The sequence below is a fragment of the Pseudomonas saliphila genome, assembly GCF_008638345.1.
Classification (GTDB): domain Bacteria; phylum Pseudomonadota; class Gammaproteobacteria; order Pseudomonadales; family Pseudomonadaceae; genus Halopseudomonas; species Halopseudomonas saliphila.
In genome coordinates this window covers 1-57,671 of the sequence record NZ_VTVA01000014.1, presented here as the reverse complement: position 1 = coordinate 57,671, position 57,671 = coordinate 1, and the positions used below count along the sequence as shown (strand labels likewise).

Sequence of the window (57,671 nt, the reverse complement as noted above, 5' to 3'; positions counted from 1 at the left end):
TTGAATTTCGATGAATCTGCTTTGATTTCTAGCACTAACTCTTCCTGCGCATCGCGGGGAGGGACAATAATCACCAAATTCGCAATTATCTCGGAGTTTAGCCCTGACAGGATCGCCCCTCGCTTCACAAGGTTCAGCTGAGTAGAGATATAGTCTGACTCATGCAGAAGAAGTTCGAGATAGTCCGGATCCATCGTTTGATCCTGAACTCTGACGCGGATTGTGTCCGAATCAATAATTCCCGCTTGTGGTAGCAGCGAAACCCTTCGACAGTTGCCTAAGCTTCCTTTCCTCGTCAGGACGATATCCCCAACTTCAAGATGGTAATTTGAGAGCGAGATATACCGATGCTCTGGAATCCACCTATTTCCAGAAGAGAAATCACCTGAAATAGTGTTTTCCTGGCCGTAAACCTTGTACCCCGTATCAGAATCATCAAGTTCAACCAACATTCCGCCAAACGGCCCCATCTGGATACCTCCTGCATCCAATACAAGCTGTTTGAGTCGCTTGACTGCCCAATGCACCGGCACCTCACCCACCCACTCCATCCCTGAGTCTTTCATCGGTACGGTCGGGTCGAGGCCTTTGGTGACGACGTGGGAGATTATGGCCTGGCGCTTTTCCTTGAGCAGTTCGATCAGGCGCTGCTGCTCTGCGATCAGCGCGTCGATGCGGGCGGTTTCGTGGTTGAGAAAAGTAACAATCATTCTCTGTTCATCAATGCCTGGCATGGGGACGGTAGTGTCTGCAAGATATTCTTGCTCGATACTTTCGACCGTAGCACCTTGCTTTAACCAAACATGCAGAAGCTGTTTGTTAAACCCTTGAACCCAGCGCAGAAAGAAACTGTAAAGTGCCAGCTTAGGATTGAACCTCAGTGCTTTCATGTCTTGATTCAATGCTACTTCGATATTGTTCACTGCGACAGGAATCGTGTGTTTTAAGATGCCAGACCGCACAACAATAAGGATTCCGCCAGATGGTACGAGAGAGGTGGTGCTGTTTTGCAAACCCTCTGCAGTGATATTTTCTTCGGCGCCGACGATTACTTCGACCTTCATGTCTTTTGGGGATACCCATGGAATATCGCCGTTCCAATAGGCCAGGCTTTCTCTGCTTGGTGTGCCGCCTCCCGAAAATCGAGCGATATATTTAAGCTTATGCAACGACCAATGCTCCGGCACTGCTCCCAACCACTCCACCCTCGAATCCTTATACGCCGGGTACGGCTTGAACCCGCTCATTGCTCATCTCCCCCTGCAGTATTCAACGCATAAAATTCATGCAATTTGGCCTGCAGCAGTGCCTTGTCTGGCAGCTGGGTCTGGTATTCGGCAATCAATGCGGGTGACAGGCTGCGGTTGAGGGCGTACTCGACCACTTCATCGTCCTTGCTGGCGCAGAGCAGCACGCCGATGGCGGGGTTTTCGTGGGGTTTACGGCTATCGCGATCCAACGCTTCCAGGTAGAAGTCGAGCTTGCCCAGATATTCCGGCTCGAAGCGGCCGACCTTGAGCTCGATGGCCACCAGACAATTGAGGCCGCGGTGGAAGAACAGCAGGTCCAAGGCAAAATCGCGCCCGCCCACTTGCAGCGGATATTCAGAGCCAACAAAACAAAAATCGCGGCCCAGCTCGATCAGGAAATCCCTGAGGCGTGTCAGCAGGCCCAGGTGGAGATCGGCCTCGGCATGGCTGTCCGGCAGGTGAAGAAATTCCACCATATAGGCGTCGCGGAATACCTCCAGCGCGGCAGGGTGAGTTTGTCTCAGCGCTGCTGAGACTTTGGTCGGCCGGGTAACGCTGCGTTCGAACAGAGCGGCCTTGAACTGGCGTTCCAGCTCGCGGCTTGACCACTTTTCCTGAATTGCCATGCGCAGATAGAACTCGCGCTCTTCCGGGCGTTTGCTCTGACTGAGAATGGCTAGATTGTGGGTCCAGGGTAATTGTGTCAGCAGTGCTGACACTTTCTCTTCACTTCGATAGGTTTCGTAAAACTGGCGCATGCGGAACAGATTACGTCGGGTAAAGCCTTTCAACCCTGGCTGGGTGCGGGCCAGGTACCCCGCCAGTTCGCTGACCACTGCATCACCCCATTCAGCCTGTTCCAGTTTGCGGCTGATATAGGCACCGACCTGCCAATAAAGCTCGATCAGCTGTGTATTTACTGCCTGCACAGCACACTGACGGGCACCCTGGATCAGAGCCAATACCTCCCCGAATTGCTCCTCGGTCGACTTGCCTGTTGGGGTTGGCGCGCTCATGCCGACAACCCCTCGATCATCTGCTTGATGCGGTCGGTGCAGGCTTTCAGGTCGCGGTCAATTTCGTCCAGCGGGCGCGGTGGCTTGAAGACATAGAAGTGCCGGTTGAAGGGAATCTCGAAGCCGACAATGCCGACCTCACCATCCTGTGCATCGGTCTTGCTCTCGTCGATCCAGGCATCCGGGACGTGGGGTTTTACTTCACGCTCGAAGTAGTCATATATCGATTCGCCCAGCGGCACGTTCTCATTGTCGCGCAGGCCGGTGTCGGCCTCGGGCTTGCCCTTGGCCATGCAGATGTCGGCCTCGGGATCGCGCTCACTCAAGGCATTGAGCAGCGCCTTGAGCTCGGCTGCGGAGGAGAATACGTCGTGATTGTTCAGGGTCTTCTTCAGAAGCTTGCTGAACTGCTCCCGGTTGCGGTGCAGTACGCTGGCATCCATGGCCTGTAAGGCGCCGACCAGACGTTCCTGGGCGGCGGGTTCGAGCTTCTGAATGGGCTTTTCCTGCAGTACCTTTTCGATGCGCTCGGCACTGGTCTGGAAGTTCAGGCGCAACGGGCGCTCGACGGTGATACGGCGGTAGCCGAAGGTGTCGATGGGGAAGATCTTGCTCTGCGGCGTTTGCTCGAAGCGGCCATATAGGCGCACCAGCTCGTCGATCTGCTCTTCCGTGATGTACTGGCGCTTGCTGCCAAGGGATTTGCGCATCTTGGCAGAATGTTGGCTGCCGTCGATCAACTGCACCTTGCCCTTGCGCGCGTCGACCTTGTGGTTGGAAAGAATCCACACATAGGTGGCGATGCCGGTGTTGTAGAACATGTCCGTCGGCAGGGCGATGATGGCTTCAACCAGATCATTCTGCAGCAGGTAGCGACGAATCTCCGACTCGCCAGATCCGGCACCGCCAGTGAACAGCGGCGATCCGTTGAGAATGATGCCAATGCGTGAGCCTCCGTCGCGTGGCTCGCGCATCTTGCTAACCAGGTGCAGCAGAAACAGCAGCGAGCCATCGGACACTCTCGGCAGGCCCGGGCCGAAGCGGCCGTTAAAGCCTTTCTGGCTGTATTCGTCGGTGATCTGCTTCTGCACCTTCTTCCACTCGACGCCAAAGGGCGGATTGCTGAGCATGAAGTCGAAGTGGTTTTCCCGGCCAGTCAGTTGATCATCCGACAGGGTGTTGCCGAGCTTGATGTTGCCGACCGTCTGGCCCTTGATCAGCATGTCTGCCTTGCAGATGGCGTAGGACTCGGGGTTCAGCTCCTGGCCGAAGACCGAGACCGTTACCTTGTCGCTGATGGACTGAATGTATTCGTCGCCCTCGGACAGGAAACCGCCCGTGCCAGCAGTCGGGTCATAGATGGTCAAGATGCTGTTGGGTTTGAGCTTGTCGTCCTGCCCGGTAATCACCAGCGAGGTGGTGAGGTGGACGATGTCGCGGGGGGTGAAGTGTTCTCCGGCGGTTTCATTCGAGCTTTCGGCGAACTTGCGGATCAGTTCTTCGAAGATGATCCCCATGCCGAAGTTGCTGATGCGCGAAGGGCTCAGATCAGTGGCCGCAAAGCGCTGCACGACCTGATACAGCAGGTCAGCCGAAGCCAGCTGCTGAACGTAGTCCTCAAAGTGAAAGTGCTCGAAGATTTCCCGCGCATCCTTGCTGAAAGATTGCACATAGCTCATCAGGTCATCGGCCGTCTGAGTGTCAGACAGGGTGCCAAGGGACAGGGGAGAGGCATTGAAGAACTGCAACCCACCGGCGGCGCGCAGCAGCATCTGTTCGCGCACCAGATCAGGGCGCCCAACCTGAGCCTTGGCTTCCGCCAGAACTGCTTGTTTGGTTGGCTCCAATACACATTCCATGCGCCGCAACAGGGTAAAGGGCAGGATGATTCTGCCGTACTGTGACTGCTTGAAGTCGCCCCGCAGCAGGTCCGCAACGGACCAGAGGAAGGCGGCGGTTTGCGAATGATTTTCCGTATTCAAGCGACTGCTCCTGATGTTTGCAGCAAAAGCCAGAGTCTACCCCAGCTTGCGAAGAGGGTCAGTCCGATCTGGGTGTTAACTGGGTTTATCGGGTGGTCTAACGAACGCTGAGTTAAGACATTCCGCTGCGTCAGACCTAAGTTGCGGTAATCTTCTCGTTACTCAAGGACTGACGTACGCCGTTCGGTTCGGGCAATTCGGCACGGCGGTACCTAGGTCGGAACAAAAGATCATCTATTTGGAGGCGACCATTCGACTGGTCAGCCGGGGGCTGTTCCTGCTGCTTCTGATGTGGCGTTGCGATAACGTTCATGCCCCCCAGATTGAGGCCTGGTCGGGCGCGCTGAGGAATCAGGTCGCGTTGGGTCCTGGCCAGATGAGTGCGGTTTTAGCGTGCTCGCTATTCTCCGAGGTATCGAAGCATCATGAAAATTATCATCGCCCCTGATTCATTCAAGGACAGCCTGAGCGCGCCCGACGTCGCCAAAGCTATTGAGCTAGGTTTTAGAGACGTTTTCCCTGATGCAGAGTTAATCAAATGCCCGATGGCTGACGGCGGTGAAGGGACTATCGAGGCCATTCTGTCTGCCGTGTCCGGGGAGCTGCGTACTGCGCAGGTAACCGGCCCGCTGGGCGGCAAGGTCGAGGCCCGCTGGGCCTGGTTGCCGGCGTCCCGTACGGCCGTCATTGAAATGGCCGAGGCGAGTGGGCTGCAGCTGGTACCTGTCGATCTGCGCGATGCGCGCATCAGCACGTCGAGAGGTACAGGTGAGCTGATCCTCGCGGCGCTGGATGCCGGTGCGCGCTCAATCATGCTGGCTGTGGGCGGCAGTGCGACCAACGATGCGGGCGCTGGCATGCTGGAAGCGCTCGGCGTGCGGTTTCTTGACTCGCAGCAGCGCCCGTTGCCGCCCGGGGGGCTTGCGTTAGCGGCGCTGGCATCGATCAATCTCGATGGCATGGACCCGCGTTTAAGTACAGTGCATTTCGAGCTGGCGGCTGATGTCGACAACCCTTTATGTGGCCCCCACGGCGCATCCTTTACCTTTGGCCGGCAGAAGGGCGCCACGGCGCAGCAGACGGTAGCGCTGGACGAGGCGTTAAGTCGGTTTGCCGATTGTTGCAACGCAACGCTTGGTGAATGTCATCGTGGCCTGGCAGGCAGTGGCGCTGCCGGCGGCCTCGGATTCGCGGCTCGCGCATTCCTGCATGCCACATTTCGTCCCGGGGTCGAGATGGTGGCAGAAGTAACCCAGTTAGCGTCCCATATGAAAAGTGCGGATCTGGTGATCACAGGGGAGGGCCGTTTCGACGCGCAAACCCTGCGAGGCAAGACGCCACTTGGCGTAGCGCGCTTGGCCCGTCAGGCAAATGTGCCGGTGATAGTGCTGGCCGGAACACTAGGAAACGACTATGCGGAGCTGTACGCACAGGGTATTGATGCGGCCTTTGCGATCACGCCAGGCCCCATGACGCTGGCGGAGGCGTGCAGTCAGGCGCCGGAGTTGTTGCGCGAGCGGGCGCGGGATGTGGCGCGGCTGTTGAGGCTGGCCGGCCGGCTCAAGGCGGAGTAGGGCGTCCTCAACGCTGAGCACCTGATGCTTGCGACGCTCAGTTAAATATCAGTTCTCTCGCTATCCGGCAAACCTTAGACTCTTTGCAGGTTTTACGAGGTTCCCAGAGGGCGATATGGCAGGAAAAACAGTTAACAGCGCTATTGCGTTGTTGGTCATCGGCAATGCCCTGGCACTGATCTCCGATGTGTTCATCAAGTTTCTCGAGGCGGGCGCACCCGTATTTCAATATGCGTTCTTGCGCTGCGTGATTACGCTATTGGTGCTGTTGCCATTCTGGCGCCACATCGATACCAGCAAAGCGTTTGAAGGAGCGCGGCTGCATTTCATCCGAGCGCATGTGCACCTGGTCGGTATCATTTGCATGGTGTATGCGCTCATCGCTTTGCCACTGGCTACTGCTAATGCGGTGTTTTATGTCGCGCCGATCCTGGTGATGGTTTTGTCGGTGCTCTTCTTTGGCGAGCGTTTGACCAAGCTCAGCCTTGCTGCCGTTATCTTTGGGTTCGCCGGCATCCTGGTGATATTGCGCCCTGTCGACTTCAGTTGGGCGGCATTAGGCGCTCTGGGATCGGCTGCTGCGCTGGCGATTAACGCAGTGCTGGTTCGCAAGTTGCCCCGCGAGCAGTCCACGGCGCACAAGCTCTTTCTCAACTACTTGATGATCATTCCGCTATGCCTGGCCCTGGCGCTGTGGGAAGGCGCTGCATGGAGCAATGCGGTATTCGTCAGCGCGGTGGGATCTTCAATATTCATCCTTGCCTATAACGTGTGCGTCCTGATGGCTTACAAACATGTGGATGCCAATCAGGTCACCAGCGCGGAGTACACCGGGCTGATCTGGGCGGTGATCATTGGCTGGGTATTCTTCGCTGAAGTACCAGATATGTGGTTCCTGGCCGGCAGCGCGATGATCGTGGTGCCGCTTTTGATGATCGGTTTGCAACAGCGGCGTATTCATCTTCGCGCTACCAATCACGAGCTGGCTGATACGCGCTATCACGCAGGGTCTGCCGAAGGGGGAGCGAGCGAAAGGTGTAACTCGAGCGATCGTGTGTGAAGTGATGCGCGTCCGCACATCCCGGTCCCACTGGCCGAGGCGTGCATTCAGGCGCCACAGCTATTGCCAAGCAGAAACGACGAGCTCCGCGCACAGATGATTTCCGAACTGCGTGCGCTGTCCGTCAGCAAAGCACTGCGCGAACGGGGCACTGTAGTGCTGGGGCATACCGGATATGGGCATTACATGCCTGTCGGCTCAACGGGCGGGGCAACCGGAGCGCAGCGCAATGGGCGGGTCGAGGTATGGGTTCGGCGGTGAGCGGGATGAATGCTTGGAGACGTACGCGAGCGTTGCGGTATGCCTCTCTTTGCTCGAAGATTGATGGCAATTCGGCACGCTAGTGCATAGGCCGATTTCTATCTGGAGCACTACATCGCAATGAGAAATGGAACCAGCCTGTTGGCTCGATGTAATAGGAAGCACTGGGTCTGGCCTGCGATGTTCAGTGTTGTGGCGTTCGCCGCGAACTCGATTTTTTGCCGATTGGCGCTGATGAACGGGGACGTTGACCCCGGTACCTTTACGACTATCCGACTGGTCAGCGGGGGACTGTTCCTGCTGCTGTTGATCAAGCTGCGCAGGCCTGCGCGACCGCTCGGGGGGAGCTGGAAAGGCGGCATATCGCTGTTCGTATACGCCTACCTGTTTTCCATTGCCTACATTCAGCTGGGAGCAGGTGTCGGCGCGCTGATTCTGTTCGGGTCTGTGCAGATCGCGATGTTTGCATTTGCCTGGGTACAGGGTGAGCGCTTTCAGGCCCAGGTGCTGCTGGGCATGCTGATGGCTTTCGCCGGCCTGGTCGCTTTATTGCTGCCCGGTGCGCAAGCCCCGCCATTGGTCAGTGCCCTGGTGATGATTGTTTCTGGCGTCGCGTGGGGTGCCTACTCACTGATTGGCAGAGGTTCTGTCAATCCGCTGGCAGATACCGCCGGTAATTTCATCCGCAGCTGGCCGCTGGTACTTTTCATGGGCCTGATTCTAAGTGTCGTTGGGCAGCTATATACTAGCTTGGAGGGTTCGTTATACGCCCTGGGGTCGGGCGTGCTGGCCTCGGGCGCAGGCTATGCCGTCTGGTATGGCGTAGTGAAGCAGATCAGCGCTCAGCAGGCGGCAACGCTCCAGCTCAGCGTGCCCATTCTTGCCGCGCTCGGCGGCGTTTTGCTGCTGAGCGAGCCCATGTCCATGCGGCTCATCATCACATCCGGGGTGGTGCTGAGTGGCGTTGCGATAGCGCTCATGGCCCCCCGATTGAGGCCTGATCGGGCGCGCTGATAAGCGTGTAGGTTATCGTTCCCTGACCTGGGCATGTTCGCCGCGAGGGAGCGGCGTTTTCCTGGGTGCCGGTAGAGTCAGGGGCGCCGGGCACCAATCATTCAGCGATAGGAGGCTCCAGGGGGCCATCTGGCATGCGTCCGGCGCCCCAGCTGCGCTGGATATAGCCGATGACTTCATCCAGCTCCTTGCGGGTGACCGATGCGGGTTCGCCGTGCTCGAGCGGGTCGTAGTGAAAAATGTACAGCCTGGACAGAAACTGTGCGAAGGGCAGTGACGCTTCTCCGAAACGTTCACCCTGGCCTGCAGTACTGACTTCCACACCGTCGCCCCAGTTCTGCCCACTGTCATTGTTCGGGTTGTAGAAATACAGACGCATCTCGTCGGTCTGATCCAGACTGACCCGCAAGATAGTGATTGCGTGCCAGCCGATGAAGCGCGCAGCGCTGTCGGTAACAGCGATGCCCGCCGGTTGAGGATGGATCAGCGGCTGATTGCCATTGTGATAAGGGTGATAAGCCGCATAGAAATGCCGGATAAAGTCATCCAGATCAACGAGATTGCCCGTCGGGACATCAACATTCAAGCGGAAGCCGCGACCCGCCCACCAGCCATGGAACTCGGGATTGACCCAGCGATGGGGGTCGCCCTCCCGGCCAATACAGCGCCGGCCCATTTCGGCGTAAATACGGTCCAGATGCGGCACTACCAGCAGTGAAACCGCATCCAGGTCGATTGGCAACGTGGTCGCCACGCCGCTCAGGCTCTCCTGTGACGAAATTGGCTGGCCTTCGAAGTGCATGATGATCTCGTCATCGCGTGCCGCCCAGGTCACCATTTGCAGGAGGTAATCGGGGTCGTTGTAGGCCCACATCGACAGTGCCCGTGCAGACTGGCAGGTGGGGTTGTTGCCCTGACCTACGCCGAGTGGCTGGCCCAGCATGCACAGGACGCCCTCCAGCAAAAGTGCCTCAGCAGGTACGGCGGTGCCGAACGCCATGGCCAGCCGCTCCCGCGACCAGTCCGATAGCGGTAAACCCAGTTGCCGCCACATGGCGGGGGCCACCGGCAATTGAAACAGAATGCCGCGCTCGAGCATCAAGGCCAGGCCGTAGATCGCCTGCGGGGTGCCTGGATGTACACCCTTGTCGATCAGTGCCAGGACCAGCTCGCGATAACACAGCAAACAGTCTCTACCGGTTGCCGATAACCCCATGGCTTCGGCCAGCAGGTGCTCCGCCTGGTTGTACAGATGGCGCATCAAAACGGCGTGATAAGCCGAGGCCAGGCCGGTGTCGTGCATGGCCCGGGCAAAACCGGTCGCTTCGCTTTGCAGTGCGGCGTGATCCATGTAATCGAGACGCTCCTGGTATATTTCAATACCCGGGTCTTCTCGACATGCATGCGTAGGACCGAACAGACTGCTGACCAGACGGTCGGCGCCTTGGCCGCTGTTCCCCAGATCAATGTCGGGATTGGCCTGGCACAGTGCAATCTGGGTAATCATCCGTTTGACCGGATCAACCTGGATGGGCCGTTGTTGCAGGATGCGCCAGATCTCACCAATCAACTGGTCGATAACGTGCTGGTAGCCAATAGATTCGGCCAGGTGCTGCAGCAGGTTACGTGGCAACTCGGCGAGACTACCCTGGGTTTCACGCTCGGCTTCACTCAAGGGAGAGAACAGCAGGGCAAGGTTGCTTGCCAGTACCTGCGTCAGGAAGTGGTGTGCATGTTCGGCAGACACGACCGGATGAACGAAGTCACCGCGCGCCACCGCCAGCAGCCTGAGCTCGCTGAGCGCTTCAATCACCAGGGTATGGGGGTCGGCGCTCGAGAGCGTCAGGGGGGTGAGGGCCGGCACCAGTGTCTCCGGGCTGGCCCAGTCAGACCCGGCAAAAATCCCTGCGGACTCCAGCATGGCCGCGCGCGATTCAAGCTGCGCACAGCCACCCGGCACCATCATTACCCGCCGCGCGGTATCGAACACCCGGCCCAGTTTGCCTGGTTTGGCAAATTCCGGGGCGCGGTCCAGCAGCTCAATGGCTTCGTCAAACCGGGACAACAACAACGTAAGCTTGCCGTCATCTGGCGGATTTTGCGTATTCTGCTCAACCACGCACACACTCCCTACTCATTCTCATTGCCGCCCATGATAGGGACCGGATGCGCTGAGCGCTATACGTAGAAGTCCAGCTCTTCCTGACGCGCGAGCAACTTGTGCATCTCTTCGGCGTTGTCACCCTTGAAATAAATCAGGCCCCAATGCGTCCCAAATGCGGTGCGCTTGGTTACCATCTCCTCAAGCGGTGTGGTTAGCTCGTGGGACTCGAAATAGGGGTGGTCCTCGGTTTCAGCCGGAATCTCGAGCTTGCTGACCACGCGACGGCGCGGATACACACCGAAGCAACCCGCGTAACCATCAGCATCTTCGATTTCCTTGGGAAAGTAGGCTTCAACTTCCTCTTCGGTGGATTTCGGATCGAATACCAGCATGCTGGCGTGGTAGGCATTGAAACCCTTATAAACGCGCTCAAGGAGCTCGAATACCTTGAAGCCTGGTGGACGGTAGGCCACTTCACCAAAATACATCTCGCCATCGCTGGTCACGAAATACTCGGGGTGAATCATCCCGAACTCGATGTCGAAGGTCTTGATCAACTTCTCGATCTGCTTGACGATCTGCGGACGATATTCCTCAAGCTTGGGTGACGCAGGAACGTGTACCGAATAGCCCAGACGTACATACTCGGAAATATTCAGGAAGCGTATCTTGCCATTGTGAACCCAGGCCTCGACCGCGAATTCCCAGCCATCCAGGTGAGACTCCATCAAGGATGGAAACTCCTCGTCGGGGATTGCATCCACGTCATCCGGTGTGCGGATGACCCGGTGACCGAGGCAACCTGCCTTGTCGAAAGCCTTGACGTGAATCGGGTCGTTCGGATCACCATCGAGCTTGAGCAGTGTCTGGTTGACGCGCTTGAGAAAGCGGATCACATCGCTGCGATCGTGGGCTTCCTCGAAAATGCCAACGCGAATGCCACCGAGCTGCGCACGGCGCTTCATCAGGGACTTGTCACGCATCAGCATCGACTGGCCGAACAGGCGGGGGTTGTCCAACAGAACAGAGTTGATAGCTCCGGCCCATTCCACGGTTTCTTCGAACAATGGGATGGATACGTCAACGCCCATATCTTTAAGTGTCTCAGCTATCTCCATTGAACGGTCATTGAGCCGCTCGAAGTTCCAGGCCACATAGGGGATGTCGTGTTCCTTGCAGTAATCCTCAGCCCATTCGGGCGCGACCACTACATAGCGACGATCAAAGGTGGCTGCGGCTTCAACGGCGTTGGGTGCCCAGCCGAGCAGCGCAATAAAACCCTTGGTTGGATCCTTCTTCATATGCGGTCCCCTTTGCGAGCGGGAGCCTGTCCCGCTCAATATATAATTTAGATGTGTAATTACTATACAGATAGAAGAGGTCTCATATAACCCGTCGTATATATAATCCAAGACTGCGAATCCCGCAAATCGTTATAAAATGATTCGAGAGCGAAATATAATCGTCATGTCGGTGAGACCTTGTTGGTGGGCAGCCGGCAGGAGGCGCTGGCTGTTCGCGCTGTCCCTAAACCGGGACGGCCTGTTCCAGCGCGCGTGCGGTGAGGGCGTTTCATTCGCTGATGCCATGAAAATCGTAAAAAATTCTTCGAAACAGGTACCATCTGATGAACTTCTTCCCAGACGAGACCGGACGAATGTCACAATTTGACCAAAGCATCACCGACGCGCTTATTGAGCAACAATCCTCTATTCAAGCGGCATGGCTTGCGACCCTGGAAGAGAGCGGAGCTGTCAGGGGTGTACGAGCGGATGAGCTCAAGAAGCAAACCGCAGACTTCCTGAAGCTGTTCAGCGAAGGTGTTGTCGAGTCGGGCGGCGATTACTGGGGTGCGAATGGCTGGGCCGGGACGCGCGAGTTTCTGGAAGCCTTGTCCCATAGCCGGGCTTTACAGGGTCTTGATGCTCAGCAAACCGCCACGTTCGTATTTTCTCTGAAGCGTCCGCTGTTCGACCTGCTACAACGCGAAACATCTGTGCCACCTGCTAGTTTGGTTACCCAGATCACGCTGGTATCCGAGCTGCTGGATATGATGGGCCTGCACACCGTTCGTACCTTCCAGAAAGCCCGAGAGTCCGTTATCAAGCGCCAGCAGGAAGAGCTGCTGGAGCTGTCCACGCCGGTGGTGAAACTGTGGGATGGTGTGCTGGCGCTGCCGATGATCGGCACGCTGGATTCGCAGCGCACTCAGGTGGTGATGGAGTCGCTGTTGCAGCGCATCGTCGATACCGGTTCTGACATTGCCATTATCGATATCACTGGCGTGCCGACGGTCGATACGCTGGTTGCCCAGCACCTGCTGAAAACCGTGACGGCCATCCGCCTGATGGGCGCTGATTGCATCATCAGTGGCGTACGCCCGCAAATCGCTCAGACCATAGTACATCTTGGGCTCGATCTCGAAGGCATCGTCACCAAGGCCAACCTGGCCGATGCCTTTGCTCTTGCCCTGCGCCGTTCAGGCCTGACCGTTACCAAAGCGAGCTGATCATGGAACGCATTCCGATACTCCGGATGGGTGAGATTCTACTCGTCACGGTCCAGGTAGAAATGCATGACCAGTTGGCGTTGACCCTGCAGGAGGATCTGGCCGAACGCATTAGCGCGACGGCGGCGCGGGGCGTGTTGATCGACATTTCTGCCCTGGAAATTGTCGACTCCTTCATCGGGCGAATGATCGCCAATATCTCCAGCCTCTCCAGAATCATGGATGCTCAGACTGTTCTGGTCGGTATGCAGCCGGCCGTGGCTATCACGCTGGTCGAGCTGGGCTTGAACTTGCCTGGCGTGGCGACTGCACTGAACGTTGACCGCGGAATGAAGCTGCTACTTGATAGTGCGCAGCGTCAATGAACATCAAAGACCAGGGCACGCGGCCCATCGTCACCGAACAGGATATCGTTCTCGCCCGTCAGGCCTGCCGCAAGTTGGCGCAGGATTGCGGGTTGCGTCTTGTGGCGCAGACCAAGCTGGTCACGGCTGTTAGCGAGCTGGCGCGCAACATGCTGGTGTATGGCGGCGGTGGCGACTTGCATTGGGAAATTTTGGAAGACGGATTGCGAAAAGGGATCAGGATCATTTTCCATGATGAGGGCCCCGGTATTGCTGACTTGCAGTTGGCAATGACTGACGGCTGGACCTCCGGGAATGGGCTGGGTCTCGGTCTGACGGGCGCCAAGCGCCTGGTCAATGAGTTCGATATCGAGACCGCGCCAGGCCAGGGCACTCGTATTTCGATCACTCAATGGAGCTGAATCTCGCAGGCACGCTCACTGAGGTCATTCCGATCGATGACGAGAGTCGGATTGGCCAGGCTCGCCGCTGCGCCAAGCATCTGGCCGAAGACCTCGGTTTCGACGAGGCCGATGCGGGTCGGGCGGCGCTGGTGGCGACCGAACTGGCCAGTAATGTCCTCAAGCACGCGAAAAGTGGCGAGCTGCATTGCCGTGTGGTGCCTGGCCGCGGCGGGCAGGGCGTCGAGCTTATTGCTATCGATCGCGGCCCGGGCTTTGACGCCCATCGTTGTCTACGCGATGGGTTCTCCACGGGGGGCACGCCGGGGGAAGGGCTGGGGTCCATTTCGAGACAGTCGCAGGTGATGGATATCTTTGCCGATGAGCGCGGCGCAGTGGTCATGACGCGCGTGTTCCCGCGCGGCGTGGCCGATCTGCGGATCGGGATCAATCAACATCCGATAATCAATGAGACCGCCTGTGGCGATGTGTGGCATCTGGGTATCAATGCTCACAACATCAGTGCCTTGCTTATTGATGGGCTGGGACATGGCGAAGCCGCAGAGGAGGCGGGTCGCTGCGGCAGTGCCGCCTTTGCGCTACGGCCGTTCGATCATCCGGACGCCCTGTTGGCTGATATGCACCGGGCCATGAACGGCACGCGGGGCGGGGCAGCGGCGATTGCGCAGTACGACAATGAGAGCGGGACGTTGCAGTTCGCCGGTATCGGCAACATAGGTGTGCGGTTGATTTCACCGCAGGGGTCGCGCGGTATGGCTTCGCATCCAGGCATCGTTGGCGTGCAGTATCGCAAGGCACATACTTTTACCTACGCTGAAGCCAATGCTCAGTTGCTGGTGATGTACAGCGATGGACTGCAGTCTCGTTGGGACCTGAACGATTATCCTGGGCTGCGTACACAGCACCCTGCCACCGTCGCGGCGGTGCTGTATCGGGATTTCTGCAGGGGGCGCGACGATGTCACCGTTATGGCTATAGATCTGGAGCTGCTCAATGCCTGAATCAAGTGAAACATCCCGCCTGCGCGCCGAGAACGAGGCTCTGCGGCTGGAGCTCGAGGAGACCAACCAGGGCGTTGTTGCGCTGTATTCCGAGCTGGATGCCCAGGCGGATGCGCTGAAGCAGGCGTCCGAGCTCAAAAGCCGCTTTCTGTCCTACATGAGCCATGAGTTTCGCACCCCGGTGGGGTCGATACTGAGCATCACCGGCTTGCTCAGGGATGAACTGGATGGGCCGCTGAACGATGAGCAGCAGAAGCAGGTCAAGTTTGTCAGTACCGCTGCGCAGGAATTGGCAGAGATGGTGAACGACCTGCTCGACCTGGCAAAGATTGAGGCGGGTCGCATCACCATCTCCCCGGCCTGGTTCGATATGTTCGACTTCTTCGCAGCCCTGCGCGGGATGTTTCGGCCAATCGTGGATACTGACGCGGTCGACCTGGTGTTCGAGGAGCCGGTCGGCGTGGACCGGTTGTATACCGACGACAAGAAGCTTGCTCAGATACTCAGGAACTTCATTTCCAATGCGTTGAAATTCACCCTGCGCGGGGAGGTTCGCGTGTCGGCGCAGATGGTTGACGAAGACAGGGTGCGGTTTTCGGTGAGCGATACCGGGATCGGTATTCCCGCTGAATTGCATGATCAGCTGTTCGAAGATTTCGTACAGATCGATTCGCCCTTGCAGAAACGACTGCACGGAACCGGGTTAGGGTTATCCCTTTGCAAGCGTTACGCCGCATTGCTGGGCGGACGCGTGGGCATTGAGAGCCAGCCAGGCGTGGGGTCAACCTTTTATGTGGTAATCCCAGTGTCACTGACTATGGAGACCCCCGATGAGTGAACGGCAGCTACTCGTCGTCGATGACAACGCCGCTACGCGCTATGCCATCCGCAGGCGGCTGGAGGCTCACGGTTACCGCGTGATCGAGGCGGGCAATGGTACTGACGGCCTGGCGGTGATTGATTCACAGCCAATCGATGCGCTGATCCTGGATATCAATCTGCCCGATATGAGCGGTTTCGATATTGCCCGCCGGCTGCGGGCTGATCCCCGCACGGCGGTGTTGCCGGTTATTCATGTGTCGGCGGCTTCCATCGAAACCGGGGATATCATCAATGGGCTGGAGTCCGGTGCAGATGCCTATCTGGTGCATCCGATCGACCCCGATGTGCTGATCGCGACGCTGGGCACGCTTTTGCGTGTGCGGGACACCGAGCGGGCGTTGAAGGAGCGGGAGGAACACTTCCGCGAGATCTTCGAGAACATCTCTGCGCCCATTGCTGTGGTCGATTCGTCCTTGAAGGTGCATAACAAGAACCAGGCGTTTTCCCGGCTCATAACCAAATGTCCTGGCGAGGACATGAGCAAGTGTATGGGCGATTCCCAGGATGAGCTGCTGGAGGTCATCCGGGCGCGGATCAAGGCGGGCGAGCGCTGGACCGGCACTGCAACCATGCGCGGGGCGTTCTCCGAGCGCATTACGCAGTGGCAGATAGCGCCGTACCGCGCGCCTGATCTGGCACTGGTTTTTATCGAGGATGTAACCGAGCGGCTGCAAAAGGAACGTAGCCAGGAGCAGCAGTTGGCCACGGTCAGCCACCAGCTCCAACACGAAGTCAAAGAGCGCGAGCGAACCGAGGCGCAGCTGCTGCAAGCTGGCAAGATGGATTCGCTGGGCAAGCTCACCGGCGGCATTGCGCACGATTTCAACAATCTGCTGACCAGTGTGATCATGAGCCTGGAGCTCATCAACGAGCGGGTGGCTGCTGGGCGCTATAACGAGATTAAGCGCTTCGCAGACACCGCACTGCAATCGGCCAAAAGTGGTGCGGGCCTGACCCACCGTTTGCTCGCCTTCGCCAGGCAGCAGCCGCTGGAGGCCAGGTCTGTCGACCTGAATGCGTTGATTCGCTCGCTCGACGACTTCATCCGCCGTTCGATTGGCGAGAGCATCACCCTGACCCTGCAATTGTCTCCGGACGCGGTGATCGCCTACGCCGACAGCAGTCAGCTTGAGAGCGCACTGATCAATCTGGTGGTCAACGCTCGGGATGCGATGCCCGAGGGTGGCCAGATATGGATAGGCACTGAGCTTGTCACCATCGAGCGCGATCCTGAGCTGGCGGATGGCCAATATGTTGCTCTCAGTGTCCGGGACAACGGCACCGGCATCGAGCCTGAGCTGCTGGAAAAGGTGTTCGACCCGTTCTTTACCACCAAGTCGATCGGCAAGGGCACCGGGTTGGGCTTGTCCATGTTGTATGGCTTTTCCCGTCAGTCCGGCGGTGTGACACGCGTATGCAGTGCGGTTGGCGAATTTACCGAGGTAATGCTGCTATTGCCGGTCGGTGAAAAAATGGATGAGGCGCCGACCGCTGACGAGGCGACCGCTCACGCCGCCGCAAGCGGGCATATCCTTGTGGTCGAAGATATCGTCGCCGTCAGTGCTGCCATCACTGAACGGCTGGCCGATGCCGGTTATCAGTGCACCCAGACAGACAATGTGGAATCCGCGCTGGCGCTGCTTCAGGGCGACGGGCCCATTGACCTGTTGTTGACTGATATTGGTCTGCCGCGGATGAATGGGCGCGAACTGGCGGCAGAGGCGCGGCGTCTGAGACCAACCCTGCCTGTGCTGTTCATGACCGGTTATGCGGAAAGTGCCAAGGACCGGAAAAACTTCAACGAACCCGGTTTCGATATTCTGCTGAAGCCATTCAACATTGATGAACTGCTCGGCAAGTTGTTGCGCCTGATGGCCAATCCTGGATGATCTGAAGAGCTGAGCGAAGCTGACACAAATGTAATGTCCGGCTCAGCGTACTGTCAGCCGAGCCTGATAGCCTTGGGTGTACCGGAACGTATTCAGAAAAGGATTTGTGGCGATTGCCTCGCATCTGCCACCCAAGACCATGATCAACTGTCGAAACCTGTTTCTTATTATTCTGATGCTGTTCGCGCTGCCCCTAACCGGGACGGCGGACGTCCAGCGTGCAGACACACGGCACGCGACCCATCAGTCGGGTTCTACCTTCGACAGCGCCATACTCAAGCTGGAAAATCGTACCCAGGAATGCCTCACTCAGGGTGACGGCAGCGTTGTGTGTGACACGGGCCTGGAGTGTCAGACCAGTAGCCTGTTCCAGCTCGCGCGCGGCAAGCTCGCCTTGCCCATGCTAAGCCCCCTCCCTTTGGTTTCCCTCCAGAGCCAGGCTCCGACCCGCGCGCCTGACAGCGTCTGGCATCCCCCTCGTAGCTGATTTCGCTCATGTTTGCAGGTTCATCTGACCCAGTCGGTCAGGTGGTTGAAGCGTGCCGCTGGCATGCGTCAGAACATTATCGGAATCAAACATATGAACCACCGAATCCTCGGGATGCATTCGTCCGCCGCTGTCCTGTTGGTTGGCCTGCTGATGGCGCCCGCTCTCTCGGCCGCGCTGACGCTTGAAGAAGCCCTCAGACTGGCCGAGCGCGAAGCACCTTCATTGGCTGCGCGCAATGCAGACCTGCTGGCTGCGCAAAGCTCGATTGGTCCGGCAGGCGAGCTGCCTGATCCGAAAGTGACGCTTGGCCTTCAGAGCGTGCCTATCGAAGGCGAAGCCAGCCTGCGACTGGACGCTGAACCAATGACCATGCAGATGGTTGGGCTGATGCAGGAAGTGCCCAATCGGGCCAAGCGGCGTGCACGCGTGCAAACCGCCGAAGCGACCGCAGCGCTGGCGCACGCTCAGCAGACAGTTGAACGCGTCAATATTCGTCAGCTGACGGCGCAGGCCTGGATCACCGCCATGGCCGCGGAACAGAAGCTGAAGATTTTCCAGCAGCTGTATGCCGAAAATCACCTGTTGTCCCGCGCCGTCCAGGCCAGGATCGCAGGGGGACGTGGCCTGACCACCGACAGTCTGTTACCCAAACAGGAAGCTGCCCAGTTGGCTGAGCAGGAAGATCTGTTAACGCGGGATCATGCCATAGCGCGTGCCGGGCTGCGGCGCTGGATCGGCGAAGTCGCGGGCATGCCGCTGGAAGGCAATTGGCCAACCTGGGGGGACGATATAGACCTCTATCGACACAACCTCAATCGCCATCCGGCGCTGATGGCGTTTGGTCCTATGGGCGAACGCGCAGAGGCGAGGATTGCGGAAGCCGTCTCGGATAAAAGACCTGACTGGGGATGGGGCGCGGAATATCAGCGCAGGGGCGGTGGTTTCGGCGACATGGTCAGCGTCAGTTTCAGTTTCGATCTGCCGGTCTTCCCTGGGGCCAGACAGGAGCCGAGAATCGCCGCCGAGCGCGCCCGTCTAGCCGGGCTGCAGGCGGAGCAGCAGGCCATGCTGCGTCAGTATGACCAACAGCTGGCAGAGGATGCCGCTGACCTGCAGCGGCTTAAGCAGGCCGTGGCCCGACTCGACGAGACCCTGCTCCCGCTCGCTGAGGAAAAGATCCGCCTGGCGATGGCCGATTACCGGTCCGGCAAGGGTGAACTCACCTCGGTAATCGACGCACGCGAGGAGCTTGTGACGTTGCGTATGCGGCGTGTCGACCTTTCTAGCGATCACTCACTCGTCAGTGCCCGTCTGTATTTTGCCTTTGGAGATGTCCAGCCATGACCTTTTCTATCAAGCGACTGGCTCTGCTGATGAGCCTGCCGATGCTACTTAATGTTGGCGTTGCCGGACTCATATTGGCCGCAGGTAACGTCCAGGCTCAAGCGGCTGAGCAGGAGGAACGAGAAGTCCTCTATTGGTACGACCCCATGTATCCGCAGGAGCGCTTTGACGCGCCGGGTCCATCGCCGTTCATGGATATGGAGCTGTTACCGCGTTATGCCGATGAAGGAGACGATGGCGCATCAGTAACCATCAACCCGAGAGTGATGCAAAACCTTGGCATGCGCACAGCGCCGGCCACACGGGAAACCATCAATCAGACCGTCGAAGCGGTCGGCAGCCTGATGTTTGATGAGCGTGATGTGGCGATTGTGCAGGCACGTAGCGGTGGCTTCGTCGAAAAGGTCTACGACCGGGCGCCGGACGATGTGATAGCGAAAGATGCGCCATTGGCAGATCTATTTGTGCCGGGTTGGGCCGCGGCGCAGGAGGAGTACCTGGCTTTACGCGGCATGAACGAGCCGCAGCTGGTTGCTGCGGCACGTCATCGTCTGCGTCTGGCTGGTGTGCCGGCTGAGGCGGTCGCGGAACTTGAGCGCACCGGCAAAGCGCGGTCGACCTGGACGGTCACCAGCCCCATCGCAGGTGTGCTTCGCTCGCTGGACGTCCGGGAAGGGATGACCCTGTCTGCCGGTGCGTTACTCGCACGCATTAACGGGTTGGAAAACGTCTGGCTGGAAGTGGCTGTTCCTGAGGCTCAAGTGGCCCAGCTAGCGGTTGGGCAGAGAGTCGAAGCCAGATTGCCTGCGTTTGAGGGCAAAAGCCTGGAGGGATCTATTGAGGCGGTATTAACCCAGGCGAACCTGGATAGCCGCACGGTAAGAGTCCGGATCGAGTTACCCAACCCAGACCTTCGCCTGCATCCCGGCATGACGGCGCACGTGACCCTGAGCAGGGATCAGGATTCTGCGTTGATGGTACCCGCTGAGGCATTGATCCGTACCGGTAGGCGCACGCTCATAATGCTTGCCGAAGGTGAGGGGCAATTCCGTCCAGTGGAGGTCCAACCCGGCCGGGAGTCAGGCAACAAGACTGAAGTCTTGAGTGGGTTGCAGGAAGGCCAGCAAGTGGTTGTCTCGGGGCAGTTTTTGCTGGATTCCGAAGCCAGCCTGCGTGGGTTGGTTGTTGAGCAGCTCGGGGGCGGCCATGATCACTAACATCATTCGCTGGTCGGTAACCAACCGTTTTCTGGTGCTGCTCGCCACCCTGTTTTCAGTTGTGTGGGGCGTGTGGGCGGTACAAAACACAGCCGTCGATGCACTGCCGGATCTGTCCGACGTGCAGGTCATTATCCGCACACCCTATGCCGGTCAGGCACCGCAAATTGTTGAGAGCCAGGTGACCTATCCGCTGACCACTACAATGTTGTCGGTACCGGGGGCGAAGACCGTACGCGGCTATTCGTTCTTTGGCGACAGCTACGTGTATGTCCTGTTCGAGGATGGCACGGACCTCTACTGGGCGCGCTCGCGCGTGCTGGAATATCTCAGCCAGGTGCAAAGTCGGCTGCCGGACGGTGTTGCGCCTACCCTGGGGCCGGATGCCACAGGGGTCGGCTGGATTTACCAGTACGCACTGGTGGACCGCACGGGCCAGCACGACCTTGCCCAGCTGCGGTCGTTGCAGGACTGGTTTCTGCGCTACGAGCTCAAGACCCTGCCGAATGTGGCGGAGGTGGCGACGATCGGCGGAATGGTCAAGCAGTATCAGGTGGTGCTCGATCCGGTGCGCATGGCTAGCCGCGAGGTGACACAACAGCAAATCATGCAGGCGATCAAGGCGAGCAATCAGGAAACCGGCGGCAGCGTTCTGGAGCTTGGTGAGAGCGAGTTCATGGTGCGGGCCTCGGGTTATCTTGAGTCTTTGCAAGACTTTCGCGATATTCCGCTGCGCCTGGATAGCGGCGGCGTGCCGGTAACGCTGGGTGATGTTGCGAACATTCAGCTGGGCCCGGAAATGCGCCGTGGGATTGGCGAGCTGGATGGGGAGGGTGAAGTGGTCGGCGGTGTGGTCATTCTGCGTAGCGGCAAGAACGCCCGCGAAACCATTACTGCTGTTGATGCCAAGCTGGGGGAGCTGAAAAAAAGCCTGCCCGAGGGCGTCGAGGTGGTCACCACCTATGATCGCAGCACACTGATAGACAACGCCGTAGAAAACCTCAGCCATAAGCTGCTGGAAGAGTTCATCATCGTGGCGCTGGTGTGCGTTCTATTTCTCTGGCATGTGCGCTCATCGCTGGTGGCCATTGTCTCGCTGCCGGTCGGCATTCTGATTGCTTTCATCATCATGCAGCGCCAGGGTATCAACGCGAACATCATGTCTTTGGGGGGTATTGCGATCGCAGTCGGTGCGATGGTCGATGCGGCGATCGTGATGATTGAAAACGCCCACAAACATATCGAGGCCTGGCACAAGAACAACGCCGACAGGAAGCTGGAAGGTGCCGAGCACTGGAAGGTCATCACCGATGCGGCGATCGAAGTCGGGCCGGCGCTGTTCTTCAGCCTGCTGATCATTACCCTGTCATTCATTCCAGTATTCACGCTCGAGGCGCAGGAAGGGCGCATGTTCGGCCCGCTGGCCTTCACCAAGACCTATGCCATGGCAGCGGCCGCAGGGCTGTCGGTCACCCTGGTTCCGGTGCTGATGGGCTACTGGATTCGCGGCAAGATCCCTGAGGAAGACCGCAACCCCATCAACCGTGGACTCATCCGGGTGTACCAGCCAGCGCTCGAAGCGGTGCTCCGTTGGCCCAAGGTCACCATAGCGGTCGCAGGACTCGTCTTTCTGACGGCCCTCTGGCCGATAACGCATTTGGGTGGAGAATTTCTGCCGCCGCTGGACGAAGGCGATCTGCTGTATATGCCGACGGCGCTGCCGGGGCTATCGGCGCGCAAGGCTTCAGAGCTTCTGCAGCAGACTGATCGTCTGATCAAAACCGTCCCCGAGGTGGCGCGGGTATTCGGCAAGGCAGGCCGTGCTGATACCGCGACCGATCCCGCACCCCTGACCATGTTCGAGACGACCATCCAGTTCAAGCCTAAAGACCAGTGGCGTCCAGGCATGACGCCCGAAAAACTGGTCAAGGAACTGGATCAGGCCGTTCAGGTGCCAGGCTTGGCCAATCTCTGGGTGCCACCCATTCGCAACCGCATTGATATGCTGGCCACCGGCATCAAGAGCCCGATAGGGGTCAAGGTGTACGGCGCTGATCTGGCGCAAATTGACAAGGTCGCTCAGTCCGTTGAGCGCATTGCCAGGACAGTGCCAGGTGTCAGTTCGGCGGTGGCCGACCGCATCACGGGCGGACGTTACATTGATGTCGACATCAATCGAGGGGCGGCGGCACGGTACGGGCTGAACATTGCTGACGTGCAAGCCATTGTCGCTGGCGCTGTCGGTGGCGCGAACATCGGTGAGACGGTAGAGGGCTTGGCGCGTTACCCGATCAGCTTGCGCTATCCGCGCGAGTGGCGTGACTCGCTCAGCGAGCTTCGTAACCTGCCGATCTATACGCCGCAGGGTAGCCAGATCACGCTGGGCAGCGTTGCGCAGATCAAGGTGACCGAGGGGCCGCCGATGCTGAAAAGCGAAAACGCCCGGTTAACGGGCTGGGTTTACGTTGACGTGCGTGACCGGGACATGGCCTCGGTGGTGGGCGATTTGCGTGCGAAAATCGAGGAAGAGGTGACGCTCGAGTCGGGTATGAGCATCAGCTATTCCGGACAGTTCGAGTTCATGGAACGTGCCAATGCAAAGCTTAAACTGGTCGTGCCGGCCACGCTGCTGATCATCTTCGTGCTGCTTTACCTTATTTTCAATCGCTTCAGTGAAGCCCTGTTGATCATGGCGACACTCCCGTTCGCGTTGACGGGCGGTGTGTGGTTCTTGTATCTGCTCGACTACAACCTGTCGATAGCGACGGGCGTTGGCTTCATTGCGCTGGCAGGTGTATCCGCTGAGTTTGGCGTCATCATGCTGCTGTATTTGACCAATGCCTGGGCGGATCACCGGCGCGCGGGACGCTCCGATACCCTGGCACTGGTGGACGCCATTCGAGAAGGCGCGGTGCAGCGCGTTCGGCCCAAAGCAATGACGGTAGCGGTTATCATCGCCGGGTTGCTGCCGATCCTGTTGGGCAGCGGTACCGGTAGCGAGATCATGAGCCGGATTGCCGCGCCGATGGTCGGCGGCATGATCACCGCGCCGCTACTCTCGCTCTTTGTGCTTCCGGCCGCGTATCTGTTGCTGAGACGCCGGGAGACTGCGTAGAACCCGCCGAACTGACGCCAGGCAGCGTTGGCGGCTTGCCGGATTCCGTCAACGCGGCCTATGGTGGCGGCGTGGCAACGATACGATGCTGTCCACGCACGGGCCATCTGCTGTGGGCTCATCATTGAACGAGAGGCAGAAATGGGTAGGTTGTCGCTACGCGGAAGGATGGCGTTTCTTTTCATCATGGTGGTGACCGCCGTGCTGACACTCGCAGCCATCAGCTTTGATTATTTTTGTCGTCTGCATTTCGAGCGGCAGGATGCCCAGCTGCTTGATCAGAGAGTCGCGCAGGTAAAAGCTATTCTCACGCGCGGAAGCGGGCTGGACGCGGCAATGGTGGCGGATATTGATCGCTTGATCGACACCTCGTTCGGTTTGGCTGCGGTGATCAAGCAGGGTGATCGGGTGGTGTATTCCCATCACAAATTGTCCGAGACGCTGGGGGCGCTGCTTAACCCAGGCCAAGATGATCGGTGGTTCATCGATCTGGAGGACAACCGTTACAGTGGTATCACCGAGCGCATCCAGGCGTGGTCTGGCGGGGAGGGGGGCACAATCCATCTGGCGCTGGATGTTACCCACCGCACGCACTTCTACGAAATGATTCGCCAGTGGTTTATCTACACGTTGGTGGTCAGCGCGATCCTCAGTGGCTTACTTGGTTTTGTCTTTATCCGCAGAGGGTTGGAGCCGATATCCAAACTGTCCCGAACCTCTTCCGTGATCACTGCGAACTGCCTGGATACCCGTATTTCAACCGAGTCAGTGCCAACTGAATTGCACGAACTTGTTGATAATTTCAACGCCATGCTTGAGCGACTCGATCAGTCCTTTTTACGGTTATCGAACTTCTCTGCCGATATAGCGCATGAGCTTCGCAGCCCGTTGAACAGCATGCTGACGCAGACTGAAGTCGCGCTGATGAAGGATCGCGACGCAGCGGACTACAAAGACACGCTGTTTTCGACGCTTGAAGAGCTCCGCCGAATGGCGCGCATGGTTGATGACATGCTGTTTCTCGCCAAGGCGGATAACGGCATGATTACACCCGATTTCGAGGATCACGATCTGGCGGAGGTCGCCGCGAGCGTATTGGAATACTACGAATACGCTGCCGACGAAAAAGGCATCAAACTCGTTGTGCACAGCGATGGTTCGGCGCATGTACGGGGAGATAACCTCATGCTGCGTCGGGCGATTTCCAACGTGATGTCGAACGCGGTGCGCTACGGGGAAGCGGGCACCGTCATTGATATCAATATCTCGAAGGCCGGTCCGTGGGTAGAACTCAAGGTAAGCAATCAAGGCCCAACCATCCCGTCTGAGCACATCGACAAGCTGTTCGATCGATTCTACCGGGTCGACAGCGCTCGGCGGGAGGGCAGTACGCTGAACGCCGGCCTGGGCATGGCGATCACCCAATCTATCGTGGAGGCGCATAAAGGGACCATCGTTTGTACCTCGACTGAAGGAATCACCAGCTTCGGGATGAAGCTGCCAGCAGAAGCAGTTTGAAGCCAGCACGTAACGCTATGCGAAATCTGTAACCTCGATGAAATTGCCACTGGGTCCAGTTCTTTTTCCCCGGAATTTGGACTTTGCTGATGACGCTGTCACACCTGACAAAGGACATTCTTTTGCACCCCACCCATGACTCGCCGGCACAGACAATAGCGAAAAGCCTCAATCAGCATTGCGCCTGTGCGACCCTAGATCGGCCCGCAGTGCTTCGCAATGTCGCCAACCAGCTGGGCGATAGTGCCGAAGACGTGCTGTCGAGTCCGGCCTGGAATCAATTCTTTTCAAATACTGCCGTCTTTGTTCCCAGCGAGGATCTGGACCGCATGATGGCCACTGTCCGAGCACTGGAAGCCGCTGCCGCGCTCCCTGATTATCAGCGTCGAGTCCTGTCGAGGGCTTCGCAAAGCGCTCAGGTCAACCCCGGGCCCGTGGGCGCCTTCATGGGCTATGATTTTCATCTCGGCGAGCAGAGCCCAAGCCTGATCGAGGTCAACACCAATGCGGGTGGCGCGTTTCTCAATGCCGAGCTGGCGCGGGCTCAGCTGCAATGTTGCGGTGGCAGGACGCGGATGGCTTGGGCTGAAGACTTTGATGCGGCGGTCATCGCCCAATTCGAAAGTGAATGGCGCTCCCAGCGGGGCAGCGGGCAACCGGAAAGTATTGCGATTATTGATGACCAACCTACCGAGCAATACCTTTACCCTGAATTCCGCCTGGCGCAGAAGCTGTTCCGGGATAATGGAATCGACGCTCGCATAGTGTCCCCCTCTGACCTCAGATATGAGTCGGGCGCCCTGTACAGCCACGACAAGCGAATAGACATGGTGTACAACCGGCTGGTCGACTTTGCCCTGGAGGCACCCGAACACGCTGCCCTGCGCTCGGCCTGGCTGGACGGAGGCGCTGTCATTACACCGAATCCATTTTCACATGCGCTGTTCGCAGACAAGCGTAATCTCGCCGAATGGTCCGCTCCGTCGACGCTTCAGGACTGGGGCTTGAACGCTGAAAGCATCGAGTTGCTTCGCGGCAGTGTGCCGCGCACCGTACTGGTTACCGCCAGTAACGCGGCTGAACTATGGCAACAGCGACGGGAATGGTTTTTCAAACCTGTGGCGGGTTATGGCAGCAAGGGCGCCTACCGGGGCAGCAAGCTCACCAAGGGCACGTTCGCCCAGATTGTGCAGAGTGAATATATTGCTCAGGCCTACGTGCCGCCCTCGGAGCGGCTGGTGCTGGTTGATGGCGAGCGCAAAATGCTGAAGGTCGACGTACGTCTGTACACCTATCGCGGCAACCTGATTCTGGCTGCGGCAAGGCTATATCAGGGGCAAACTACCAACTTTCGTACGCCCGGCGGCGGGTTTGCACCGGTATTTATTGAGTAGGACTTGAGCCCTTCAGTGTCTGCTGTTCCCTTAGCGTGCTAGCCACCTGACAGGCTTGCAAAACTCGCTTCAGGGTTAATCAGGTTCCTCGCCGTCGATAAAGTAGCCCATACCCCGCACCGTATGGATCAGCTTGACCGGGTAATCGTCGTCGATTTTTACCCGCAGCCTTCGAATGGCGACTTCGATAATGTTCGTGTCGCTGTCGAAATTGATATCCCAGACCTGCGAGGCAATGAGCGATTTGGATAACACTTCGCCACGCCGGCGTAGCAGCAGTTCCAGTAACTTGAATTCCTTGGCGGTCAGATCGATTCGCTTGCCGCCGCGCTCTGCTCTGCGCTTGAGCAGGTCTATCTGTAGGTCTTCTACGGTCAGTGTGGTCTGGACGGTGGTGCCGTTGCCGCGACGTAAAAGTGATCTGACCCGAGCGAGCAGCTCCGAGAACGCGAAGGGTTTGATCAGATAGTCATCGGCGCCCAGCTCCAGCCCTTTGACGCGATCTTCCACACGGTCTCTGGCTGTGAGAAACAGGGTAGGGGTAGCATCCCCACCGGCACGAACATGCTCCAGCACCTGCCAGCCATCCAGCCCCGGCATCATCACATCCAGAATCAGAAGGTCATATTGCTCGTTAAGAGCTTGCTGGGCCGCATCAATGCCGTTGGTAACCAGGTCGACCACAAACCCGGCCTCACTCAGACCTTGCTTTAAGTAAATGCCGGTTTTCGGCTCATCTTCTGCAACCAGGATTTTCACAATCAGGTTCCTTGGCGATAGCGCATCGTTCAGCTCTCATCGCAGCTGTCATTGCCCTGCCTACCGCACAGGAATGTCATCCACGGAGATTGAATGTGCAGCCTCGAGTGTACAGCCATACTAGCGGTCCACGGCTCGCCATAGCCCTAGCTGACACAAATGTAATCATGCGGTGCCTGGGGATGTGGCAGATTCGGACACACGCTGCCGCGCTGCAGCGGATCAATCAGATTTCAACAGGCTCACGGAGCATACGGTTAATGCAATACAAGACTTCGAGACGGACCTTCGTCAAGGGTATGGTCGCGACCGGACTGTTTGGAGGATTGGGGTTGTGGCGCTCCCCCGTGTGGGCTCTGACCAGTCCTGGACAACCCACGGTATTGGCCGGGACCGACTTTGACCTGGTCATAGGTGAAACGCCGGTAAACATCACCGGTCGTCCTCGAACGGCACTGACCATTAACGGCACTGTGCCTGGCCCGTTGCTGCGGTGGCGCGAAGGCGACACCGTCACGCTCCGCGTTGCCAATCGGCTCAAGGAAGATACCTCTATCCATTGGCACGGCATCATTCTGCCGGCCAATATGGACGGTGTGCCGGGCCTGAGCTTTCATGGCATCGCCCCTGATGGCATGTATGAATACCGCTTCCAGGTCAATCAGAGCGGCACCTACTGGTATCACAGCCACTCCGGTTTCCAGGAACAGGCTGGTGTATACGGCCCCCTGGTTATCGACCCCAAGGACCCGGAGCCCTTCGATTACGACCGCGACTATGTCGTCATGCTGACTGACTGGACTGACGAAAGCTCTGAGGCCGTCATGGCCAAGCTGAAGAAGCAGTCCGATTATTACAACTTCAACCAGCGCACTGTGGGTGACTTCCTTGAAGATGTAAGGAGCGACGGGCTGGGCGCGACGCTTGCCGACAGAAAAATGTGGGCGCAGATGAAGATGAGCCCAACGGACCTGGCGGATATCAGTGGCTACACCTACACCTACCTGATGAACGGTCAAGCGCCCAACGGCAATTGGACCGGGGTGTTCAAACCCGGCGAAAAGCTTCGCCTGCGCTTTATCAACGGCTCAGCCATGAGCTACTTCGACGTACGCATTCCCGGACTGAAGATGACCGTGGTCGCGGCGGATGGCCTGCATGTTGATCCGGTCAGCGTCGACGAATTCCGCATAGCGGTAGCCGAAACCTACGATGTAATCGTCGAACCTGAAGATGAACAGGCGTACACCATTTTTGCCCAGTCGATGGACCGTACCGGCTTTGCGCGGGGCACGCTGGCGGTTCGCGAAGGATTGAGCGCACCGGTTCCCGAAACAGACCCGCGCCCCGAGCTCAGCATGCAGGACATGGGTATGGATCACGGGAGCATGGCCGGTATGGCCGACATGGATCACGGCGCCGACCAACCGGCGGCGGACATGGACCACAGTCAGATGGACCATGGCGCTATGACGGGTGACATGGACCATAGCCAGTCGAGCACCACGGATCATGCTGCCAATGAGGCGACAGGAGCGATGCAGCAGCATCCACCCAGCGAAGACGGCAATCCACTGGTCGATATGCAGACCATGATGCCGACCCACAAGCTGGACGATCCGGGGTTGGGCCTGCGCGACAATGGTCGGCGTACGCTGACCTACGCTGATCTTCGCAGTAGCTTCCCCGATCCGGATGGTCGCGAGCCGAGTCGAACCATCGAGCTGCATCTTACCGGTCACATGGAGAGATTCTCTTGGTCCTTTGATGGTGTGGAATTCTCAGATGCCGAGCCGCTGCTACTGACCTATGGCGAGCGCGTCCGCATCACGCTGGTTAACGACACGATGATGACGCACCCGATCCATCTGCATGGCATGTGGAGCGACCTGGAGGACGAGAACGGACAGTTCATGGTGCGCAAACACACCATTGATATGCCCCCAGGATCCAAGCGCAGCTATCGCGTGACAGCCGACGCCCTGGGGAGATGGGCCTATCACTGCCACCTGCTGTTTCACATGGAAATGGGGATGTTTCGTGAAGTCCGTGTCGATGAGCGAACCTGAAGGAGCCGCAACGATGAATCTTTGCACGCGCAAGCGTTTTACCCGCAGCGCCTTGAAGGCTGCGCTGCTGCTGAGCATTATTCCCGTCCAGACTGCTCTGGGAGCCGAGGAACACGCTGGACACCACAGTACCGAATCAGTTGAGCGTAACGTTCAGTCGTCGTCCGAAGGACACGGCGAGCACACGGAACATGGCTCCCCCAGCAATGAACATGGCGACATGCATGACGAGCCGATGGAACATGAACCGGTGCAACAGGAAATGGACCACAGCCAGATGGGACATGACTCGATGGATCACGGAGCGATGGACCACGGCCAGATGGAACAGGAGCCGGCCGAGCACGGCGAGATGGATCATAGTCAAATGGGGCACGGCTCTCCGGCCGCGACCCGCCCTGATGGTGCGTATCTGAACGGAAAGGCGCTGCCCGCGTTTATTCCGGCTCTGACGGATGCCGGTCGCGCCGCTGCGTTTCCGGCTATTCAGGGACACACCGTGCACGACAAAAAGCCTTTCGGTCTATTGTTGTTTGATCAGCTCGAATATCAGGATGCGGATGAAGGAAGCGCTCTGGCGTGGGAGGTTTCCGGGTGGTGGGGCGGGGACATCGACCGGCTCTGGGTGCGCTCCGAGGGTGAGCGGACCAACGGCGTGACTGAGGATGCGGAGCTGCAGCTGCTTTGGGGGCACGCTATCGGCCCTTGGTGGGAGGTGGTCGGCGGCGTGAGACAAGACTTCAAGCCGGGCTCACCTCAGACCTGGGCCGCTCTGGGCGTACAGGGCATGGCACTGTATGGGCTGGAAGTACAGGCGACCGGTTACCTGGGTGAAGGCGGACAGACCGCTGCCCGTCTGGAAGGTGAGTACGACATCCTGCTGACCAACCGTCTGGTGCTGCAGCCGGTGGCTGAGCTGAATTTCTATGGCAAGGATGATCCCGCGCGTGGGGTAGGCTCCGGCCTGAGTGAAGTGGAAGCCGGTTTGCGCCTTCGCTATGAAATAGTGCGCGAGTTCGCGCCCTATATCGGCGTGAGTTGGGGGCGGTCCTTTGGAGAAACGGCCGATATCGCCCGGCGGGAGGGAGAAAAAACAGAGGAAGCGCGCTTTGTAGCGGGGGTGCGGATGTGGTTCTGAACCCTAAAAAGGCAGTCATTGGCACCCTGGCGGTTACCTTCGTCATGGCGGCTGGCACGGTGGCTGGAGTGGTTTATTCTGGTTTGGTCAATGTGGCCGCCGATGCGCCGCATTCGGCGGTTGTTTACGCGTTGCTCGAAACGGCACGAAACCGGTCTATAGCGGTACGTTCGGCCAATATCGATGTGGTTGATCTCGATTCTGCCGCGATGCTGCAGGCTGGCGCGGGCAACTATGATGCAATGTGCGCCAGCTGCCACCTGGTCCCCGGGCAAACTTCCACCGAGCTGAGCCTGGGCCTGTACCCGACACCCTCTGATTTTACGCAAGCCAGCCCAAGCGAAGACCCCGCGCGCACATTCTGGATCATCAAACACGGTATCAAGTCCACGGCCATGCCCGCCTGGGGTACCAGCATGGATGACCAGTACATCTGGGAGCTGGTGGCATTTGTCCAGGAGCTTCCGTCCCTGAGCGCATCGCAATATCAATCACTGGTCGAATCGAGCGGCGGGCATCAGCATGGCGGCGGGGAAAGCCCCCAGCACGGGGGCCACCATGACGGCGGCGCAGCCGAGACGGAGCACCATAAGGAGCAACCGGGCGAGCCCGCGCCGGCCAAGGCAACCACTCATATTCATCCCGACGGCAAGAAACATCTGCATCAAAACTGAGTCAACAGAATAACTTACCAACAATTAAGGAACTCTTTATGAGCATGTCCTATTGGCGGTTTGGCGCGATGATTACCACATCAACGATCATCATGTATGGCGTGATGTATTTGAACACCTACGCGCTGGAGCACGTGACGTGGAGCCAGACCCGAGCCTGGATGGCGCTGGTGATGGGTGCAGTCATGGCGGTGGTGATGTTGAGCTTTATGCTCGGCATGTATAAGAACAAGGCGATAAACAGCGCTATTGTCGGTGCCAGTGTCGTGCTGTTTTCTGTCGCCTTATGGCTTGTGCGCAGCCAGGCTACCGTTGACGACGTGGATTACATGAAAGCAATGATCCCGCACCACTCGATTGCGATCCTGACCAGCGAGCGGGCGCAGATTGCTGATCCCCGGGTGCGTGAGCTGGCGGATGAGATCATCGAGGCGCAACGCCGCGAAATAGCCGAAATGGAAGATCTGATACGCGACCTGGAGGGCACTGACTGAGGCGCATTGTCTCGCAGGGGAGTACTGCGAAGACGCCCGTTGGTTGCTGACGCATTAGCAGGTGAGCACGTAACGCAACCGATCGACCTCTGCGATGTCTGAAGAATTATCTGGCAACCGGCAAACCGGTTGTTTCTTTGTTGCGCACAGCGTGTCTGGTTGTCCTTCGAAGCCCAATTACAGGTCGAGTTCTGGAGTGGCAACCAGCCAGATCGGGTCCCGACCCAGCTGGGAATCCAGTTGGCGAGTCGGAAGGTGCGTTGCATACTTGTACCAAGGCAAGGCATTCCTTGGTGGGGCTAGTCCCCTTGCAAGAGGTAAATAGATGGTAAACGCACGGCCAATCGTCTCCACTGGCAATACGGGATTTGATTCAATTCTCAAGGGCGGATTGCCCTGCAACAGGCTTTATCTACTCGAGGGCACGCCTGGCTCTGGCAAGACCACACTGGGCCTCCAATTCCTGCGTACTGGCGTTGCAGCAGGTGAACCGGTGCTCTATATCACGTTATCGGAAACGGCTGAGGAGCTGGAAAGCGTAGCGCATTCGCATGGATGGTCTCTGGAGGGGATCACCCTGTTCGAATTTGCTTCCACGGCAGAGGTGCTCGGCGAGGTCTATGAGCAATCCATCCTGCATCCATGGGAAGCTGAGCTGGGTAATACCATCAAGCTGATTCAGGAGCGGGTGGATGCGTTGCAACCCAAGCGACTGGTATTCGACAGCCTCTCTGAAATGCGGCTGCTGGCGCAGGATCCGCTGCGCTACCGTCGGCAAGTGCTTGCGCTCAAACAGTATTTCGCTGGCCGGGATATAACCGTGTTGCTGCTGGATGACATGACCGGCTCCGGCGGTGAATGTGACAATCATCTGCATAGCCTCTGTCATGGGGTGATCACCCTCGAAAGATTGACCCTGGATTTTGGCGCGGCGCGCCGGCGCCTGCAGGTTCAGAAACTGCGCGGCGTGGACTTTGTGGCTGGGTTTCACGATTTTGAAATTCGCAAGGGCGGCCTTGAGGTGTATCCCCGCCTGATTGCTTCCAATCACCAGGTTGTGTTTGCTGGCGATGCGGTGAAGAGTGGCATCCCGGGGCTGGATGAGTTGCTCGCCGGCGGGCCATTGAAGGGCACCAGTACCTTGATTACCGGTCCGGCGGGGGCAGGCAAAACCACGTTGGCGCTGGTCTATCTCGCCGAGGCCTGTCGGCGCGGTGAGAAATGCACGATCTACGAGTTTGATGAGCGCATCGCCACGCTGGTCGCTCGGGCAGATAGCATGGGCCTGGGTTTCAGTCAGCATATTGCGGATGGTTTGTTGGTCATCCAGCAAATCAATCCGGCGGCGATTTCTCCGGGCGAGTTCGCCTGGCGGGTCCGTTGTGAAGTGGAAGAGCGTGGCAGCACCATGATCGTGGTCGACAGCCTCAACGGATATATGGCGGCCATGCCTCAGGAACAACAACTCATCTTGCAGATGCACGAGTTGCTGTCCTATCTGAGTCAACTGGGCGTTGTGACCTTTCTGATCAATCCGCAGCATGGGCTGGTCGGTTCAATGTCGAGCAACCTGAATATCTCCTACGTGGCGGACTCGGTGGTGCTGATACGCTTCTTTGAAGCGCACGGGCGATTGCGTAAAGCCTTGTCGGTATTGAAGCATCGCGGCGGTGCCCATGGAGACGCCATTCGCGAACTGCGGATCGATTCCCACGGCGTGCGTGTGGGCGAAGCCTTGATCGATTTTCGCGGCGTCCTGTCGGGGACGCCTGAGTACCACGGGGCGGGTAGCCCTCTGATGGAAGAGCGACAGCGTGAGGACTGAGCAACAATCTGAAACCAGGACCTTGTCCATCGTCGCTCCCTTCAAGGGGGATGCGCTCAGTCTGAGCAGGCTATTCGACAAGAAGTATTCCATATCCGTACATCCGGACCTGGGCGCATTGTCGACGACATTGGGTGGCGACACGGGGCTGGTGATTCTTACTGAGGAAGCGCTGCTGGGAAATGTTGCCAGCCTTGGCGAGGCGTTGAGCAAGCAGGAAAGCTGGTCGGATATTCCGATCATTCTGCTTGCCTCGAACAATGGCCGTTCTGGTCGCGATACCGAGACAGCGAGACGTCGGCTGCCAGCCTCGGCGGGTTACGTTATTGTGCTTGAACGTCCTCTGAGTTCCGCATCGCTTCTGAGTGCCGTCGATGCGGCCTGGAGTTCGCGGGAAAGGCAGTTCGACATGCGTGATCGCCTTGCCGAACTGGCGGAAGAGCGGGGACGCCTTAATATCCTGTTGGAAAATGTGCCGGTGGGCATTTCTTTCATGGATTCGAACGGCCGCTCGGTCATCAGCAATCCGCTTTTTCGACAATACCTTCCGCAGGGGATCATTCCCTCCCGACGCCCCGAATTAGCCGCGCGCTGGGTCGCACTCGACGCTGACGGCAGAAAACTTGAACCGCAGATGTTCCCGGGCGCCAGGGCCTTGAGAGGCGAGCCTATCAAGGGAGTAGATTTCTGCCATAGCTCGGCCAATGGTGGTGAATCCTGGATGCGCGTCAGTGCCGTGCCATTGTTCGATGACAACCAGAAGATCATCGGGGCGGCTTCGGTGATTCTCGACATCAACGAAGAGAAACAGGCCGAGCTGGCGCTGAGGCGCTTCAATGAAGAACTCGAAATTCAGGTGCAGGCCCGGACTCACGAGCTCAACGCCGCGATCGAACGGTTGCGCACTGAAAGCGATGAAAGAGCGCGGGCTGAAGAGCAGCTCAGACACTCCATGAAAATGGAAGCAGTCGGCCAGTTGACCGGCGGGATCGCCCACGACTTCAACAATATGCTGACCGGCGTGATCAGTGCGCTGGAACTGATCAAGATGCGTATGGCGAAGGGCAAACTCGATGATGTGGCGCGGTTCATGGGTGCAGCAACCACCTCGGCCCAGCGGGCTGCAGCCCTGACTCAGCGGCTGCTGGCGTTTTCCAGACGCCAGCCGTTGGATGCCAAGCCGTTATCCATCAACCAACTCGTCGCTGCGCTCAAGGACCTGCTTCAGCGAACCGTCTCCGAGCAGATATGCTTAAACCTTGAGCTGTGCAGTGAGGACCCGTGGATCTGCGCCGATGCCAACCAGATTGAGAACGCCATTCTCAACCTTGTGATCAATGCCCGTGATGCAATGCCCGGCGGCGGGACCCTGTCGATCCGTACCCGGCTTGAAAAACACCTCGGGTTGAACAGCGCCGGGGCCAATGAAAGCGGCCAGGTATGCATCGAGGTTCAGGACACGGGATGTGGCATTCCTGAACACGTGCTTGGCAAGGTCACGGAGCCTTTCTTTACGACCAAACCCATAGGGCAGGGCACCGGACTCGGCTTATCGATGGTCTACGGCTTCGCCCAGCAAAGTAACGGTCGGCTGTCGATCAATAGCGTGCCGGATGCGGGTACGACTGTCTCGATATGGCTGCCCGAGCAGTCAAGAATCGATTCGGTTTCCTCACCCACCCCAGAGGTGGCTGCTGCCGGAAGTGGACAGTCCATCCTGCTGGTGGAGGATGATGATTCGGTACGCTTGATCAATCAGGAAGTGCTGGAGGAGCTCGGTTATCGAGTGTGCGTCGCCTGCGACGGCGATGAGGCGCTGGAACATTTCCATGCGCTGGAGCAGGTTGATCTGCTGGTGACAGACGTCGGCTTGCCGGGCATGAACGGACGTCAACTGGCCGAACTCCTGCAGCAGTTGCAGCCGCGGTTGCCGGTGTTGTTTTTGACGGGCTACGCTGAAAGTGCCATGGATCAGGGTAACTTCCTGGGGCCCTATATGCAGCTGCTGACCAAGCCATTGACGCTGGACGTATTGGCTGGCCGAGTGGCCAGTATGCTGGCAACCCAGCCGCTCACTACCGAGGTTGAGTCGTAGGCCCAAGCCTGTGCATGAATCAGCCTCGGTGCCTAGTTGCTCGCCGCCTCAACAAGCGAGCGCGTGGCTATCATGGTTATGTGAGCGCTGAAAGCGCCTGAAATAGATCCTCAAAATACACCGATTGGTTATATGGAGAAGAAGTATTTAGAAAATTGCTATTAGTTACAATATAACATTAGGTATAGTGCGCATCCTCACGGCGTTCTTTCGGAACGCGGTTAATTACAGGCAGCTGCAGGACAGGCAGCTGTCACGTTTGGAGATGTGCGAATGAACCGAAAGCTTCATCCCCTGGCCTGTGCGGTGTGGGTGGCTGTGACCGCACCTGCATTGGCGGCCGAGCCCGTTCAATTACCTGGAACAGTGGTCAGCGCCAGCGTGCTGAACCGGCAAAGCCATGAAATGACCACCCCGGTAGATGTATTGCAAGGTGACCGGTTGGTGCAAAGCCGCGAGGCCACACTCGGCGAAACCCTGGAGAGCGTGCCGGGAGTGCGTTCCAGTAATTTCGGCCCAGGGGTTGGTAGACCGGTGATTCGCGGACTGGATGGAGCACGGGTGAAGGTGCTGAGCGATGGGGTGGATGTGCTCGACGCCTCAACCGTCAGCCCGGATCATGCAGTGACCAGCGAGCCCTTGCTTGCCGAGCGGATAGAGGTGCTTAAGGGGCCGGCGACCTTGCTGTACGGCGGCGGTGCGATCGGTGGTGTGGTGAACGTGATCGACAGAAAGGTGCCTACCTACGTACCCGCTGAGGGCTATGAGGCCGACCTGGAACTGCGCGGTAACACCGTTGCTGACGAAACAATGGGTGCGCTAGGTGTGACGTTCGGCGCGGGGAATCTGGCGTTCCGTGTAGAAGGGATGAAGCGACAGGCGGATGAATACGAGATTCCAGGTTCCCCCGGCACGCAACACGGGTCCTACAACGACACCGACAGCTTTACCCTGGGAGGGAGCTTTATTGGTGAGCGCGGATATCTCGGCCTGGCCTACAGTGAGCAGCAACGTCGTTATGGGTTGTTAGCGCATGAACATGCTGACTGCCATACCCATGGCCTGCGGGACTGGCATTGCGCCGAGCACGACGAGGAGGAGGACCACGACGACCACGACCATGATGATCACGGTTCCGAGAGCGTCCCTTATGTTGATATGAAACAGAAACGTTGGGATGTGCGGGGGGAGGTGATGAATCCACTGCCTGGCTTTGAGCTGGCACGGCTGCGGCTCGGCCATAGTCAATATCGGCACGACGAGATAGAGGGAGGTGAGGTCGGTACGCATTTCAGCAGTGATGCCACCGATGCGCGGCTGGAACTGACGCATGCGCCTTTGTTGGGCTGGCGCGGCGTGGTGGGTGCGCAAACATTGCGCCGGGATTTCGAGACGCAGGGCGAGGAGATGTATGTTCCTCAGACATTGACCCGTAACCACGGCATCTTCCTGTTGGAGGCATTCGACGCGGGTGACTGGCGCTACGAACTGGCCCTGCGCCACGAATGGCAAAACATCGACGCTGCGGGCGCACCCGACACTCGCCATAGCGGAACCTCTGCATCAGCCGGAGCGGTATGGAACTTTGCTGACGATCACTCAGTGGGTTTATCTGTATCGCGTTCACAGCGGCTGCCCGCGGCCGAAGAGCTGTATGCAAATGGCCCGCACGCGGCGACTGGAACCGTCGAACTCGGCAACCCGGAGTTGCGCGAAGAGACGTCCCGTAACGCCGAACTGACTCTGCGGAAATTCGCTGGGCCAACAACCTACAGCCTGAGTGTTTTCCGCAACGAGGTGGACGACTTCATTCACGCCGCCGATACGGGGCGGGACATCGGCGGTGGGCAGCGTGAGATCGAGTATCGGCAGCGCGATGCTGTATTGGTTGGCGCGGAAGGTGAGGTGCGACATCAGTTCACCGGGGCTACAGCGCTGACAATCTTCGGCGATCACGTGCGCGGCGAGCTGAAGGGCGGCGACGACCTGCCGCGGATTCCGGCTGACCGTTTGGGCGCGCGCGTTGATCAGCGATTTACCTCTGCCGTTCAGGGGCAACTGGAGTTTTACCGCGTGCAGCAGCAGGATCATATTGCGCTATACGAAACCGAGACAGCCGGCTATAACATGCTCGGCGCCCGCTTGAGCTATAGCGGTGCGCTACAGAACGCTGAGTATCTGGTGTATGTGAAAGCCAACAATCTGCTGGATGAAAAGGCTCGACAGCACACCTCGTTCATCAAGGACGATGTACTGATGCCTGGCCGCAACTTCACATTAGGCGTGCGCTTCATGCTCTGACATCCGCGCAACCTGCACGCCGCCCACCGAGAGGGCGGCGTGCGCTTCGCGTTCTGCCATATAGGCGTTGGCGCGTTGCCACTTCTCGTTGCGCTTGCGGCCGCGCTCCGCGAATGCGGTGCCGCCCCCATCGCTGCAGGACGTCGCCTAAACTGGCGTTATGTGCTGATGCAGGTGCTGGTGTCCCACGCGCAGGAGCGTTTGCGCTCGCCGCGCATCAGCGTGCAACAAGTGGCAGACGAACAGGGTTACGCCGATCCCTCAAGCTTCTCTCACGCTTTCAAGCGCTGGACTGGGGTGTCGCCGGTGCAATTCAGGAGGGCAGCAAGGCCTCTCGGAACATGATGCGGGCCACGGGCGGCGGTGTTCCCTCTGAGCGGTGAATGCTCTCAAGCTGGGATTTCAAACGTCATGCGCTACAATGCCGGCCGAAATGGACGCTGCCGGGCGATGCGTGCAGCAACGCCCCTAGTGCTTCCTACTACATTTTGAAGCTGGCATATGACCAAACCACATTCAGATTTACTGTACCGGCCGGATATCGATGGCTTGCGGGCGGTCGCGGTACTGGCCGTTGTGATCTTTCATGCCTTTCCTGCAGCGCTTCCGGGCGGGTTTATCGGTGTCGATATTTTCTTCGTTATTTCGGGTTATCTGATCTCAACGATTATCTACAAATCACTGCAGGGTGAGCGTTTCAGCTACGCCGATTTTTACGCACGGCGGATACGCCGAATATTTCCACCGCTGATTCTGATGATCGCCACCACGCTTGCGCTGGGGTGGCACGTGCTGCTGCCTGTTGAGTATGCGCAGTTGGCCAAGCATTCGCTCGGCGGCTTTGGCTTTGTTGCGAACATAGTGCTGTGGCAAGAGACGGGCTATTTCGATACCGCGGCGGAGTTCAAGCCGCTGTTGCATCTGTGGTCACTTGGCGTCGAGGAACAGTTTTACCTGTTCTGGCCCGTGTTGGCGGTGGCTGCGTGGCGACTCAAGTGTCTGGGGTGGCTACTAATTGTGCTGCTCGCAGGCTCGTTTCTGGTCAATATTCTTAGCGTGGGGCCTAGCCCCGCAGCCGCGTATTTCCTGCTGCCTGCTCGGGCGTGGGAAATGCTTGCTGGCGCAGCGCTAGCCTGGGTTCAATTCCGGCATCCGGCGCGCTTGCTATTTTCATCCCGGGTCGCCACCGTACTGGCGGCACTGGGTATCACGCTCATTGGCGCAGGCCTGGTACTGATCGACAAGCACAACGCGTTCCCGGGCTGGTGGGCACTGTTACCGGTCGGCGGGGCTGTATGTTCGATCGCGTCGGGTGCCAGCAATCCGATCAACCGTTACCTGCTATCCAACCGCTTTATGGTCGGCATCGGTCTGATCAGTTTCGCCTTGTATCTATGGCACTGGCCTCTGCTGTCGTTGCTTCGTATCGTCAAGGGCGATGATGCGTCTACCTGGATGTTGCTGAGTGCTGTCGCTGTCGCATTCTGTCTGTCCTGGCTCAGCTATAAGCTTATCGAAACACCCATCAGGTCGAAAAAAGGATGGGTTCCGGTCACCGCATTGGTCTCGTTGTGCATTGTGCTAATGGGCGCATCGTCGAACATCTTCGTGCGTGACGGCTTGAATTTCCGGCTTAAGGACGCGCAGACGAAACTGGAAGCGCGTGCACTGGAGTGGCCAGACAGGCTGAAAGGCGATGAGGCGTGTGAAGGACTGTTGCCCGCAGGCATGAACCTCGACTGTCTGATTGAAGATCCGGCGCAGCAGCCTTCTGCGATGATCATCGGCGATAGCCATGCCAATCACTACTACTGGGGATTGGCGGAACAGCTCAAGCCGTTCGGGCTGAATCTTATGCAATTGGCAGTGGGCGGCTGCATGCCTTTTTACGGCGTTGCCGTTCGTGATGACGGGGAGCTTGATGAGTGTCGGGAACCCATGGGGCAAGCGCTGGATTACGCACTCTCTGCTAGTTCCGTAGAGACTATCTTTCTTGGTGGGCGATGGATGAGCTATGTGTCCGGCAGGGAGCTGAAGGATGGAGTGGATCACGTGTCGGATGCGCTGCAACTGCCCGACGACCCTGAATCCGGCGCGCTTGATCGCCAGGCGGTGTTCAGCAAAGCCATGAGGTCAACGCTGGACCGACTCGTTCAGTCCGGTAAACAGATCGTCTTCATGCATGCCGTTCCGGAAATGCCATTCCATACGCGGGAATGTATCAGCTGGAGCCCCAACCGCTTCGTCAGCCGTGTACCCAGGGAATCCTGTGCAGTGGATTACGCGGTGACGCGTGAGAGGGCCGGGGAATACCGACCCCTGCTCGATGAACTGCTCGCTGAGTACCCGACTGTTAACGTCTTTGATCCGACGCCGATGCTCTGTGACAGCGAACGATGTGATGCACGAGTTGATGGCGTACTGCTGTACCGCGATGATGATCACCTGTCACTGGAGGGCGCGCGCTGGGTTGGCCGGCAGACCGCCCAACAGCTGAAGTCCATCCTCGGCAGACCCGAGGTTGATAGCCTTTCTGTCGTGCGCTGAGTGGGGTGTGCTCCGGCCGGGCGAGCTTCTGTGGTGGCAATCCTGGCCGCGTCGGAGCACAATTCGCCGCAACAGAATCGGAGCCGGAGTCGTAATTATGCAGGGCAACCAGGATGTCATCAGCTGTCTCGTCGAGCTACTGCGCGGGGAGCTCGGTGCGCGGGATCAATATTTCCTGCATTCGCGTCTCTATGAGGATATGGGCTACCCAAAGCTCTATGAGCGCATCAACCATGAGATGGAAGAGGAAACCCAGCACGCCGACGCCATCCTGAAGCGTATTCTGTTCTTGGAAGGCAAGCCGGAGATGACTCCTGCAGCCATCCATCCGGGCTTTACCGTTCCCGATATGCTTGCGGCTGATCTACGGCTGGAATACGAGGTGCGCACCAATCTGGTCAGTGCCATCGCTCTGTGCGAAAAGCATAGCGACTACATCACCCGCGAAATCCTTGAGGTACAACTCAAGGACACCGAAGAAGACCACGCCTATTGGTTGGAGCAGCAACTGCGCCTGATCAAGCTGGTCGGCCTGGAGAATTATCTGCAGTCGCAGATGTAGGGATTAGTGCCACTCGCGACAGGTGATGGCTGGCTAGCAGAGCGGCGTGACGCCGCTCTGTTCCAGCTATCGTCAGTCGGTGGCCGCGGTCCGATCCAGCGCTGCGATCCGCCGCATTTCACGTTCGGTAAAGAATTGCTCACGTAGCTCGCGGAGTACGGCTTCATGCTCCTCAAGGGGCAGCGTGCCGGCGGCGAGCACGGCGTCTCGCTCGCGCTGGTAGGCTTCGACGCGACTTGCCCATTCGGCTCTTGCCTTATCAAGCTCACTCAACCTTTGCGCCGCTTCGTACCCAACCTGTTGTTCGCGCATTTGCTGGATGGCAGCCTCGGTTGCGCCTGCTGATCGCAGCGCTGCCGTGTCCTGACTCAGGCGCGTCATTGCCGTTGCCTGACGGCGTATTTCCTGCAAATGCGGCGGCAGCCTGTCTTCAAGTTCGCCATAGAGCCGCTCGCGTTCCGCTTCGCTGAGATGTTGATCAGCGGCAATACGCTGCTGCTCTACGATGATCTGTTCACGCGCTTCCTTGTCGCTAAAGAAAGCCTCGGCGAGCGGCGTTCCCAGCACGCTGCGGCGCAGACTGAAGAGCACGTCAAAAGTGCGCTGCAGATCACCTGCTTCATAACTATTCAGTTCGACCTGTTCCGCTTCCCGCAGATATTCCACGTACAGATCAAATGCATGCAGCGCTTCTTCTTGGGAGCCTGGGTTGATAGCTGCTGAGCGCAGGTGCTGATTCAGCGCTTCACGCGCAGCGGCTATGCGTTCCGGGGCACCCGCCATGCCGAGGAAGTGGTCGAACAGATGGCGCAGTTGCAGGCTGTACTGCAGCTCGCCGTCCGGGTGCAAGGTAATCCCGTCGATAACGTCGACGCCCTTGAGCAAAGCTGCGCCCGGGAGCGCATCAGAGGCGCGTGTTGCCGGTTTGTCAGCCGAAGGAGGATCATCAGTCGAGGGAGCGCCAATCGGTGCAAACGTCCTCTCAGTCTCCGTTTCAGCCTGGTTCCAGCTTCCAACCGCCACAACCAAAGCGACAGCGCTCGCCGCAGTCAGCGTCAGAATGATTCTATTGCTCATGGATAAATCTCCGGAGAGGGCACCGTTGCCGGTGCCCTGTGCGTTACATGCCTGCGTTACGCAGACGATTCGCATGCTGTCGCCAGACGGTGAGAGGGTGGGGCAAACCGAGCCCGACCAGTCCCGCGACCTGATTGTTTACATCCAGGTGATTCATCGGGTAATTGACGCTGATGATGTTGCCCAGCTTCTGACTACATACCGAGACCACGCCATCGTTGGGCTCCCCGAACCACTGCCCGGTAATCAGTAGCATGCTGTCCGTGAGATCCAGCACGTTGGTCAGCTGCCGGTCTCCACCCCAGGAGTAATAGCGCACGCCATTCACCTCGTGCGCGCCGTCATTCGCGCAGTAGCGGGAGGGTATACCAGCAGGGAAATCACGGTTGAAGGCCAATGCGCCTGCGGTCGACATTTGACTCGCCGCCGCCTGCGCGTCCTGCTCGTATCCACCGCCGGATAACGCATCAATGATCGATGAGAACGCATTGACCAAACCCATGGTGGCGCGGCTGGAGCCCAGCACATCGGCCATCGCGCTGCCCCAATTGACGCCGCCAGCGGAAGTGACCGAGGCGACGAGTTCCGGCCGCACGCCAGCTACATAACGAGCAGTCATTGAACCGTGGCTATGACCGATCAGGTGGACCTTTTCTGCGCCAGTTATGGCGAGAATGTCTTCCACCTGTGCGAGCAATTGTTCTCCACGGATCTCTGTGGCGTTGGAGGCGGCGACCTGGACAACATGCACCGACGCGCCATAACGCTCCAATGTTTCGGGTACGCCGTTGAAGTAATGGATCAAGGGACCGATGTTGTCGTAGCCAGCGAGCCCGTGAACAAGTACCAGGGGATAGCGGGTCTCGGTGTAGCCCTGAGCTTGCGCCTGCGCCGCTGCTGAAAGGGAGGTGATAGCGGTGAGGGCAAGCGCGCATAGGCCAAGCGCTTTTCCGGCTTTGTTTTTTACATGCATGGGATGTCTCCTGCTGATGCTCTCTCCCGGCCAGGTCTGGATTGGAGGCCGGGTCGCCCCGACTTGCATCCACTTATATCCACAAGGCATCTCAGAGTCCGGGCGAAGCATTATTGTTGTGATGGACAGCCGGGATTGCGGACTCTGGCCGAGCGCATAGTGCTGACGGGTTGTAATCTTCCTGGCAGAACAGGCGCCGGAGTCGATAGTTGACCCAATGCATTTGCAGGGATTGTATGCACTTGCGCTGAACCGTGGATTCGTACATGGCAAGGCGAGGAATGAGACATGCATCACGAAATGACCGGGTTGGACGACCAAGACATTCGGCCTTTTGGGCACCTTGCCCACATCCTCAAGGATCAGTTGTACTGGCTGGAACGCGGCCACCTGTTTACCAGTCCTTGCGTATCGGTGGGAATCAGTCAGCGCTTCTACGTGATGATTCTGATGAGTGCCTGTGCGACGCCGTTTCGGCTGCAATGTGGAGATTTTGACGAGCTGGTACAGGCGGTGGCGATCGCGCCAGGCGAGCTGCGCAAAGTCCATGCGCCGGGCATCAAATTGGTGAGCGTGCACCTGAACCCGCTGCATGAAGCCTTTCCTGCATTCGCGCGACTGCACGCGAGTGGGCCGCTGCAGCTAGAGCGCAACGCGTTCGCGCATCTGGATGAGGCGATGGATACAGCCTACCGGGGCGCACTCTCTGCCGAGGCGGCAACCAGATTGCATGACAAAATGGCTTCGATTGCCGCGCAATTGATGCCCGCCGCCAGGCATCTGGATCCGCGTATCGGCATCGTGATGACGATGCTCGAAGAGGAGGGGGATATTTCCCTGGAGGATCTGAGCAGCCGCCTCGGTCTGTCCTACCACTGGATGTCACGCCTGTTCTCCGACACGGTGGGCTTGCCGCTGCGTACCTATTGTCATTGGCTCAAGCTGCAGCGCGCGACGCGACTTTTACTCGAGTCCCCCGCGTTGGTAGAGCAGGTTCACCAACACGGTTACCTGGGAGCAGGTGGGGCACCGACAGTCTCTCTGACCGCGCTCGCCCACGACGCGGGCTTTACCGATTCGGCGCATATGGCACATACCATCAGCGAGCTGTGTGGCGGGCCCTTGTCACACTTCCTCTTTAGCGGAGATGTCCGTTTGCATCTGCCGGGCAAGCAGCGTACCTCCGATTACTTATGTGAATGATCGTTCACAAGAACGGGGCTGTGATATCGCCAGCGGTGTCTTTTGTCTCGAATCGTATTCGCACCATAGCTATGGATCGCAGCTTTTTTATGCTGTCGAGGCAGTACCTACGGGGATAATGGGTCCGCCCACGCCACGCTGAGCCGCCAATCCTCCGAGTCATAAATACAATCCGTCTCCGTGCAGTGTTTGCCTCATCCTCAAGGCACCAAGCGCCTGAACGGGCGACCGATGTTGCACGGGCAGAGCAGGGCACCTATCTTCGTCATCGAGTTGACGACGGTGCTTCGTAGGCGGCGGTCAGTTGCACCCCGGTGTGCAGTGCACCGAAGCTCGCATCAACTCCACAAAAACAATAAACCGGAGGTAGGTATGCACCAGTTGAGAATACCCAGAGCTGCTCGATCAGCACTGCTTGCTGTTTCTTTGTCGCCATTCCTGTTGCCTTTGGCAGGCTGTCTGGATGGTTCTTCAGGCTCTGATGATGACGAAGAGGTAACCAGCCGTACCGGCGTCTTTGTTGACAGTGCCGTAGCCGGGCTGGATTACAGCGGCGAAACGACAGGCGAAGGCATGACCAACCAGCACGGGGAGTTCTCCTATGTGGACGGTGAGAGGCTGACGTTTTCAATCGGTGAGCTTGAGCTGGGCTCGGCGCCAGGCAGCGATATTTTGACACCACTGAGTATTGTCGAGGGGGCAACGGCTGTCGAAGATCAGCGTGTGACCAATATGCTGGTCCTGCTGCAATCGCTGGATGCTGACGGCAACCTCAACAATGGCATTCAGCTGAGCGAGCCGATCAGAGAAGAGATTTCATTGAACGCAGGCAGCATTTTACTGGATCAGTCTCCTGAGGATTTCAGTGCTGCGCTGACTCCGCTGCTTGCGCGACTCGAAGCAGCTAATGCGTTTTCCGATACTGACCCGCGGGCACGCAAAGCGGCGTCCGCGGCCGACGCGCGCGAGCATTTTGCTCGCTCAACCAGCCCGCGACAGGTAGTCGAAACAACCGGCGGGCAATTGCGGGGTTTTGAGGCAGATGAATCATCCTGGCAATTTCTCGGCGTTCCCTATGCGCAGCCACCGCTGGGCGATTTGCGCTGGAAGGCCCCGCAACCAGTGAGTCCCTGGGAAGGCATACGCGAGGCAGTAAGCTGGAGCGATCAGGCTGCACAAAATCCCGCGCTGGAGCGTTTCGGGGAAGGCGGTATGAGTGAAGACTCGCTCTATCTGAACATTACCGCTCCGAAGGATGCCAGCGATCTGCCGGTCATGGTCTGGTTCCACGGCGGCGGATTCACCTCATTAACCAGTAACACCAAACCCTTCAATAATCCTCTCGCAGTCGCCAGTAAGGGTGTGGTCCAGGTATCGGTCAATCATCGACTCGGGCCGTTCGGATACATCGCGCATCCTGAACTCAGCGCGGAGAGTGGTTACGGCGGCTCGGGCAACTATGGGCAGATGGACCTGATCATGGCGCTGGAGTGGGTGCAGGACAACATCTCTGCTTTTGGCGGCAATCCCGACAACGTGACGATCTTTGGAGAGTCGGGGGGAGGCCGCAAGGTGTTGTCACTGATGGCGTCGCCCAAGGCTGCCGGGTTGTTCCATCGGGCGATCAGCCAGAGCGGCACGCTGTATCCGGATACCCGCGGTCTGGAGGCGGCAGAAGCGATCGGCAGCGAGCTGCAAGCACAATTGGAAGCGACCTCTATTGATGAGATGCGCACGCGCACCTGGTTGGAGGTGGTTTCCGCGGCGGCGACAGTGGTGCCGTACACCAACGTAGACAACCACTACCTGCCGGCGACCGAGCGCGTCAGTTTCGAGACGGACGCCGATAATGATGTGCCATTCATGTTCACCGTGAACACCAATGACACTATCGACCCCATCAATACGGTCAAGAACGTATTCCCATGGTTGGCGCCGCTTAACAGCGAACCCACCTATGCGACGCTGTTCAGCCACCAGCCGGCTGGCTGGAAGGCCCGGGGCGTGGAGGCGTATCACGGCGCTGAACTGGCTTACATGTTCAATATGCCGCAAAGCGTGATCACGCACTATCTGCTTGGCTTGGTGATTGATCCGGCGACAGGTGAGTCGTTGGTCATCGGTGACCTTAACGGGAATGGCGTATCGGGATCGGCAGGAGACCCTGCTGACATCTTCGCATCAGCCGGTTTTGACGCGACCGATTCGCAGGTGATCGATCGAATGCTGACGATCTGGACCAATTTCGCCAAGACAGGTGATCCCAGCGTTGCGGGGGAAATCGAGTATCCGCAGTACGACGCTGAAACCCAGCAATACGTGGAGCTTAGCGACATAGCTGAGGCAAAGTCCGGGATTGCCGACGTGTTTGTCGAGTGAGCCTTACTCGATACTCTCGATAACTACAGGCGCTGGGCACTGTTTTAGCGTGAGCTATTTCACTGCCCAGCCGTCCTCGTCACAGAGCGCGAGCAGCCGACGACGCAGTGGAAGATACTCCTCGAACGCTGCCGCGAATTGGCTTTCATTCATCTCGAAGTCAAGTCTGGCTGCGACGTTCGAGAGCCTGCGTCGCTCAGACTCGGAAGAACTCTCATAGGTGTTACCGGCACGGCTGAACTGGAGAAAGTTGTCGATGCTGCTGCGCAGCACTGCAGTGATCCCTTTGAACGAGCCGGAGCGGTCAAGACCAAGCAGGAACACCGTGTCACCCAGCAGTAGTAGCCCTCGGGCGGGTGAGAGTTCGGGCTGGGTGGCGTGGAAGTATTTCAGGACGGGGAAGGCTAGATGACGCAGCCCTTGAAGGTCGATGGTTGAGGAAAGATCCAGAAGATAATTTTTCAAGGAGCCCTGCGAATCGGTGAGGTTTGCGTTCTGGATGATCTCCTCTTCGCTGCTTCCCATCGCGAAGATTGATGTCGCCAGACTGCGCCGCTGAATCGCCGCAGAGACGACGGACAGTACGTAGGACAGTGAAACGGTCAGCACGATAGTGGCAGCCAGGGTTGCCAGGGTGCTGATGAATGTCCAGGGTGGTCCAGACGGCACCCAGTCGCCATAGCCAAGGCTGGAAATGGTCGTGCTGGTGAAATACAGCGTTTGGATGAGATTCGCTGGTGCGGACGTCGTACCGTCGATCACAGAACCAGGATAGGCAATAAACAACAGAAAGGCGGCCAGCCCCAGCAGCAGATACCAGGATACGATGCTCAGCAGAATCATCGCCGGGCCAGCAAATTTCAACGCCGCGTGAATCGGCCAATGTTGGTGCACGCTCAGCAGCAGTTTCCAGATGCCGCGAAAAGCCAGACGGCTCAATGGTCCAGCCCCGCCGGTACTGAACACGGTAACGAATTGATCCCACAGCGTTAAGCCGGCGATGAGTGCGGCGATCAAGACCAATACTATTTCCACAGTGCACCTCTGACAGTCATTCCTGCTTGTGACTGCTCAGGCCTGTGCGCGTTCGATGTTTAATTAAGGGACCTCTCCCTGCCCATGATTGAGCTTTCCATCCCAGCGACGAACGATGAAACCTGTTCGCGGATGCCCTGTCCCACGCTATGAGTCATTTACTGGCCCATTCCGAGAGAGGAGTTGATCAATGACCAATAGCATGTACGAAGCCTGTATTCAGGCCTGTCTGAAGTGTGCAGTAGCGTGCGACACCTGCGCCGCGTCCTGCCTGCGCGAAGACGACGTGAAGATGATGGCACGCTGCATCCAGACGGATATGGATTGCGCGGACGTTTGCCGGACAGCGGCTGCGCTAATGGCCCGCGATAGCGATTTCGCCAAAGCGTTCTGCAAGGTATGCGCGCAGGTATGTCGCGCCTGTGGCGAGGAGTGCAAGCAGCACAAGGCCGAGCACTGTCAGCGCTGCGCTGAAGCCTGCATGGCGTGTGCTGACGAGTGTGAACGTATGGCTGCGTAAAATTTACCGGCACGGGCAATGCAGCCAGCGCAGGCTGCATTGTCACTTCTCCTTCTACTCCCTATTCGTCCCCGCCAACTTCGATTCGTATGAAACGGTTCACAGATGAGTCACGAGGTTCGATGCGTTGGTCGGGTTTATGGAACGGATTTAGCTGACCCGGCGTCCGAAGTGCATCGTTTGACCATTCACGACCTGCCCTGACAGCCTGAGACCGCCACCCTGATGACTTTCCATATTGCTTTTCCCGTAGCTGTTCTTCAAAAACAACCGGTTGGATGATGCGCACGCGTTCCGAACATTTTATCGGCTTGGAGTGGTTACGGTTTCTGTTGGGCCTATACATCGTCATCTTTCACACGCTGCACAATTACCCGGAGCACAAGCTCCCCTTGATCGAGCAACTGAGCGGGGTCGGATTCTTTGCCACCAGCGCATTCTTCGTCCTGTCAGGTTTTCTGCTGACACATGTGTATTGTCGTAACGGTCAATTACGGGAGCCTGCGGGAAGCTTTCTGTTCAAGCGTTTCGCCAATCTCTATCCGTTGCATCTGTTTTCATTGGCACTGACCGTTGCAGTGATCTTCATCATCAGCCAGCTGGCGATACCGCCAGACGATCTGAAAGCCAGTGTGCGTTTCGTGGTGTACGACACCAATGAGGATCTGGCGGGCGCGTCACGCAGCGGGCTCGAACACTGGATGGGCGATGCTGAGCTACTACTGAATTCAACGCTGCAGTTGCTTATGCTGCAGGCCTGGAATCCCTATTACCTCACCTTCAATCCGCCGCTTTGGTCCATTTCCGCGCTGTTTTTCTTCTATATGACATTCCCGTTCCTCGCGCCGCGATTAATGGCGCTGAACAACAAGCATCGATGGCTCGCAGCGCTGACTCTGGTATATCTCCTGCCGCCGGCCTGGGTGATATACCACCAGGAACTGGGCATGCCGTTCACCGGGATACTGCACAGAATGCCGTTGGTGCGCCTGCCAGAGTTTCTGGCTGGCATTTTGCTCTATGGTTTGTTCCGCCAGATGCAGGATGCCGGTCGCGCGCCACGGTTGGCGGGCAGGGTGGTGATGGGCGTTTTTGTGCTGGCCTGTTTTCTCGGAGCTGCCTGGTTGGTTCAGGGTGCGCAATTCTGGTACTTCCTGCTGCATAACGGCCTTCTGCTGCCGGCGCAGCTGGTATTGATCTACCTCTGCGCACTGATCAGGCCCGTGAACAGCGAATGGTTGCGAACCTGGTCGCAGCGTCTGGGCACCGCTTCCTTGCCGATGTTTGTACTGCATGTGCCAGCGTTCACGCTGTTTTCTCGGTCGGAGAAGGTGCTTGGCGTGGTGTCTCAGGAGTGCTTTGTTGATTGGTCGGCGTGCGCGGTGGCGGCGGGGGATCAGGCGCTTTCCATCGCCTATTACCCACTGTATCTATTACTGACCGTGGTGCTGTGTTTGCGCGTGCAGGAAAGGGCCGTCGTGCCGGTGCGGCAATATCTGGTTGCGAAATACCGCACACCTGGCGCAGCTGTTGCGGTGAACGAAACCAGGTCGTCTGCATCCTAGTCAGCGTATGCAAGGCCCGTTGGCGGGTACGCTTTATTATTTTTCCAGTTAGGGGACTACCGTAATGCTCTCGCGCACCAGGGTTGCTGTGCGCAGCAAACCTATTTTCTGTTTGATCTCGTTGGCTTCGGCTTCACTTTTCAGTACTTTCCAGGCCCACGCCTTTTCGCTGGATGAGGTGGCCGCCGAAGCGCGGGCACTGGTGGACAAGCCCTATGTTGAGCCAGCCAGTAACCTGCCGCCTGAGTTCAGCGAGATGAAGTTTGCTGACTACCAGAAAATGCAGCCCAAGCCTGAAAAATTTGAATGGCGAGAGCAGGACACGCCGTTCAAGCTGGCTTTCTACCATCAGGGCATGCATTTCAACACGCCGGTAAAGATCAACGAGATCGTCGACTCCAAGGTGGAGGAGATCAACTACGATCCCGAGAGCTTCGATTTCGGCGACATGAGCTTTAACCAGCAGAGCACCAGTCAACTGGGCTATGCCGGGGTGCGGGTGCTCTATCCGATCAACCAGCCGGGGAAGGAAGACGAGGTGATGAGCATCCTTGGCGCCAGTTACTTCCGGGTCATCGGCAAGGGCCATATCTACGGACTGTCCGGACGTGGTCTGGCCGTCGATACCGCACTGCCCGAGGGTGAGGAATTTCCGGCGTTCCGCGAATTATGGATCGAGCGGCCTGAGCCTGACGACACTCATATGGTGTTCTACGCGCTGATGGATTCGCCTAGCGTGACGGGTGCGTACAAATTCACGCTGGGGATCGGTGACGATGCGGTGCTTGACGTGGAATCGAAGGTATTCATGCGTGAGGACGTCAATAAGGTTGGCATCGCGCCGCTGACCAGCATGTTCCTGTTCGGCCCCAATCAGCCTTCACCCACCGCAAATTTCCGCCCTGCGATTCATGATTCAAACGGCCTGGCCATTCATACCGGCAAGGACGAATGGTTATGGCGGCCGCTGAACAACCCTGAGCAGGTATCAGTGAGCACCTTTGAAGTCGAAAATCCGCGCGGCTTCGGCCTGTTGCAGCGTGGCCGGGATTTCTCTGATTTTGAGGATCTGGAAGACCGCTACGATCTGCGGCCCAGTACCTGGATAGAGCCGGTCGGCGATTGGGGCAAGGGCAAGGTCGAGCTGGTGGAAATCCCGACCGCGGATGAAACCAACGACAATATCGTGGCTTTCTGGACGCCTGACGAGCTTCCGGCAAAAGGTGAATCGCTGGATTTTGCGTACAGCATGCGCTGGACGACCAACGAGCCAGCATTGCTTGATGATGACATTGCCTGGGTTAAGCAGACGCTGCGCACGCCCGGTGAAATCAAGCAGAGCAACCTGATCCGTCACCTGGACGGCAGCACCGGTATGCTGATTGATTTCGAGGGTCCAGTGCTTGCTCAATTGCCAGGTGATGCGAATGTCACGCCCGAGGTGAGTGTCGGCGAGAACGCCGAGGTGCTCGAGACGCTACTGCAGCGCAACCCCGTTACTGAAGGCTGGCGTATGACGCTGCGGCTGCGGGTCAAAGATACGCAGCAGCCCGTCGAGATGCGTGCGGCGCTGGTGAGCGGCAGCAAGAGTCTGACCGAGACCTGGAGCTACCAGATTCCGCCGAGTACCTGACCTTTCTGGCAGGTTCAACCGCTGAAATTGGCACTTAGACCATATCTAGTGGCTGCTTGCGGCGCGGCGGCGGGAACGCCTTATCAATGAGTGCGAAATCCTTGTCGCTGAGTTGCAAGTCGGCGACGGCCGCATTGAGTTTCAGGTGATCCGGGTTGCTTGCCTTGGGAATGGCGATCACGCCGTCCTGGCGTAACGCCCACGCCAGTGCAACCTGAGCCGTCGTCACGGCATGCCGTTTGGCGACATCGCGCAGCGCTGGATGCTGCAACAGGCTCCCGCCCTGACTCAATGGACAGTAGGCCATAACCGGCATGCCCTGTTCCTGCTGCCAAGGGAGCAGATCGTATTCGATGCCGCGGGACTCGGGGTTGTAGAGCACTTGATTGGTCGCGCAGCCTGGGGGCAGTTGCTGCATGTCATCCAGATCGAAGTTCGACACGCCCCACGCCTTGATCTTGCCCTGCTCACGCAGTGTTTCGAACCCCGCTATGGTTTCGCTCAAGGGATGTTGGCCAGGCCAATGCAGCAGATAGAGATCGATCATATCCGTTCTCAAACGCTGCAAGCTGCGCTCGCAGGCCTGAATAACGCCGCTCCGGCTGGCATTGCTCGGCAAGACCTTGCTGGTCAGAAATACCTGCTCGCGCTGCCCAGCGATGGCCTCACCGACCACGTCCTCCGCGCCACCATCGGCGTACATTTCAGCGGTATCGATCAGCGTCATGCCGAGTTCCAGGCCTTGCCGCAATGCGGCTATTTCGGCGCCGCGTTGCCCCGCGCGCTCACCCATATGCCAGGTTCCCTGACCGATTGCGGGCAGGTTGGTGTCGGCCAGTTTGATCATCTTCATATCGTGTTTCCCAGTGTCTACTACGCTCGAGGCAATGTGAGAGTGACTCAGGCCTGCCTGTAAGCGAAGCCCATCAGGCAGGCGTCGTCAACTTACGCAGCGTGATGGGCTTGGCTTGAGCGTTTGGTTCAGGACTGGGGATCGGGATTTTTGTCCGAGTTGGCGGCTAGCGCCTCGGCGTCGTCAGCAGATGTCGGCTGGGCGATGGCAGCCGCCTGCGTATGCGGCGTTGCCGCCGAACCAGCTTTGGGCATTTTCAACGGCAGCGGTGGGGTGGGGACTGCCTGTTTCGCCGTCTCCGCGGAGGCGTTTTTACCTGACGTGTTATTCGCCGGTTTGCGCGCCTTGGAGGTCGTCTTGGACGCACCTTTGGTTGACGGCGTCTTGGGTTTGGTCGCACGTCTGGACGCTGCAGCCTTAGGCGTAGGCACAGGTTGCGTAACCGTCTCCTCAGGATTGGATTCGGCTTCGATAGCGGGCTGAGGCTTGTCTGTATCCGGCTGCTTGGTATCGTCCAACGCTGGCTTTAGTGGTGACGGCACGGTCGGAGCGAAGAAGCTGTCCAGCCAATATTGGGTGGTGGCAGCCTGGATCTCGCAGCAGGCATTAATGAGACCGAGCGTTTGCTGGGCAACCACATCTTGCCAATCCTGCGGGGTAGGAGCCTGCAATCGGCTCCCGATTAACGTTTGAAACAAACCTTGCTGGCACCGATCCACTGCGGATAACAGGCTGTACTGCAACTGATCATGCAAGCGGGCCGATCGATCCCAATGGGCTCTGAGCAAGGAAAGGGGTTCTTGTTGCTCTGCAAAATATTCGTGGTGAATCACACTCGCTTCCTCTCTTGATTACCCTAGGCGGAGGCAGTTGACCCCCTATGGTTGTTAGTGCGTGGGGTGTCGATGCGCTTAAAGCTGAAGATTGTGCGCTGCACAAAAAAAGCTTGCAAGAGCTTTTGTGCAGCGCAACAATCGGTTCATGCAATGACTTATGTCGATTGCTTCGTCCAATCCCCTTGAGGAATGAACCCTATGTCATTTATCCAAAGCGAAAAATTGCAGCAAGCCCAGAAGGCGAATCTGGAGCTGCTCAAAGAGATCAGCAGTACGATGGTCAGCAGCGTAGAGCAGCTCAGTCATTTACAATCCAGAGCGCTGAATTCGGCCGCCGAGGAACAGTTCGAAACCTTGGGCAAACTGATGGCTGTTCGTGATCCGCAGTCATTTGTCGAGCTTCAGACGTCATTGTTAAACCCGACCGCCCAGGTCGAACGTTTGATGGAGTTTAATCGCCAGGTATATGAAGTGGTCTCGGGAACGCAATCGGAAATTGTTCGGTTGACGGAAAAGCAGATCGAAGCGGGCGCTCAGCACGTGCAGGAGATAGTTGAGGACATTGCGAAGAGTGCGCCCGCTGGCGCGGAGCCCGTCGTGACTACCCTGAAAGCCGCTGTGAAAAACGCTGAGGTGGTATACGAGAACGTGCAGAAGGCCGCCAAGCAAGCTGCCGAGTTTGCACAAAGCGGCGTGGCCGCGGCGGCTTCAGCTGCCGGGCAAGCCAACCGCAATGGCGCCCATGGAGCCGCCGGACCTGCTCAGTAACGCGCCGAGGTGATGCGAGTGGCGGTGGGGTTATTCCTCATCGCCTTTTTTTTTGTTTGGTTCGTCACGATTTGTTGGCTTGTCTACGCCGCCAAATACGTTAAAGAGGTCTTGTGGGCTGCGATGCATTTTTCCTGTTTGCTCTAGATATTGACGCATAAGATCCTGCATCACCGGGACCTGCTTCTGCATGAACTCGCTCCAGACTTGTGAGGTCTGAACCCCTGCTTGTGCCTGGGCCTCGAGAATGCCCTGAATGCTGCGATCCAGGTAATCGCCCAGCATGCCTTGATAAGGGCCATAGGAGCGAATGATGCTTTGCAGCATATCGCTCGAGAAGATCGGCTCGCCCTCGTTCTCGGCTTCCTGGATGATCTGCAATAAAATGGAGCGCGTAATATCCTCACCGCTCTTGGCATCGACCACCTGAAAGGGCACCTGCTCAACCACCAGACGACGGATATCGGCCAGCGTGAGATGGCGGCTGGTATGGGTGTCGTACAGGCGGCGATTGGGATACTTCTTGATCAGCCGGGTGGGGTTTTGAGTCTGGTCTGACATCTGCTGCTCATCGAATTCGGTTAGTGCCGTACTGTACCTTAACCGGCGTCGTGCATCACTGTGGTCAGAGTGCCATCAGTGCTTTGGTAGGCTTGTCCGACTAATCTTCTTGTATACATTCTCGTGGCATTGTCGAATAACTTGCAGACATCGTTTTGCAGCATGGGGCAGCGACAATCTGTCCGGGCGCAAAGTACCTGGAATCTGTCTGAGTGCAGCCGCATTGCATGGCTGCCTCGTGTCGATCGATGAGGTCAGATATGTACAGAGTCAGCTCAGGCTATGTAGGTCTCTTAATCAAAACACTGCGAGCCGAAGGGTTGGATGTCGACGGATTATCCGCAGGCGCCGGTCTGGATTTGCGCAATCTGAAAGACAGCAACGCGTTCTACCCGCGCAACAAGGTGTATCGGCTGGTTGAGCTGGCTTCGGAACAGGCGCCCTCAGATGTGGGATTAAGGGTGTATCCTAGCCTGGCTCCGGGACATATGCTGTTGGTTGGCTACGTGATGATGTCCAGTGCCACCCTGCAGGACGCCCTGAATAACCTGTGCCGTTACTGTGCGCTATTGAGCAACGGCGAGTCGATTACGCTCACCGATACCGTTGGCGGGATGCATCTGCAGATTCATGAGCTACCGGAAGCGGCGGCCCCAATGCCGAGAGCCTATGCGGATCTGAAAGTGGCCGCCGCGCTGGCTTTTTTGCGCTGGCTGGCAGGCGGCCAGACATTGCGTCCGCTGGAGGTTGATTTCACCTACCCGGCGCCCGCTGACCTGACGCCGCATCGTTCCTTTTTCGATTGTTCGCTGCGGTTCGGAATGCCGTCAATGGGGCTGCTGTTTGACCGCCGCGATTTGCAAATGCCGCTTAGTACCGCAGATGAAATGCTCGCCACGCTGCATAGTGAGATTGCCGAAGTCCGTCTGAGAGATATCAATCTGAGCCCTTTACGTAACCGCGTACGCGCGTTGATCATGGAGCATCTGAGCCGTGGTGATTGTGATATCCATACCATTGCGGCGGATCTGTGCGTCAGCAAGCGAACGCTGCAGCGGGGTCTGGAAAAAGAGGGGGTCCAGTTCAAGGAGGTGATCGATGAAGCGCGCCAACAGATGGCTGACTATTATCTCCGCCGGACTCGGTACAGTCTGGCGGAAATCGTCGATCGGCTAGGTTTTTACGATCAGAGCAGTTTTTATAAAGCCAGCACCCGCTGGTTTGGCATGCCCCCGGGTCGTTACCGAGAACATGCCGCAGCCGGCTAAAAGAGGGGCGATCACCTCACTCCTTGACGTAGCGGCCCGGCGCCGGCTCGATGGGAGGATAGTTTTCCGAACCTAGGGTCTTGCGTGCGGCAGAACGCGTGCCTCCATGTTCAGCCAGCCATTCGAACCAGTCGGTCCACCAGCTGCCAGGATGTGACTGCGCTGTATCAAGCCAGGCATGGTGGTCTTCCGGTAGCTCGGTATTGGTCCAGTACTCGCGTTTTTTGCGCGCAGGCGGATTGATGATCCCGGCAATGTGTCCAGAGGCGCCAAGGACGAAGCGTTTCTCGCCGGCGAGGAGTTTGGTACTCGCATAAGCGCTATCCCAGGGCACGATATGATCTTCCTTGGTCCCGACCAGATAGGCGGGCATGGTCAGAGCGCGTAGGTCGAGGCGCTCGCCACAGCACTCAAGATCGCCCGATTTGAGGTCATTCTGCAGATAGGTGTGGCGCAGGTACCAGCAATACATGGGGCCGGGGAGGTTGGTACTGTCGTTGTTCCAGAACAACAGGTCGAGCGGAGCGGGTTTCTCTCCTTTAAGGTACTTCTCTGACGTGTAGTTCCACCAGAGCTCATTGGGTCGCAGCATGGAAAAGGTATTACCCATATCTTCACCGCGAAACACACCGGTCGGGCCTCCTTGGCCGCCGATGGTGCGCTCGCGATAGGCGACGAGCTCTTCATCAACGAATACGTCTATCTGCCCGGTGTTCTTGAAGTCCAGGAACGTGGCCAGAAGCGTCAGACTGGATATATCGCGATCACCCCGAGCTGCCAGAACGGCAAGGGCTGTGCTGAGCAAGGTGCCACCGACACAATAACCGACGCAGTTAACGTGGCGCTCGCCGCTGATTTCCCGCGTGATCTCCAGCGCGTTTATTATTCCATCCTGAATCTGGTCGTCCCAGGTGATGTGGGACTGCTCCTGACTAAAGTTGCGCCAGGACATGATGAATACCGGATGTCCCTGTTCGAGCAGATGCCGCACCAGTGACGTCTCCGGACGCATATCAAGGATGTAGTACTTATTGATCGACGGCGGGACGATCAAAACCGGTCTCTGATACTGGGTATCGGCCATCGGATAGTACTGTAGAAGCTGGAATTGCTCGTTCTCGTATATGACTTCACCTGGAGTGGTCGCCAGATCCACGCCCACGGTGAAATCACCTTTATCGCATTGCCGCAATTTGCCTTCGCGCATGTCACTCGCCAGGTGCAACATCCCCGTATAGAGGCTGGCCCCCTGGGTCTCGAACATCTTGTGTAGTGCTTCGGGGTTGCTTGCCAGAAAATTGCTGGGTGCGCAGGCGGCAATGGTTTGCTCCATCAGATAGAGCAAGCGCCGACGTGGCTTGTCCGCGTCGATGGGCATAGCGTTCACCAGGCGGAGCAGAAAATCTGAATTCAGCAGATAGTAGGCGGCGATCGAGCCAAATAACGGCTCACTCCATTTGTCATTGGCGAAGCGCCGGTCACTGAAAGCGAAGGGTTGGCGGGTTATCAATTGCTGGCCCAGGCTGACCCACTGTTGATTGTATTCTGACTGAAGCTCCGACAAGGTTTCGCTTGGTACGTTGAACCACGCATCAACGTCATGCCCTTTGAACCAGGGGTGGGCACTGAGCCAAAGCCGGAGTTGTTGCAGGGTCGCGTTCGCGTTGAAAGGCGTATTGCTGGTCCAGTACTGGCTGAATGGTTGTTGAGGAATCATTTTTTAATCCAGTGATAGTCGATGCCCGAGACAGCGCTCAAGGCGTTCGAGGGTTATCTGCTCACTTGAAAGCGGATTTTCCTGTTCGCTCTACTGGTAAATCCAACGTAGGGGTGTAAGCAGTAGATAACCTTTCCGATGACCAGATCTCGCGCTTCCGCCTATATCTCTATATAGAAGGAGTCCGAATAAGACTTCTCATCCGCCGCGCATCGCCCATGGTGTCGTCGATGCTGCGGTCACTCACTGTATATTCATCGATGGACGTTACGGAGGTAGTGTCTGCAGGTGTCACAGAATTGCCCGGCAGCGCCAATATGCTGACCGGTGGAGCGGAGATCATCAATAAATTGGCATTTTTGATCTGTAATCTGGCGTTGACAAGGTGAGCATAAAGCGTAGAATGCGCGGCTCTGCGAAGGACTGGCTGGAT

General features: G+C 57.9%; 47 protein-coding genes (1 of these 47 running past the window's edge). 33 read left to right on the top strand and 14 right to left on the bottom strand.

The window, feature by feature from the left end; all coding sequences use genetic code 11:
* The 3 genes in view from FHK95_RS14680 to FHK95_RS14670 are tightly spaced (each overlapping or abutting the next) and all read right to left on the bottom strand, a layout consistent with a single transcriptional unit that may run on beyond the window.
* Positions 1-1,247 carry the 5' portion of a restriction endonuclease subunit S gene (locus FHK95_RS14680; RefSeq protein ID WP_150305382.1) on the bottom strand. 157 nt of this gene lie to the left of the window's left edge, so the window shows 1,247 of its 1,404 coding nt (coding positions 1-1,247); the start codon lies at positions 1,245-1,247; its stop codon lies off the left edge, out of view.
* Positions 1,244-2,266 (bottom strand): PDDEXK nuclease domain-containing protein, encoded by a 1,023-nt coding sequence (locus tag FHK95_RS14675; RefSeq protein ID WP_150305381.1) that lies wholly within the window; start codon positions 2,264-2,266, stop codon positions 1,244-1,246. Before FHK95_RS14675 ends, FHK95_RS14680 begins: the two co-directional genes overlap by 4 nt.
* The gene (locus FHK95_RS14670) at positions 2,263-4,248 is read right to left on the bottom strand and encodes a type I restriction-modification system subunit M (RefSeq protein ID WP_150305380.1); all 1,986 of its coding nucleotides are present in this window, start codon (positions 4,246-4,248) and stop codon (positions 2,263-2,265) included. Before FHK95_RS14670 ends, FHK95_RS14675 begins: the two co-directional genes overlap by 4 nt.
* 425 nt (positions 4,249-4,673) lie before the next feature.
* Between FHK95_RS14670 and FHK95_RS14665 the strand changes: the two genes are divergently transcribed.
* The 4 genes from FHK95_RS14665 to FHK95_RS14650 all read left to right on the top strand — a co-directional run bounded on the left by FHK95_RS14665 (position 4,674) and on the right by FHK95_RS14650 (position 8,157).
* Positions 4,674-5,822, top strand: a complete 1,149-nt coding sequence (locus FHK95_RS14665) for a glycerate kinase (protein ID WP_150305379.1) — start codon at positions 4,674-4,676, stop codon at positions 5,820-5,822.
* A 115-nt stretch (positions 5,823-5,937) separates the two neighbouring features.
* Positions 5,938-6,882 carry a DMT family transporter gene (locus FHK95_RS14660; RefSeq protein ID WP_150305378.1) on the top strand — a complete coding sequence of 315 codons (945 nt, stop codon included), beginning with the start codon at positions 5,938-5,940 and terminating at the stop codon, positions 6,880-6,882.
* Between the two features lie 63 nt (positions 6,883-6,945).
* Complete coding sequence (locus FHK95_RS14655; RefSeq protein ID WP_178114807.1) at positions 6,946-7,143, top strand: hypothetical protein; 198 nt, start codon at positions 6,946-6,948, stop codon at positions 7,141-7,143.
* Positions 7,144-7,263: 120 nt separating this feature from the next.
* A complete protein-coding gene (locus FHK95_RS14650) occupies positions 7,264-8,157 on the top strand; it encodes a DMT family transporter (protein WP_150305377.1) in 894 nt (297 codons plus the stop codon).
* A 97-nt stretch (positions 8,158-8,254) separates the two neighbouring features.
* Here FHK95_RS14650 and FHK95_RS14645 read toward each other — a convergent pair whose 3' ends face one another.
* Positions 8,255-10,276: a hypothetical protein gene (locus tag FHK95_RS14645; RefSeq protein ID WP_150305376.1), complete on the bottom strand. Its 2,022-nt coding sequence runs from the start codon at positions 10,274-10,276 to the stop codon at positions 8,255-8,257.
* Positions 10,277-10,335: 59 nt separating this feature from the next.
* Entirely contained in the window at positions 10,336-11,562 is a 1,227-nt protein-coding gene (locus FHK95_RS14640; RefSeq protein WP_150305375.1) for an ATP-grasp domain-containing protein, read from the bottom strand.
* A 356-nt stretch (positions 11,563-11,918) separates the two neighbouring features.
* Between FHK95_RS14640 and FHK95_RS14635 the strand changes: the two genes are divergently transcribed.
* The 12 genes from FHK95_RS14635 (at position 11,919) to FHK95_RS14580 (ending at position 26,386) form a co-directional block, all read left to right on the top strand.
* Positions 11,919-12,770, top strand: coding sequence for an STAS domain-containing protein (locus FHK95_RS14635; RefSeq protein ID WP_150305439.1), 852 nt, complete (start codon positions 11,919-11,921; stop codon positions 12,768-12,770).
* A 2-nt stretch (positions 12,771-12,772) separates the two neighbouring features.
* Positions 12,773-13,135: an STAS domain-containing protein gene (locus tag FHK95_RS14630; RefSeq protein ID WP_150305374.1), complete on the top strand. Its 363-nt coding sequence runs from the start codon at positions 12,773-12,775 to the stop codon at positions 13,133-13,135.
* Positions 13,132-13,536, top strand: coding sequence for an anti-sigma regulatory factor (locus FHK95_RS14625; protein ID WP_150305373.1), 405 nt, complete (start codon positions 13,132-13,134; stop codon positions 13,534-13,536). The genes FHK95_RS14630 and FHK95_RS14625 overlap by 4 nt, the downstream gene beginning before the upstream one ends.
* The gene (locus FHK95_RS14620; RefSeq protein ID WP_150305438.1) at positions 13,533-14,537 is read left to right on the top strand and encodes a SpoIIE family protein phosphatase; all 1,005 of its coding nucleotides are present in this window, start codon (positions 13,533-13,535) and stop codon (positions 14,535-14,537) included. Before FHK95_RS14625 ends, FHK95_RS14620 begins: the two co-directional genes overlap by 4 nt.
* The gene (locus FHK95_RS14615) at positions 14,530-15,375 is read left to right on the top strand and encodes a sensor histidine kinase (protein WP_150305372.1); all 846 of its coding nucleotides are present in this window, start codon (positions 14,530-14,532) and stop codon (positions 15,373-15,375) included. The genes FHK95_RS14620 and FHK95_RS14615 overlap by 8 nt, the downstream gene beginning before the upstream one ends.
* A complete protein-coding gene (locus tag FHK95_RS14610; protein ID WP_150305371.1) occupies positions 15,368-17,308 on the top strand; it encodes a hybrid sensor histidine kinase/response regulator in 1,941 nt (646 codons plus the stop codon). The genes FHK95_RS14615 and FHK95_RS14610 overlap by 8 nt, the downstream gene beginning before the upstream one ends.
* A gap of 106 nt (positions 17,309-17,414) precedes the next feature.
* Positions 17,415-17,795, top strand: coding sequence for a hypothetical protein (locus FHK95_RS14605; RefSeq protein ID WP_150305370.1), 381 nt, complete (start codon positions 17,415-17,417; stop codon positions 17,793-17,795).
* A gap of 93 nt (positions 17,796-17,888) precedes the next feature.
* On the top strand, positions 17,889-19,142 hold the full coding sequence (locus tag FHK95_RS14600; protein WP_150305369.1) for a TolC family protein: 1,254 nt from the start codon (positions 17,889-17,891) through the stop codon (positions 19,140-19,142).
* A complete protein-coding gene (locus tag FHK95_RS14595; RefSeq protein WP_150305368.1) occupies positions 19,139-20,359 on the top strand; it encodes an efflux RND transporter periplasmic adaptor subunit in 1,221 nt (406 codons plus the stop codon). The genes FHK95_RS14600 and FHK95_RS14595 overlap by 4 nt, the downstream gene beginning before the upstream one ends.
* Positions 20,349-23,474, top strand: a complete 3,126-nt coding sequence (locus FHK95_RS14590; protein WP_150305367.1) for an efflux RND transporter permease subunit — start codon at positions 20,349-20,351, stop codon at positions 23,472-23,474. Before FHK95_RS14595 ends, FHK95_RS14590 begins: the two co-directional genes overlap by 11 nt.
* Positions 23,475-23,615: 141 nt before the next feature.
* The gene (locus FHK95_RS14585; protein ID WP_150305366.1) at positions 23,616-24,992 is read left to right on the top strand and encodes a heavy metal sensor histidine kinase; all 1,377 of its coding nucleotides are present in this window, start codon (positions 23,616-23,618) and stop codon (positions 24,990-24,992) included.
* A gap of 89 nt (positions 24,993-25,081) precedes the next feature.
* Complete coding sequence (locus tag FHK95_RS14580) at positions 25,082-26,386, top strand: ATP-grasp domain-containing protein (protein WP_150305365.1); 1,305 nt, start codon at positions 25,082-25,084, stop codon at positions 26,384-26,386.
* A 75-nt stretch (positions 26,387-26,461) separates the two neighbouring features.
* Here the strand turns inward: FHK95_RS14580 and FHK95_RS14575 are convergent, their stop codons facing one another.
* Positions 26,462-27,145, bottom strand: coding sequence for a heavy metal response regulator transcription factor (locus FHK95_RS14575; RefSeq protein ID WP_150305364.1), 684 nt, complete (start codon positions 27,143-27,145; stop codon positions 26,462-26,464).
* A 260-nt stretch (positions 27,146-27,405) separates the two neighbouring features.
* Between FHK95_RS14575 and FHK95_RS14570 the strand changes: the two genes are divergently transcribed.
* From FHK95_RS14570 to bfr, 10 genes are all read left to right on the top strand, one after another.
* Positions 27,406-29,214 (top strand): copper resistance system multicopper oxidase, encoded by a 1,809-nt coding sequence (locus FHK95_RS14570; protein WP_150305363.1) that lies wholly within the window; start codon positions 27,406-27,408, stop codon positions 29,212-29,214.
* Positions 29,215-29,227: 13 nt separating this feature from the next.
* Positions 29,228-30,352 (top strand): copper resistance protein B, encoded by a 1,125-nt coding sequence (locus FHK95_RS14565; RefSeq protein ID WP_150305362.1) that lies wholly within the window; start codon positions 29,228-29,230, stop codon positions 30,350-30,352.
* A gap of 44 nt (positions 30,353-30,396) precedes the next feature.
* Positions 30,397-31,026, top strand: a complete 630-nt coding sequence (locus tag FHK95_RS14560) for a c-type cytochrome (protein WP_150305437.1) — start codon at positions 30,397-30,399, stop codon at positions 31,024-31,026.
* Between the two features lie 38 nt (positions 31,027-31,064).
* Positions 31,065-31,520, top strand: a complete 456-nt coding sequence (locus FHK95_RS14555; protein WP_150305361.1) for a DUF305 domain-containing protein — start codon at positions 31,065-31,067, stop codon at positions 31,518-31,520.
* A 325-nt stretch (positions 31,521-31,845) separates the two neighbouring features.
* Positions 31,846-33,345 carry an ATPase domain-containing protein gene (locus tag FHK95_RS14550; protein ID WP_150305360.1) on the top strand — a complete coding sequence of 500 codons (1,500 nt, stop codon included), beginning with the start codon at positions 31,846-31,848 and terminating at the stop codon, positions 33,343-33,345.
* On the top strand, positions 33,335-35,440 hold the full coding sequence (locus tag FHK95_RS14545; protein WP_150305359.1) for a hybrid sensor histidine kinase/response regulator: 2,106 nt from the start codon (positions 33,335-33,337) through the stop codon (positions 35,438-35,440). The genes FHK95_RS14550 and FHK95_RS14545 overlap by 11 nt, the downstream gene beginning before the upstream one ends.
* A gap of 273 nt (positions 35,441-35,713) precedes the next feature.
* Complete coding sequence (locus FHK95_RS14540) at positions 35,714-37,741, top strand: TonB-dependent receptor (protein WP_150305358.1); 2,028 nt, start codon at positions 35,714-35,716, stop codon at positions 37,739-37,741.
* A 168-nt stretch (positions 37,742-37,909) separates the two neighbouring features.
* The gene (locus FHK95_RS20475) at positions 37,910-38,086 is read left to right on the top strand and encodes a helix-turn-helix domain-containing protein (protein WP_150305436.1); all 177 of its coding nucleotides are present in this window, start codon (positions 37,910-37,912) and stop codon (positions 38,084-38,086) included.
* A 156-nt stretch (positions 38,087-38,242) separates the two neighbouring features.
* Positions 38,243-40,288, top strand: coding sequence for an acyltransferase family protein (locus tag FHK95_RS14530; RefSeq protein WP_150305357.1), 2,046 nt, complete (start codon positions 38,243-38,245; stop codon positions 40,286-40,288).
* Between the two features lie 97 nt (positions 40,289-40,385).
* Positions 40,386-40,850, top strand: coding sequence for a bacterioferritin (gene bfr / locus FHK95_RS14525; protein ID WP_150305356.1), 465 nt, complete (start codon positions 40,386-40,388; stop codon positions 40,848-40,850).
* Between the two features lie 72 nt (positions 40,851-40,922).
* Here the strand turns inward: bfr and FHK95_RS14520 are convergent, their stop codons facing one another.
* On the bottom strand, positions 40,923-41,927 hold the full coding sequence (locus FHK95_RS14520; protein ID WP_178114806.1) for a lipase secretion chaperone: 1,005 nt from the start codon (positions 41,925-41,927) through the stop codon (positions 40,923-40,925).
* Between the two features lie 43 nt (positions 41,928-41,970).
* Complete coding sequence (locus tag FHK95_RS14515) at positions 41,971-42,900, bottom strand: esterase/lipase family protein (protein ID WP_150305354.1); 930 nt, start codon at positions 42,898-42,900, stop codon at positions 41,971-41,973.
* Positions 42,901-43,188: 288 nt separating this feature from the next.
* On the opposite strand from FHK95_RS14515, the gene FHK95_RS14510 reads away from it, so the two are divergent.
* Together FHK95_RS14510 and FHK95_RS14505 are read left to right on the top strand one after the other, a co-directional pair.
* The gene (locus tag FHK95_RS14510; RefSeq protein ID WP_150305353.1) at positions 43,189-44,103 is read left to right on the top strand and encodes a helix-turn-helix domain-containing protein; all 915 of its coding nucleotides are present in this window, start codon (positions 43,189-43,191) and stop codon (positions 44,101-44,103) included.
* A 372-nt stretch (positions 44,104-44,475) separates the two neighbouring features.
* The gene (locus FHK95_RS14505; protein ID WP_178114805.1) at positions 44,476-46,482 is read left to right on the top strand and encodes a carboxylesterase/lipase family protein; all 2,007 of its coding nucleotides are present in this window, start codon (positions 44,476-44,478) and stop codon (positions 46,480-46,482) included.
* A 54-nt stretch (positions 46,483-46,536) separates the two neighbouring features.
* On the opposite strand, the gene FHK95_RS14500 is transcribed toward FHK95_RS14505, so the two are convergent.
* Positions 46,537-47,517, bottom strand: a complete 981-nt coding sequence (locus tag FHK95_RS14500) for an ion channel (protein WP_150305351.1) — start codon at positions 47,515-47,517, stop codon at positions 46,537-46,539.
* A 190-nt stretch (positions 47,518-47,707) separates the two neighbouring features.
* On the opposite strand from FHK95_RS14500, the gene FHK95_RS14495 reads away from it, so the two are divergent.
* The 3 genes from FHK95_RS14495 to FHK95_RS14485 all read left to right on the top strand — a co-directional run bounded on the left by FHK95_RS14495 (position 47,708) and on the right by FHK95_RS14485 (position 51,235).
* Positions 47,708-48,037: a four-helix bundle copper-binding protein gene (locus FHK95_RS14495; RefSeq protein WP_150305350.1), complete on the top strand. Its 330-nt coding sequence runs from the start codon at positions 47,708-47,710 to the stop codon at positions 48,035-48,037.
* Positions 48,038-48,315: 278 nt separating this feature from the next.
* Positions 48,316-49,602: an acyltransferase family protein gene (locus FHK95_RS14490; RefSeq protein ID WP_150305349.1), complete on the top strand. Its 1,287-nt coding sequence runs from the start codon at positions 48,316-48,318 to the stop codon at positions 49,600-49,602.
* A 64-nt stretch (positions 49,603-49,666) separates the two neighbouring features.
* Positions 49,667-51,235 (top strand): glucan biosynthesis protein G, encoded by a 1,569-nt coding sequence (locus FHK95_RS14485; RefSeq protein ID WP_150305348.1) that lies wholly within the window; start codon positions 49,667-49,669, stop codon positions 51,233-51,235.
* A gap of 34 nt (positions 51,236-51,269) precedes the next feature.
* Here the strand turns inward: FHK95_RS14485 and FHK95_RS14480 are convergent, their stop codons facing one another.
* Both FHK95_RS14480 and FHK95_RS14475 read right to left on the bottom strand, forming a co-directional pair.
* Complete coding sequence (locus FHK95_RS14480) at positions 51,270-52,088, bottom strand: aldo/keto reductase (RefSeq protein ID WP_150305347.1); 819 nt, start codon at positions 52,086-52,088, stop codon at positions 51,270-51,272.
* A 128-nt stretch (positions 52,089-52,216) separates the two neighbouring features.
* Positions 52,217-52,921, bottom strand: coding sequence for a hypothetical protein (locus FHK95_RS14475; RefSeq protein WP_150305346.1), 705 nt, complete (start codon positions 52,919-52,921; stop codon positions 52,217-52,219).
* Between the two features lie 201 nt (positions 52,922-53,122).
* On the opposite strand from FHK95_RS14475, the gene FHK95_RS14470 reads away from it, so the two are divergent.
* A complete protein-coding gene (locus FHK95_RS14470; protein WP_150305345.1) occupies positions 53,123-53,692 on the top strand; it encodes a phasin family protein in 570 nt (189 codons plus the stop codon).
* Between the two features lie 30 nt (positions 53,693-53,722).
* Here the strand turns inward: FHK95_RS14470 and phaR are convergent, their stop codons facing one another.
* Positions 53,723-54,253: a polyhydroxyalkanoate synthesis repressor PhaR gene (phaR, locus tag FHK95_RS14465; protein WP_150305344.1), complete on the bottom strand. Its 531-nt coding sequence runs from the start codon at positions 54,251-54,253 to the stop codon at positions 53,723-53,725.
* Positions 54,254-54,513: 260 nt separating this feature from the next.
* Here phaR and FHK95_RS14460 point away from each other — a divergent pair, with 260 nt between their 5' ends.
* A complete protein-coding gene (locus FHK95_RS14460; protein WP_178114804.1) occupies positions 54,514-55,521 on the top strand; it encodes an AraC family transcriptional regulator in 1,008 nt (335 codons plus the stop codon).
* A 16-nt stretch (positions 55,522-55,537) separates the two neighbouring features.
* Here FHK95_RS14460 and phaC read toward each other — a convergent pair whose 3' ends face one another.
* Together phaC and FHK95_RS20110 are read right to left on the bottom strand one after the other, a co-directional pair.
* Positions 55,538-57,238 carry a class I poly(R)-hydroxyalkanoic acid synthase gene (phaC, locus tag FHK95_RS14455; protein ID WP_178114803.1) on the bottom strand — a complete coding sequence of 567 codons (1,701 nt, stop codon included), beginning with the start codon at positions 57,236-57,238 and terminating at the stop codon, positions 55,538-55,540.
* 169 nt (positions 57,239-57,407) lie between these two features.
* A partial coding sequence (locus FHK95_RS20110; protein WP_206668584.1) for a hypothetical protein occupies positions 57,408-57,671 on the bottom strand: 264 nt, incomplete at its 5' end.

Excerpts from the sequence above, each read along its gene's own strand:
- FHK95_RS14490 (WP_150305349.1), top strand. The coding sequence starts at position 48,316 with ATGATGCGCACGCGTTCCGAACATTTTATCGGCTTGGAGTGGTTACGG.
- FHK95_RS14495 (WP_150305350.1), top strand. The coding sequence starts at position 47,708 with ATGACCAATAGCATGTACGAAGCCTGTATTCAGGCCTGTCTGAAGTGT.
- FHK95_RS14600 (WP_150305369.1), top strand. The coding sequence starts at position 17,889 with ATGAACCACCGAATCCTCGGGATGCATTCGTCCGCCGCTGTCCTGTTG.
- FHK95_RS14560 (WP_150305437.1), top strand. The coding sequence starts at position 30,397 with ATGGCGGCTGGCACGGTGGCTGGAGTGGTTTATTCTGGTTTGGTCAAT.
- FHK95_RS14580 (WP_150305365.1), top strand. The coding sequence starts at position 25,082 with ATGACGCTGTCACACCTGACAAAGGACATTCTTTTGCACCCCACCCAT.
- FHK95_RS14650 (WP_150305377.1), top strand. The coding sequence starts at position 7,264 with ATGAGAAATGGAACCAGCCTGTTGGCTCGATGTAATAGGAAGCACTGG.
- FHK95_RS14615 (WP_150305372.1), top strand. The coding sequence starts at position 14,530 with ATGCCTGAATCAAGTGAAACATCCCGCCTGCGCGCCGAGAACGAGGCT.
- FHK95_RS14585 (WP_150305366.1), top strand. The coding sequence starts at position 23,616 with ATGGGTAGGTTGTCGCTACGCGGAAGGATGGCGTTTCTTTTCATCATG.
- FHK95_RS14480 (WP_150305347.1), bottom strand. The coding sequence starts at position 52,088 with ATGAAGATGATCAAACTGGCCGACACCAACCTGCCCGCAATCGGTCAG.
- FHK95_RS14590 (WP_150305367.1), top strand. The coding sequence starts at position 20,349 with ATGATCACTAACATCATTCGCTGGTCGGTAACCAACCGTTTTCTGGTG.
- FHK95_RS14660 (WP_150305378.1), top strand. The coding sequence starts at position 5,938 with ATGGCAGGAAAAACAGTTAACAGCGCTATTGCGTTGTTGGTCATCGGC.
- FHK95_RS14505 (WP_178114805.1), top strand. The coding sequence starts at position 44,476 with ATGCACCAGTTGAGAATACCCAGAGCTGCTCGATCAGCACTGCTTGCT.
- FHK95_RS14520 (WP_178114806.1), bottom strand. The coding sequence starts at position 41,927 with ATGAGCAATAGAATCATTCTGACGCTGACTGCGGCGAGCGCTGTCGCT.
- FHK95_RS14565 (WP_150305362.1), top strand. The coding sequence starts at position 29,228 with ATGAATCTTTGCACGCGCAAGCGTTTTACCCGCAGCGCCTTGAAGGCT.
- FHK95_RS14460 (WP_178114804.1), top strand. The coding sequence starts at position 54,514 with ATGTACAGAGTCAGCTCAGGCTATGTAGGTCTCTTAATCAAAACACTG.
- FHK95_RS14595 (WP_150305368.1), top strand. The coding sequence starts at position 19,139 with ATGACCTTTTCTATCAAGCGACTGGCTCTGCTGATGAGCCTGCCGATG.
- FHK95_RS14640 (WP_150305375.1), bottom strand. The coding sequence starts at position 11,562 with ATGAAGAAGGATCCAACCAAGGGTTTTATTGCGCTGCTCGGCTGGGCA.
- bfr (WP_150305356.1), top strand. The coding sequence starts at position 40,386 with ATGCAGGGCAACCAGGATGTCATCAGCTGTCTCGTCGAGCTACTGCGC.
- FHK95_RS14630 (WP_150305374.1), top strand. The coding sequence starts at position 12,773 with ATGGAACGCATTCCGATACTCCGGATGGGTGAGATTCTACTCGTCACG.
- FHK95_RS14550 (WP_150305360.1), top strand. The coding sequence starts at position 31,846 with ATGGTAAACGCACGGCCAATCGTCTCCACTGGCAATACGGGATTTGAT.
- FHK95_RS14635 (WP_150305439.1), top strand. The coding sequence starts at position 11,919 with ATGTCACAATTTGACCAAAGCATCACCGACGCGCTTATTGAGCAACAA.
- FHK95_RS14570 (WP_150305363.1), top strand. The coding sequence starts at position 27,406 with ATGCAATACAAGACTTCGAGACGGACCTTCGTCAAGGGTATGGTCGCG.
- FHK95_RS14515 (WP_150305354.1), bottom strand. The coding sequence starts at position 42,900 with ATGCATGTAAAAAACAAAGCCGGAAAAGCGCTTGGCCTATGCGCGCTT.
- FHK95_RS20475 (WP_150305436.1), top strand. The coding sequence starts at position 37,910 with ATGCAGGTGCTGGTGTCCCACGCGCAGGAGCGTTTGCGCTCGCCGCGC.
- FHK95_RS14485 (WP_150305348.1), top strand. The coding sequence starts at position 49,667 with ATGCTCTCGCGCACCAGGGTTGCTGTGCGCAGCAAACCTATTTTCTGT.
- FHK95_RS14510 (WP_150305353.1), top strand. The coding sequence starts at position 43,189 with ATGCATCACGAAATGACCGGGTTGGACGACCAAGACATTCGGCCTTTT.
- FHK95_RS14675 (WP_150305381.1), bottom strand. The coding sequence starts at position 2,266 with ATGAGCGCGCCAACCCCAACAGGCAAGTCGACCGAGGAGCAATTCGGG.
- FHK95_RS14625 (WP_150305373.1), top strand. The coding sequence starts at position 13,132 with ATGAACATCAAAGACCAGGGCACGCGGCCCATCGTCACCGAACAGGAT.
- FHK95_RS14470 (WP_150305345.1), top strand. The coding sequence starts at position 53,123 with ATGTCATTTATCCAAAGCGAAAAATTGCAGCAAGCCCAGAAGGCGAAT.
- FHK95_RS14555 (WP_150305361.1), top strand. The coding sequence starts at position 31,065 with ATGAGCATGTCCTATTGGCGGTTTGGCGCGATGATTACCACATCAACG.
- FHK95_RS14665 (WP_150305379.1), top strand. The coding sequence starts at position 4,674 with ATGAAAATTATCATCGCCCCTGATTCATTCAAGGACAGCCTGAGCGCG.
- FHK95_RS14610 (WP_150305371.1), top strand. The coding sequence starts at position 15,368 with ATGAGTGAACGGCAGCTACTCGTCGTCGATGACAACGCCGCTACGCGC.
- FHK95_RS14540 (WP_150305358.1), top strand. The coding sequence starts at position 35,714 with ATGAACCGAAAGCTTCATCCCCTGGCCTGTGCGGTGTGGGTGGCTGTG.
- phaR (WP_150305344.1), bottom strand. The coding sequence starts at position 54,253 with ATGTCAGACCAGACTCAAAACCCCACCCGGCTGATCAAGAAGTATCCC.
- phaC (WP_178114803.1), bottom strand. The coding sequence starts at position 57,238 with ATGATTCCTCAACAACCATTCAGCCAGTACTGGACCAGCAATACGCCT.
- FHK95_RS14530 (WP_150305357.1), top strand. The coding sequence starts at position 38,243 with ATGACCAAACCACATTCAGATTTACTGTACCGGCCGGATATCGATGGC.